The sequence below is a fragment of the Neorhizobium populisoli genome (assembly GCF_019430945.1).
Classification (GTDB): domain Bacteria; phylum Pseudomonadota; class Alphaproteobacteria; order Rhizobiales; family Rhizobiaceae; genus Neorhizobium; species Neorhizobium populisoli.
In genome coordinates this window covers 443,241-499,663 of sequence record NZ_JAHYCB010000003.1, presented here as the reverse complement: position 1 = coordinate 499,663, position 56,423 = coordinate 443,241, and the positions used below count along the sequence as shown (strand labels likewise).

The 56,423-nt window shown below is 60.4% G+C and carries 56 protein-coding genes and 1 pseudogene (1 of these 57 only partly in view); 31 read left to right on the top strand and 26 right to left on the bottom strand.

Annotated elements, in window-relative coordinates:
* From KX729_RS10360 to KX729_RS10350, 3 genes are all read left to right on the top strand, one after another.
* Positions 1-909 carry the 3' portion of an amidase gene (locus KX729_RS10360; protein WP_219742352.1) on the top strand. Its footprint begins 486 nt before the window's first position, so the window shows 909 of its 1,395 coding nt (coding positions 487-1,395); the start codon falls outside the window, past its left edge; its stop codon occupies positions 907-909.
* A 266-nt stretch (positions 910-1,175) separates the two neighbouring features.
* A complete protein-coding gene (locus KX729_RS10355; RefSeq protein WP_219742351.1) occupies positions 1,176-1,529 on the top strand; it encodes an ElaB/YgaM/YqjD family protein in 354 nt (117 codons plus the stop codon).
* On the top strand, positions 1,529-1,981 hold the full coding sequence (locus tag KX729_RS10350; RefSeq protein ID WP_219742350.1) for a hypothetical protein: 453 nt from the start codon (positions 1,529-1,531) through the stop codon (positions 1,979-1,981). The genes KX729_RS10355 and KX729_RS10350 overlap by 1 nt, the downstream gene beginning before the upstream one ends.
* A 10-nt stretch (positions 1,982-1,991) precedes the next feature.
* Here KX729_RS10350 and KX729_RS10345 read toward each other — a convergent pair whose 3' ends face one another.
* Positions 1,992-2,750: a Crp/Fnr family transcriptional regulator gene (locus tag KX729_RS10345; protein ID WP_219742539.1), complete on the bottom strand. Its 759-nt coding sequence runs from the start codon at positions 2,748-2,750 to the stop codon at positions 1,992-1,994.
* Positions 2,751-2,881: 131 nt separating this feature from the next.
* Between KX729_RS10345 and KX729_RS10340 the strand changes: the two genes are divergently transcribed.
* Positions 2,882-3,223: a hypothetical protein gene (locus KX729_RS10340; protein WP_219742349.1), complete on the top strand. Its 342-nt coding sequence runs from the start codon at positions 2,882-2,884 to the stop codon at positions 3,221-3,223.
* A 41-nt stretch (positions 3,224-3,264) separates the two neighbouring features.
* On the opposite strand, the gene KX729_RS10335 is transcribed toward KX729_RS10340, so the two are convergent.
* Entirely contained in the window at positions 3,265-3,831 is a 567-nt protein-coding gene (locus KX729_RS10335) for an RNA polymerase sigma factor (protein ID WP_219742348.1), read from the bottom strand.
* Positions 3,828-4,007, bottom strand: coding sequence for a NepR family anti-sigma factor (locus KX729_RS10330; protein ID WP_219742538.1), 180 nt, complete (start codon positions 4,005-4,007; stop codon positions 3,828-3,830). Before KX729_RS10330 ends, KX729_RS10335 begins: the two co-directional genes overlap by 4 nt.
* A gap of 169 nt (positions 4,008-4,176) precedes the next feature.
* Here KX729_RS10330 and KX729_RS10325 point away from each other — a divergent pair, with 169 nt between their 5' ends.
* The 3 genes and pseudogenes from KX729_RS10325 to KX729_RS10315 all read left to right on the top strand — a co-directional run bounded on the left by KX729_RS10325 (position 4,177) and on the right by KX729_RS10315 (position 6,308).
* Complete coding sequence (locus tag KX729_RS10325; RefSeq protein ID WP_219742347.1) at positions 4,177-4,971, top strand: response regulator; 795 nt, start codon at positions 4,177-4,179, stop codon at positions 4,969-4,971.
* Between the two features lie 103 nt (positions 4,972-5,074).
* Positions 5,075-5,214 (top strand): annotated as a pseudogene (locus tag KX729_RS10320) (DUF1328 family protein).
* 92 nt (positions 5,215-5,306) lie between these two features.
* The gene (locus KX729_RS10315; RefSeq protein ID WP_219742537.1) at positions 5,307-6,308 is read left to right on the top strand and encodes a sensor histidine kinase; all 1,002 of its coding nucleotides are present in this window, start codon (positions 5,307-5,309) and stop codon (positions 6,306-6,308) included.
* 369 nt (positions 6,309-6,677) lie between these two features.
* Here the strand turns inward: KX729_RS10315 and KX729_RS10310 are convergent, their stop codons facing one another.
* The 3 genes from KX729_RS10310 to KX729_RS10300 form a co-directional block, all read right to left on the bottom strand.
* A complete protein-coding gene (locus KX729_RS10310) occupies positions 6,678-7,604 on the bottom strand; it encodes an ABC transporter permease (protein ID WP_219742346.1) in 927 nt (308 codons plus the stop codon).
* Positions 7,597-8,607, bottom strand: coding sequence for an ABC transporter permease (locus tag KX729_RS10305; protein WP_219742345.1), 1,011 nt, complete (start codon positions 8,605-8,607; stop codon positions 7,597-7,599). Before KX729_RS10305 ends, KX729_RS10310 begins: the two co-directional genes overlap by 8 nt.
* A 78-nt stretch (positions 8,608-8,685) precedes the next feature.
* Positions 8,686-10,395: a peptide ABC transporter substrate-binding protein gene (locus KX729_RS10300; protein WP_219742344.1), complete on the bottom strand. Its 1,710-nt coding sequence runs from the start codon at positions 10,393-10,395 to the stop codon at positions 8,686-8,688.
* Positions 10,396-10,730: 335 nt separating this feature from the next.
* Between KX729_RS10300 and KX729_RS10295 the strand changes: the two genes are divergently transcribed.
* The 11 genes from KX729_RS10295 (at position 10,731) to KX729_RS10245 (ending at position 24,203) form a co-directional block, all read left to right on the top strand.
* Positions 10,731-11,894, top strand: a complete 1,164-nt coding sequence (locus KX729_RS10295) for a M20 aminoacylase family protein (RefSeq protein WP_219742343.1) — start codon at positions 10,731-10,733, stop codon at positions 11,892-11,894.
* A gap of 26 nt (positions 11,895-11,920) precedes the next feature.
* Positions 11,921-13,768, top strand: a complete 1,848-nt coding sequence (locus KX729_RS10290; protein WP_219742342.1) for an ABC transporter ATP-binding protein — start codon at positions 11,921-11,923, stop codon at positions 13,766-13,768.
* Between the two features lie 97 nt (positions 13,769-13,865).
* Positions 13,866-14,747: a hypothetical protein gene (locus tag KX729_RS10285; protein WP_219742341.1), complete on the top strand. Its 882-nt coding sequence runs from the start codon at positions 13,866-13,868 to the stop codon at positions 14,745-14,747.
* Positions 14,748-14,847: 100 nt separating this feature from the next.
* Positions 14,848-15,801: a sugar-binding transcriptional regulator gene (locus KX729_RS10280; RefSeq protein WP_219742340.1), complete on the top strand. Its 954-nt coding sequence runs from the start codon at positions 14,848-14,850 to the stop codon at positions 15,799-15,801.
* 146 nt (positions 15,802-15,947) lie between these two features.
* Positions 15,948-17,273 carry an ABC transporter substrate-binding protein gene (locus KX729_RS10275; RefSeq protein ID WP_219742339.1) on the top strand — a complete coding sequence of 442 codons (1,326 nt, stop codon included), beginning with the start codon at positions 15,948-15,950 and terminating at the stop codon, positions 17,271-17,273.
* A gap of 153 nt (positions 17,274-17,426) precedes the next feature.
* Positions 17,427-18,299 carry a carbohydrate ABC transporter permease gene (locus KX729_RS10270; RefSeq protein ID WP_219742338.1) on the top strand — a complete coding sequence of 291 codons (873 nt, stop codon included), beginning with the start codon at positions 17,427-17,429 and terminating at the stop codon, positions 18,297-18,299.
* A 9-nt stretch (positions 18,300-18,308) separates the two neighbouring features.
* Positions 18,309-19,133, top strand: coding sequence for a carbohydrate ABC transporter permease (locus KX729_RS10265; protein WP_219742337.1), 825 nt, complete (start codon positions 18,309-18,311; stop codon positions 19,131-19,133).
* An 11-nt stretch (positions 19,134-19,144) separates the two neighbouring features.
* Positions 19,145-20,149, top strand: a complete 1,005-nt coding sequence (locus tag KX729_RS10260) for an ABC transporter ATP-binding protein (protein ID WP_219742336.1) — start codon at positions 19,145-19,147, stop codon at positions 20,147-20,149.
* Positions 20,150-20,367: 218 nt separating this feature from the next.
* Positions 20,368-21,846 carry a mannitol dehydrogenase family protein gene (locus KX729_RS10255; RefSeq protein ID WP_219742335.1) on the top strand — a complete coding sequence of 493 codons (1,479 nt, stop codon included), beginning with the start codon at positions 20,368-20,370 and terminating at the stop codon, positions 21,844-21,846.
* 20 nt (positions 21,847-21,866) lie between these two features.
* A complete protein-coding gene (locus KX729_RS10250; protein WP_219742334.1) occupies positions 21,867-22,574 on the top strand; it encodes an HAD family hydrolase in 708 nt (235 codons plus the stop codon).
* A 48-nt stretch (positions 22,575-22,622) separates the two neighbouring features.
* A complete protein-coding gene (locus tag KX729_RS10245) occupies positions 22,623-24,203 on the top strand; it encodes an FGGY-family carbohydrate kinase (protein ID WP_219742333.1) in 1,581 nt (526 codons plus the stop codon).
* Between the two features lie 35 nt (positions 24,204-24,238).
* Here the strand turns inward: KX729_RS10245 and KX729_RS10240 are convergent, their stop codons facing one another.
* The 5 genes from KX729_RS10240 to KX729_RS10220 all read right to left on the bottom strand — a co-directional run bounded on the left by KX729_RS10240 (position 24,239) and on the right by KX729_RS10220 (position 26,616).
* The gene (locus KX729_RS10240) at positions 24,239-24,787 is read right to left on the bottom strand and encodes a hypothetical protein (RefSeq protein ID WP_219742332.1); all 549 of its coding nucleotides are present in this window, start codon (positions 24,785-24,787) and stop codon (positions 24,239-24,241) included.
* Positions 24,784-25,458: an AprI/Inh family metalloprotease inhibitor gene (locus KX729_RS10235; RefSeq protein WP_219742331.1), complete on the bottom strand. Its 675-nt coding sequence runs from the start codon at positions 25,456-25,458 to the stop codon at positions 24,784-24,786. The genes KX729_RS10240 and KX729_RS10235 overlap by 4 nt, the downstream gene beginning before the upstream one ends.
* 138 nt (positions 25,459-25,596) lie before the next feature.
* Positions 25,597-25,800, bottom strand: coding sequence for a hypothetical protein (locus KX729_RS10230; RefSeq protein WP_219742330.1), 204 nt, complete (start codon positions 25,798-25,800; stop codon positions 25,597-25,599).
* Between the two features lie 64 nt (positions 25,801-25,864).
* Positions 25,865-26,296 carry an SRPBCC family protein gene (locus tag KX729_RS10225; RefSeq protein WP_219742329.1) on the bottom strand — a complete coding sequence of 144 codons (432 nt, stop codon included), beginning with the start codon at positions 26,294-26,296 and terminating at the stop codon, positions 25,865-25,867.
* Positions 26,293-26,616: an ArsR/SmtB family transcription factor gene (locus tag KX729_RS10220; RefSeq protein WP_219742328.1), complete on the bottom strand. Its 324-nt coding sequence runs from the start codon at positions 26,614-26,616 to the stop codon at positions 26,293-26,295. The genes KX729_RS10225 and KX729_RS10220 overlap by 4 nt, the downstream gene beginning before the upstream one ends.
* Positions 26,617-26,754: 138 nt before the next feature.
* Here KX729_RS10220 and KX729_RS10215 point away from each other — a divergent pair, with 138 nt between their 5' ends.
* Positions 26,755-27,468 (top strand): sulfate transporter family protein, encoded by a 714-nt coding sequence (locus KX729_RS10215; protein ID WP_219742327.1) that lies wholly within the window; start codon positions 26,755-26,757, stop codon positions 27,466-27,468.
* Here KX729_RS10215 and KX729_RS10210 read toward each other — a convergent pair.
* Positions 27,465-27,890, bottom strand: coding sequence for a VOC family protein (locus KX729_RS10210; RefSeq protein WP_219742326.1), 426 nt, complete (start codon positions 27,888-27,890; stop codon positions 27,465-27,467). The two genes, KX729_RS10215 and KX729_RS10210, sit on opposite strands and share 4 nt — an antisense overlap.
* Positions 27,891-27,978: 88 nt before the next feature.
* On the opposite strand from KX729_RS10210, the gene KX729_RS10205 reads away from it, so the two are divergent.
* Positions 27,979-28,545 (top strand): TetR/AcrR family transcriptional regulator, encoded by a 567-nt coding sequence (locus KX729_RS10205; RefSeq protein ID WP_219742325.1) that lies wholly within the window; start codon positions 27,979-27,981, stop codon positions 28,543-28,545.
* On the opposite strand, the gene nth is transcribed toward KX729_RS10205, so the two are convergent.
* Positions 28,522-29,313 carry an endonuclease III gene (gene nth / locus KX729_RS10200; RefSeq protein ID WP_219742324.1) on the bottom strand — a complete coding sequence of 264 codons (792 nt, stop codon included), beginning with the start codon at positions 29,311-29,313 and terminating at the stop codon, positions 28,522-28,524. The two genes, KX729_RS10205 and nth, sit on opposite strands and share 24 nt — an antisense overlap.
* Before the next feature lie 21 nt (positions 29,314-29,334).
* Between nth and KX729_RS10195 the strand changes: the two genes are divergently transcribed.
* Positions 29,335-29,844 (top strand): DUF2244 domain-containing protein, encoded by a 510-nt coding sequence (locus KX729_RS10195; protein WP_219742323.1) that lies wholly within the window; start codon positions 29,335-29,337, stop codon positions 29,842-29,844.
* Positions 29,845-29,982: 138 nt separating this feature from the next.
* Complete coding sequence (locus KX729_RS10190) at positions 29,983-30,879, top strand: methylated-DNA--[protein]-cysteine S-methyltransferase (protein WP_219742322.1); 897 nt, start codon at positions 29,983-29,985, stop codon at positions 30,877-30,879.
* A 146-nt stretch (positions 30,880-31,025) separates the two neighbouring features.
* Here KX729_RS10190 and KX729_RS10185 read toward each other — a convergent pair whose 3' ends face one another.
* A complete protein-coding gene (locus tag KX729_RS10185) occupies positions 31,026-32,009 on the bottom strand; it encodes a sugar-binding transcriptional regulator (RefSeq protein ID WP_219742321.1) in 984 nt (327 codons plus the stop codon).
* 215 nt (positions 32,010-32,224) lie between these two features.
* Here KX729_RS10185 and tal point away from each other — a divergent pair, with 215 nt between their 5' ends.
* Both tal and KX729_RS10175 read left to right on the top strand, forming a co-directional pair.
* Positions 32,225-33,190, top strand: coding sequence for a transaldolase (gene tal, locus KX729_RS10180; protein ID WP_219742320.1), 966 nt, complete (start codon positions 32,225-32,227; stop codon positions 33,188-33,190).
* A 173-nt stretch (positions 33,191-33,363) separates the two neighbouring features.
* Positions 33,364-35,073: a methyl-accepting chemotaxis protein gene (locus KX729_RS10175; RefSeq protein ID WP_219742319.1), complete on the top strand. Its 1,710-nt coding sequence runs from the start codon at positions 33,364-33,366 to the stop codon at positions 35,071-35,073.
* A 68-nt stretch (positions 35,074-35,141) separates the two neighbouring features.
* Here KX729_RS10175 and KX729_RS10170 read toward each other — a convergent pair whose 3' ends face one another.
* From KX729_RS10170 to KX729_RS10145, 6 genes are all read right to left on the bottom strand, one after another.
* Positions 35,142-36,437 carry an MFS transporter gene (locus KX729_RS10170; protein WP_219742318.1) on the bottom strand — a complete coding sequence of 432 codons (1,296 nt, stop codon included), beginning with the start codon at positions 36,435-36,437 and terminating at the stop codon, positions 35,142-35,144.
* A gap of 78 nt (positions 36,438-36,515) precedes the next feature.
* Positions 36,516-36,917, bottom strand: coding sequence for a MarR family winged helix-turn-helix transcriptional regulator (locus KX729_RS10165; RefSeq protein ID WP_219742317.1), 402 nt, complete (start codon positions 36,915-36,917; stop codon positions 36,516-36,518).
* 50 nt (positions 36,918-36,967) lie between these two features.
* Positions 36,968-37,801 (bottom strand): metal ABC transporter permease, encoded by an 834-nt coding sequence (locus tag KX729_RS10160; protein ID WP_219742316.1) that lies wholly within the window; start codon positions 37,799-37,801, stop codon positions 36,968-36,970.
* A complete protein-coding gene (locus KX729_RS10155) occupies positions 37,798-38,658 on the bottom strand; it encodes a metal ABC transporter permease (protein WP_219742315.1) in 861 nt (286 codons plus the stop codon). The genes KX729_RS10160 and KX729_RS10155 overlap by 4 nt, the downstream gene beginning before the upstream one ends.
* Entirely contained in the window at positions 38,639-39,550 is a 912-nt protein-coding gene (locus KX729_RS10150) for a manganese/iron ABC transporter ATP-binding protein (RefSeq protein ID WP_376775948.1), read from the bottom strand. The genes KX729_RS10155 and KX729_RS10150 overlap by 20 nt, the downstream gene beginning before the upstream one ends.
* Positions 39,547-40,434 carry a metal ABC transporter substrate-binding protein gene (locus tag KX729_RS10145; RefSeq protein ID WP_219742314.1) on the bottom strand — a complete coding sequence of 296 codons (888 nt, stop codon included), beginning with the start codon at positions 40,432-40,434 and terminating at the stop codon, positions 39,547-39,549. Before KX729_RS10145 ends, KX729_RS10150 begins: the two co-directional genes overlap by 4 nt.
* Before the next feature lie 256 nt (positions 40,435-40,690).
* On the opposite strand from KX729_RS10145, the gene KX729_RS10140 reads away from it, so the two are divergent.
* Complete coding sequence (locus tag KX729_RS10140; RefSeq protein WP_219742313.1) at positions 40,691-42,202, top strand: hypothetical protein; 1,512 nt, start codon at positions 40,691-40,693, stop codon at positions 42,200-42,202.
* Positions 42,203-42,459: 257 nt separating this feature from the next.
* Positions 42,460-42,777, top strand: a complete 318-nt coding sequence (locus KX729_RS10135) for an antibiotic biosynthesis monooxygenase family protein (protein WP_219742312.1) — start codon at positions 42,460-42,462, stop codon at positions 42,775-42,777.
* A gap of 79 nt (positions 42,778-42,856) precedes the next feature.
* On the opposite strand, the gene KX729_RS34910 is transcribed toward KX729_RS10135, so the two are convergent.
* The 4 genes from KX729_RS34910 to KX729_RS10115 all read right to left on the bottom strand — a co-directional run bounded on the left by KX729_RS34910 (position 42,857) and on the right by KX729_RS10115 (position 48,276).
* Complete coding sequence (locus KX729_RS34910) at positions 42,857-43,102, bottom strand: DUF8220 family protein (protein ID WP_512699455.1); 246 nt, start codon at positions 43,100-43,102, stop codon at positions 42,857-42,859.
* A 67-nt stretch (positions 43,103-43,169) separates the two neighbouring features.
* On the bottom strand, positions 43,170-44,669 hold the full coding sequence (gene lysS, locus KX729_RS10125; protein WP_219742310.1) for a lysine--tRNA ligase: 1,500 nt from the start codon (positions 44,667-44,669) through the stop codon (positions 43,170-43,172).
* Positions 44,670-44,919: 250 nt separating this feature from the next.
* On the bottom strand, positions 44,920-46,377 hold the full coding sequence (gene gltX / locus KX729_RS10120) for a glutamate--tRNA ligase (RefSeq protein ID WP_219742309.1): 1,458 nt from the start codon (positions 46,375-46,377) through the stop codon (positions 44,920-44,922).
* Positions 46,378-46,503: 126 nt separating this feature from the next.
* Positions 46,504-48,276 carry an SLC13 family permease gene (locus KX729_RS10115; protein ID WP_219742308.1) on the bottom strand — a complete coding sequence of 591 codons (1,773 nt, stop codon included), beginning with the start codon at positions 48,274-48,276 and terminating at the stop codon, positions 46,504-46,506.
* A gap of 185 nt (positions 48,277-48,461) precedes the next feature.
* On the opposite strand from KX729_RS10115, the gene KX729_RS10110 reads away from it, so the two are divergent.
* A complete protein-coding gene (locus tag KX729_RS10110) occupies positions 48,462-49,001 on the top strand; it encodes a glutathione peroxidase (RefSeq protein WP_219742307.1) in 540 nt (179 codons plus the stop codon).
* 42 nt (positions 49,002-49,043) lie between these two features.
* On the opposite strand, the gene KX729_RS10105 is transcribed toward KX729_RS10110, so the two are convergent.
* Complete coding sequence (locus tag KX729_RS10105) at positions 49,044-49,811, bottom strand: TerC family protein (RefSeq protein ID WP_219742306.1); 768 nt, start codon at positions 49,809-49,811, stop codon at positions 49,044-49,046.
* Between the two features lie 99 nt (positions 49,812-49,910).
* The gene (locus KX729_RS10100; RefSeq protein WP_219742305.1) at positions 49,911-50,612 is read right to left on the bottom strand and encodes a TetR/AcrR family transcriptional regulator; all 702 of its coding nucleotides are present in this window, start codon (positions 50,610-50,612) and stop codon (positions 49,911-49,913) included.
* A 134-nt stretch (positions 50,613-50,746) separates the two neighbouring features.
* Here KX729_RS10100 and KX729_RS10095 point away from each other — a divergent pair, with 134 nt between their 5' ends.
* From KX729_RS10095 to xylB, 4 genes are all read left to right on the top strand, one after another.
* The gene (locus KX729_RS10095; RefSeq protein WP_219742304.1) at positions 50,747-51,955 is read left to right on the top strand and encodes an HlyD family secretion protein; all 1,209 of its coding nucleotides are present in this window, start codon (positions 50,747-50,749) and stop codon (positions 51,953-51,955) included.
* A 34-nt stretch (positions 51,956-51,989) separates the two neighbouring features.
* Positions 51,990-53,567, top strand: a complete 1,578-nt coding sequence (locus KX729_RS10090; RefSeq protein WP_219742303.1) for a DHA2 family efflux MFS transporter permease subunit — start codon at positions 51,990-51,992, stop codon at positions 53,565-53,567.
* A 156-nt stretch (positions 53,568-53,723) separates the two neighbouring features.
* A complete protein-coding gene (locus KX729_RS10085) occupies positions 53,724-54,764 on the top strand; it encodes a LacI family DNA-binding transcriptional regulator (RefSeq protein ID WP_219742302.1) in 1,041 nt (346 codons plus the stop codon).
* Positions 54,765-54,842: 78 nt separating this feature from the next.
* Complete coding sequence (xylB, locus tag KX729_RS10080; protein WP_219742301.1) at positions 54,843-56,297, top strand: xylulokinase; 1,455 nt, start codon at positions 54,843-54,845, stop codon at positions 56,295-56,297.
* Positions 56,298-56,423 lie beyond the last annotated feature (126 nt).

Sequence of the window (56,423 nt, the reverse complement as noted above, 5' to 3'; positions counted from 1 at the left end):
GGCGCTGCGAGCTTCGGGCCGCTGCATATCGGCACGGATATTGGCGGTTCGGTACGCCTGCCAGCCGGCTGGACGGGATTGTTCGGCTTCAAGCCGAGCCATGGACGCATTCCGGTCGATCCGTTCTTTGTCGGCCGCTGCGCCGGGCCGATGACCCGTTGCGTCGAGGATTCGGCAATTTCGATGGCGACACTGTCACGGCCGGACTGGCGCGATGGCACGTCATTGCCGCCGAACGACTTCGACTGGCTGGATTTCGATATCGACGTGACGGGCATGAAGATCGGGCTGATGCTCGATGCCGGCATCGGCTTGCCGGTCGATGCGGAGGTCCGCGACGCGGTCGTCGCAGCGGCGAAGCGGTTCGAGGCAGCGGGGGCGGAGATCATTCCGGTCGGGCCGGTGCTGACCCGCGTCATGCTGGACGGGCTCGACAATTTCTGGCGGTCGCGTTTCTGGGGCGATATCGAAAAGATGCCGGAAGAGCGGCGGGCGCTGATCCTGCCCTATATCTATCAATGGGCGGAAGGCGGCACCTATATTTCCGGTGTTGAAGCGGTGCGCGGCTTCAACCAGACGATCGAGATGCGCAAGGCCTGCGGAAAACTGTTTTCGACCGCCGACGCGGTTCTGTCGCCGACCAATCCGATCGTTTCCTACCCGGCCGAATGGGCCTCGCCAACCAATGATCCGGCGCGGCCGTTCGAGCATATCGGCTTCACCGTGCCTTGGAACATGTCGGAACAATCGGCCGCTTCGATCAATTGCGGCTTCTCGTCCTCGGGCATGCCGATCGGGCTGCAGATCGTTGGGCCGCGGTTTGGCGATCTCCTCGTTCTGAAGCTTTCCCGCGCCTTCGAACAATGGACCGGCGGCATCAGTCACTGGCCGGAGCCGCCTGCGATCTGAGCCCTCAGTGAAAAGCATTTTTAGGTTCTTCGAGGCTTTTCAGGGAACCATCACGGTTTTGCCGCGTTCACCGGCCGCAGCTTGAAAATTGCGGCGCGCTCGTCACGCGCCTTGCGAGGAGGTGCCGAATGAACGGTTTTTCTCTAGGCGTTGGGTGTTCCGATCCTCGCGACCATTCTCTTTGACGTTTTTACGCGTCATTTGATTTTTCACAACGCCGGCGCATCACCTTGCGCCCAGGATTGATCCGACCAAAGGAGATCGACATGGCAGCTACGACCACCACGACCGGTACGCAGTCCGACTTCAGCCGCAGCCGCAATGGCGTCACCCCGCCCGGCGACATCGAAGCGCAGCTGCAGCTGCTTCGTGAAGATATTTCAAATCTTGCCAAGACGGTTGCTGCCGTCGGCAACGAAAAGGCCAGCGAAGTGAAGGGCAAGGCCCGTCGCGCCGCAAGCGAGGCAGCCGACGCATCTTTTCAGATGGTGGAAGCGGCCCGCGAACAGGCCCTGTCCTACGAGCGCGATCTGGAACGCCAGATCCGCACCAATCCGATCCAGTCTGTCGCCATCGCCGCCGGCGTCGGCTTCCTGTTCGCGCTGCTGACGCGCCGCTGATGATGACTGGATTAGGCCCGCTTCTGGCTTCGCTCGCCGCGATGGATATCGCGGCGTTTACGCGCAAGCTGAAAAGGAACGCCATTCTCTACGCCTTCGCGCTTGTCTTTTTGCTGACGGCCTATGCGCTGGCGGTGGCCGCTCTTGCCGTTTATCTCGGGCAGATATGGGGCTTGCCGGTCGCGCTGCTCGCAGTTGCCGGCGGCGCACTGGTACTCGGTCTCTTCATGTTTATCTGGGTCGCCTTGGCGAACCGGGCGGAAGAGCGCCGCAAGCGCGAAGCGGCGGCTACCAACAGCAGCAAGGCGATGATGATGACGGTAGCGCTTTCCGCCCTGCCGATCCTCGTCAAGTCGCGTCCGCTGCTTCTGGCATCGGTGGCTGCGGGGCTTGGGTTCCTGGTGATGAAAAACACGTCATCAGCGGCACGTTACAACGAGCCAGCTGAATGAATGATCGGCTTCAGATAAACGGCCGCCTGCCTTCAACGGGCGGCCGCCACTCCGCGACACGATAAAGCCTTTGCGCATCCAGCACTTCGCAGCCCCGGTCTAGCCAGCGGATCAAGCCCTGGTCGGCAAGGGTGCGGAGTGTTTTGTTCGTGTGAACCAGCGACAAACCAAGCGTATCGGCCACGTGCTGCTGGGTCAGTGGCAGGGCGAACGATTTTTCCGGCGGCGCATCGCTTGTCGCCCTGATCCGCGAATCCAGGAACGCCAAGAGATAGGCCGCGCGCTCCCGGGCGCTGCGCCGGCCGATGCTGAGCAGATGTTCGTCAAGCATGGATTCTTCGCGCGCAGCCAGCCAGGTGATGTCGAAGGCAAGCGAGGGGTGGGTCTGGAAGAGGACCGGCAGCTTGTCGCGCTCGAACATGCAGAGCGTCATCTTGGTCAGCGCTTCTACCGAATGCTGCATTTCCCGCATGACATTGCCCTGCAGGCCGACGAGATCGCCGGGCAGAACGTAGTTGAGAATCTGCCGGCGGCCATCCTCGAGGATCTTGTAGCGGAAACCCCAGCCTGCCAGCACCGTATAGAGCTGCGGATTCTGTTCGCCCTCCCGCATGATGGACATGCCGGCCTCTGCCTGCAGCTCACCCACTTTCAGGCTTTGGATGAAGGCGAGCTCTTCCGGAGAAAAATCACGAAAATTCAGCCTGCGACGCAGGGGACATTGTTCGCAGGGTATGCGCGTGGGGCCGACAGATTTGGGATTTGCCATTGGACTCAATAAGAAAGCTAAATTGAACAAACCATAGTCGGCTGTTTTCCGGCCGTCTGTGTCATTTTTAAATGACCCCGCATAGTTTCGGTGATCTAGGGCAATTAATTCACTCGGATCAGGCCACGCTGTTGCGCATTCTCATTGTCGACCTGGAATACCTCGTGGCCATGGAGGCGGAGCGTATCCTGACGGAAAACCTGGACGGCGAGATGGTGATTGCCATGCCGCGGGATTATCCGGCCGTGCTCGAAACCCAGAATTTCGATGTCGTGCTGATCCATGCAAGCCTGGTGAGAAGCCCGGAGGCGGTGCGCCGCCTGAACGCAACGGAAGCCGGTGTCGTTCTTTCGACGCTGATGGACGAGGAAGCCGTGGACGGCTTTGCAGAATGGCCGGGCGTTGTGGTCGTCTCCAAGCCTTTCGACGATCAGAAACTTGTCGCGGCAATCAAAAACGCCGCCCGGAACTGACCGAGCGGCGTGTTTTAAAGACGGCTGCTGTTTTCGACCTGTCAGCTGCCGAATGCACGGGCGGTGATTGCCGCATCGCCAGCATCCGGACCGTAATCGCTTTCACCCGAAACGCCGAGCAGCTCCTGCAGGCGTGTGCGGGCGCGGGAAACACGGCTCTTGATGGTGCCGACCGCACATCCGCAGATCGCGGCAGCCTCTTCGTAAGCAAAGCCTGCAGCACCGACCAGCACGATCGCTTCGCGCTGATCGTCCGGCAGCTTATCCAGCGCTTTTCGGAAATCCTGCATGTCGAGACGGCCGTATTGTTCCGGATGAACGGAAAACCGCTCGCTGAACAGGCCATCGCTGTCCTGAACTTCACGGCCGCGCTTGCGCATCTGGCTGTAGAATTCATTACGCAGGATGGTGAAGAGCCAGGCGCGCATGTTCGTACCTGCGGTGAAGCTGGTCTGGTTCGCCCATGCCTTCATGATGGTATCCTGCACGAGGTCGTCCGCCTTGTCGTGCCGGCCGGTAAGGGATACCGCAAACGCACGAAGGTTAGGAAGGGACGCCAGCAGGTCGCGCTTGAAGCCGCGATCGTCGATCTCGCCTTCTTTGCTCATTTTACATCCACCGACTTGGCATTCTTTTCGGCCTGATCCAGGCGTTCCAGTAATTCCATAAAGCGATCTGGAATACCTTCGTCCTGTACAGCGTCGTAGAATTCGCGCAATTTACGGGAAATGGATGCGTTAGGCTGCACCGCTCCGGGCCTGATTTCTGGTTGAATTGAGGTCATCTCGTCTTTTTTTCGGTTGTCTTCACTCATCACGCGGGCAGCCTGTTACGGTATCGTCGGGCAGGAGAATTCCTGGGGGCAAAAAAAGTTCCATCCTTGCGGAACTTTTTTTGCATCCCCACGTTCATATCAGGTCAATTGCCCGCTGGGCACAGGGGAGATTTTTTGTATGTCACTCACCACACGCGTTGCGTCTCACCTTCCGTATCTGCGTCGGTATGCACGCGCCGTCACCGGATCGCAGACTTCGGGAGACGCTTATGTCGCCGCGGTCCTGGAAGCTTTGATCGCAGACGTTTCCATATTCCCGGAATCGTCGAAGGACCGTGTTTCGCTTTATAAACTATTCGTTGCGATCTTTGGTTCCACCAACATCGAGATCCGTCCGATCGACTCGCCCTTCGCCTGGGAACAGCGCGCTGCGGCCAACCTCGCTTCGCTTCCCTCCCAGGCGCGGCATGCGTTTCTGTTGATTTCGGTCGAAGGCTTCTCAGTCGAAGAAACCGCTGAAGTGCTGGATGTCAGCGTAAGCGAAGTGAACCGGCTGCTCGACGAGGCAACTCGCGAAATCTCGCGCCAGGTCGCGACAGACATCATGATCATTGAAGACGAGCCGCTGATCGCGCTCGACATCGAGCAGATGGTTCAGGACCTTGGCCACCGCGTCACCGGCATTGCCCGTACGCACAAGGAAGCGGTGTCGCTGTTCAATACCTCGCATCCCAAGATGGTGCTCGCGGATATTCAGCTTGCCGACGGCAGTTCGGGTATCGATGCAGTCAACGAAATCCTGAAATCCTCCACCGTTCCGGTCATCTTCATCACCGCCTTCCCTGAGCGGCTGTTGACCGGGGAACGGCCGGAGCCGGCGTTCCTCGTCACCAAGCCGTTCAATCCGGATATGGTGAAGGCGCTCATCAGCCAGGCATTGTTCTTCAACGAGGCGGTCAAGGCAGCGGCCTAAGACAACGGCTAGGCAGGTAAGCAGGAACAAATATCACATGGCGGCGTTTGACGGGGCATCATCCCGCAAGGAGAACGTCATGTTGTATTAGGCTCTTGTCTTCCTGCTCGTAGCCATATTGTCGGCGCCTCTGGCTTTGGCGGTATTGCGGGAACGGCGGCAGGTATTGCCAGAATCCTTTTCCTCATATTTCTCCTGCTGCTTGTCATATCGCTTATTGCCGGGTTGTTCCGGCGTGCTTGACGCCATATAAAACGTCAAATGCTCATAAATCCGGGGGCCGCTTCAGCGGCGCCCGGCTTCCCCGAAAGCCCGCAGACGGAGTGTGGAAATTGGTGCATCCCCTGACATGGCAGCAAGCTGGTCAGAGTGATGATAAACTACGCGAATTTTTTGTCCCGGCGCTTGTCGATCTCGGCGCGAGCATCATCATCCAGGATGCGAAGCGCAACTATCTCTTTGTTACCAACCTCCCGGACGCGTGGTCGATCAACGGCGTGAAGATGCCGACCGACGTCCTTCTGTTCGGAGAGGATGTCGGCGCAAAGCTTGCCACCCTGAAGGATGGCCTCATCCAGCCCGGGAAAAAGGGACATGCCGAGATTACCATCGGCACTGAGCAGGTTTTCGAATTCCGTGTTCAGGCGGTCGAGTTCGGCAAGGGCGGGCTGCATTTCGTGACCACGATCGTCGATCGCTCCGAGGAGCGTCACCGCGAGCGCCTGCTGAGAGCGCTGTTGCGCGAAGTCAGTCACCGGTCGAAAAATCTGCTGGCGATCATTCAGAGCATTGCGCTGCAGACGGCGCGTTATTCCGGCTCTCTGGAACTCTTCCTGCATAAATTCCGCGGACGGCTTTATTCACTGTCGCAGAGCCAGGATCTGATCACCGATTCCAGCTGGCGCGGCGCCTATTTCTTCGAGCTGGTCCAGCAGCAGACCGAGAAATATCTGCCGGAAAACAAGCATCTGGTGCGTGTCCATGGCGATAACCTGCTACTGACGCCGAATGCCTCGCTGCATCTCGGACTGGCGCTGCACGAACTGATCGTCAATGCTGTCAGCCATGGGTCTTTGCTGCGGAGCGGCCGGGTGATCAACGTCACCTGCACGCGCATGCAGGTAAGCGGGCATGACTCCCTTGAACTCGTCTGGGACGAAACGCTGGACGGAGGCAAGGCTTCCAAGGAAGGCGATGAAGCGCTGAAGGCGCATTTCGGCAGCACGGTTCTCGAACGCGTCGTGCCGGCCTCGGTCAATGGAAAGGCGACCTACGTGATCGCCCATGACCGTATCAGCTATCGGCTGGTTTTCCCGCTGGAAAGCGGTGGCGAATAAGCCCGCACCATTACGAATGATGAGCTTTCGAACGAGCGGCGACGCGCATATTCCGATCGCGTGAAAAATGCGGCTGTATTTGGTGAATGTGGGATTTTCTAATGCCCAAAACTGAGCTGGGTCGGTTCCGATTTGACGGAGCCGACCCAGTTCGTCTCTTCGAGGGGGATTGAAGAGTATGTCCGAAGGCTTTGTAGGGCGGGGGACGGGGGGTCGCCTTCAGACACTGATATAACGGACGTCCCGGAGTTAGGTTCCGGCAGTTTCGAAAAAATTTCGATTTTTTTTGAAAGCCGTTTTCGGCTTGTCGCGAAATAAAAATGGCGGCCGAAGCCGCCATTTTTATGACTATGTGTCGGAGCGACGAAGCTAGTGCTTCAATGCTCTCGGATCGAGCGCGTCACGGATCGCGTCGCCCATATAGTTGACGCTCAGCACCGTCATCGAGATTGCCAAGCCCGGCCAGAGCACGCGCGATGGCGTGAGCTGCATGAAGTTTGCGCCGTCGAAGAGCAGACGCCCCCAGGTGGGGAAGTCCGACGGGAAACCGAGGCCGAGGAAGCTCAGCGCCGATTCCGTGATGATGGCCGCCGCAATGCCGAGCGTCGCCGAGACCATGATGGAACTCAGCACGTTCGGCAGGATGTGCTTCAGGATGATCCGGTATTCCCGCATGCCGCTGGATTTCGCCGCCAGGATGAATTCCTGGCTTTTGACTGAGAGCACGTCGCCGCGCACGATGCGGGCGGTGTGCATCCAGCTGGTGATCCCGATCACGAAGACGATCAGGATGAAGATGCCGGTTTCCGGTCCAAAGGCTGACCTGAGCGTATCGCGGAACAGCATCAGGATGACGAGCAGCAGCGGCAGGAGCGGCAGCGCCAGGAACAGGTCGGTCAATCGCATCAGCGGATTGTCGAGCCTGCGGAAATAACCGGACAGCACGCCGACCAGCGTTCCGAGAAACAGCGCCAGCAGCATCGCGGTGATGCCGACGGCGAGCGAGATGCGCCCGCCGGCGAGAACCTGCGCCAGCATGTCCTTGCCGAGATTGTCGGTGCCGAACGGATGCGCCAGCGAAGGCCATTGGTTCTTGTCGCGGATGTTGATGGCGTTGGGAGCGACCGTATGGATATACGGCCCGACAAACACCGCAAGAACGATGAAGGTGAAGATGATCAGCCCGGCGACGCCGCCCTTGTGAGCGCGGAACTGCTTCCACATGTCGGCGAGGGCGGAGCGGGTGGGGGTGGCCGCCTTGGCAGGCGGCGCGCTGGTGATTGTCGCATCAGTCATAACGGATCCTCGGGTCAAGAATGCCGTAAAGTACGTCGGCGATGAGGTTGAAGAGCACGATCAGCACGGCGAAGATGAAGGTCAGCGTCTGCACGAGCGGAATATCCGCACCCTGCACGGCGGTGATCAGCAGCTGGCCGAGCCCGTTCACACGGAAGATTTGCTCGGTGATGATGGCGCCCGAGAAGATGGTCGGAACGCCGAGCGCGATGACGGTGACGACCGGGATCAGGCTGTTGCGCAGCACGTGGACGAGCAGGACGGCCTTTTCCTTGACGCCCTTGGCGCGCGCCGTGCGGACATAGTCCTGATGCAGGTTGTCCAGCATCGAGGCCCGCACGAAACGGGTGATCTGCGAGGCGTTGAACAGCGCCAGCACCGTCACCGGCAGGATCATCTGCTTCACCTGCAGCAGGAAGCTCGAGAAGTCGGTGACCACGAGATTGGTGTCATAGACCGACGGGAACCATTGCAGGTAGGAGGAGAAGATGACGATCATCAGCACGCCGGTGAAGAAGGTCGGGACCGAGTAGCCCACCATCGCCAGGAACGTGCCGATCTGGTCGAAGACCGAATACTGTTTATAGGCCGAGATGACGCCGATCGGGATGGCGATCATCACGCCGAACAGATAGGCGAGGCCGACGACCCAGAGCGTCTGCGGCAGGCGCTGAACGATGAGATCCACCACCGGGCTGCGTGTCGCCCAGGAAAGAACGCGCATGCGAGACCCGTCGCCGAACTGCCAACCGGTCAGACGTTCGAGGATATTGAGCGGTTCATTGATGAAGAACTGCTGCAGCCAGTAAAGATAGCGAAGGAAAAAGGGTTGATCGAGACCGAGCGATGCCCTGATCTGCTCTCGAACCTCCGGCGGGATCGTCAACGGCAGGTCGCCGGTGGGATCATTGGGTGCCAGATCGAGAAGCGCGAAGATAGCGAAGCTGATGATCAGCAACGTCGGGATTGCAAACAGCAATCGCCGCAAAGTGTATGTGAACATTCAAAAAGTCTCCGGGCTACGCGGGAGAAGAAAAATGCGGCCGCCGGGCCTGCGCGAAGGCAGGCCCGGCGATCGTCATTACTTCGCGCGCGACCAGTCGGCGACGTTCCACAGTTCAGAGTCCCAGCCATTCATCCGGACGCCCGCGAGCTTCAGGGAATGCGAGGAAACCTGACCGCGATGGACGAGCGGGATATGCGCGCCTTCCTCGGTCAGCATGTCGTTGAGCTTCTTGGCGAGCTCGGCGCGCTTGGCGGGATCGCCGGTCTTGGAAAGTTCGGCTACGCCCTTGTCATAGTCTGCGTTGCAGTAACGCGGAATATTCTGGCCCTGCCAGCCGTTGGACGGGCTCGGCGCCTTGTCGCACAGCCATTCCGCCAGATACTTTTCCGGATCCGTGCCGTCGAAGTTGTTGGTGTACATTTCGACGTCGGCATAGAACTTCTGGAAGGTGTCCGGGGATGCCGGGTCGCCGCCGAAGAAGACGGAAGCCGAGGCGTTGCGCAGTTCAGCGCCAACGCCGATTTCCGCCCACCATGCCTTCACCAATTCCTGGGTCGCCTGGCGAACCGAGTTGGTGGAGGTCGAGTAGAGGAAGTTGAGCTTCACGCCGTTCTTGGCGCGAATGCCGTCCGAACCCTTCTTCCAGCCAGCATCGTCGAGCAGCTTGTTGGCGCCGGCGACATCCTGTTTCAGGCACCAGCTGTCGTTCTTGGTCGAAGCGACTGCGGCCGGAGCCGGAACGATGTTGCAGGTTTCCTTGCCGGCTGCACCGTAACCAGCTTCGACGATGGTCGTGCGGTCGATGGCGAGCGAGAGCGCGCGGCGAACGGCCGGATCGGCAAGCGACGGATGCGGGCCGGCTTCCTTGGTGGAACGCTTGGCGCCGAGTGACGGGTCGGCATTGTAGCGGTTGAGCACGATACGCTCGACCTGGGTGCCGAAGGCTGTTTCCAGCTTGCCCTTGCCGGCGGCAACCATCTTGGCCAGCACTTCCGGCTCGACCTGCATGTTCCAGCCGTAGTCGAATTCGCCGGTTTCCAGAACCGCGCGTGCTGCCGAAGCCGCATCGCCACCACCCTTCAGGGTAACCGACGCGAAGGCCGGCTTCTTCGGATCGCGATAATTGGTGTTGGCGGTCAGCGTGATGACGTCGTTCGGCTTGAATTCCTTGACGACGAACGGGCCGGTACCGACCGGGCCGAAGTTTGCGGCCGTGCAACCCGGAGCCTTGGCGCCGACGCAGTTTTCGAACTGCTTTCTCTGGATGACCGGGGACTGCGCGCCGACGAAGGCGCTGTAAGGGTAATATTTCGGCTCTTCGAACGAGACCTTGACGGTGTTCTTGTCGACGGCTTCGACGCTCTTGATACCCTGATACTGGGCCTTCTGGGCGCAACCGCCATCCGGGGCCGTGCAATATTTCCAGGTGAAGATCACATCATCGGCGGTGAACGGCGTGCCGTCCGACCACTTGACGTCCGCCTTCAGCTTCCAGGTGATCGAGAGCATGTCCTTTGCGACGCCGCCATTTTCCAGCGTCGGAATCTCGGTGACGAGCATCGGGACCAGGTTTGCCTTCTCGTCGTAACGAGCGAGCGGCTCGATGACCATAGAAGAGGCGTAGACTTCCTTCGTACCGCCCGAGAGGTACGGGTTCATCGTTGATACGGCCTGCCAGAAGAGGATTTTCAGGTCCCCGTCGGTCGCGCGGTCAGCGTGCGCGACCGAGCCTGTGAAGGCTATCGCGGCGACGGTGCCGGCCAGGAGGAGTTTGAGGTTTTTCATGCAGTTATTCCCCTTATCGTTCTCTTATGAGTTGTGTGTTGGCCACCGATCAAGCCGGCTTATTGTGCCTCGTAGAACTGCAAGGTCGAGTTCCTCAACTCTATGACTTTGCAGGGTATTTTTCGTCTTTCCTCCTCAAAATCATGCTTAAGAACATATTTCACCGTGTCGCCTAGAGCGAGCATGATCAAATTTTGAGCCATCTAAGCATAGGCCTATTTTCCGTTCAAGGCCGAAAATTGAAGCTTGCAAAAACCTGTCCGAGCGTCGCAATATCCCGCCGGGAACCGCCCCGACCAGGGTGGAAATATTAGAAAAACAACGGGGTTATCATCATGCCGGTCATCAATCGCGTCGCCGAAATGCAGGATCAGATTGCGGAGTGGAGGCGCCACATCCATGAAAATCCAGAGCTGCTCTACGACGTTCACGAGACCTCGAAATTCGTTGCCGAGAAGCTGAAGGCTTTCGGCGTCGATGTGGTCGAAACCGGCATCGGCAGGACCGGCGTGGTCGGCATCATCAAGGGCAATCTCGGCGACGGCCCGGTCATCGGTTTCCGCGCCGACATGGATGCGCTGCCGATCTTCGAAACCTCCGGCAAGCCCTGGGCGTCCAAGACGCCGGGCAAGGCACATTCCTGCGGCCATGACGGGCATACGGCGATGCTGCTGGGTGCCGCGCAATACCTCGCGGAAACCCGCAATTTCAAAGGTTCAGTCGCGGTGATCTTCCAGCCGGCGGAAGAGGGCGGTGCTGGCGCGCTCGCCATGATCAACGACGGTCTGATGGAGAAATTCGGCATCGAGGAAGTCTACGGCATGCATAACGAGCCGCGGCTTCCGGTCGGCAGTTTCGCAACCCGCAAGGGCGGCGTCATGGCGGCCGCCGATACGTTCGAAATCACCATCAACGGCCGCGGCAGCCATGCGGCCCAGCCGCATAATTCGATCGATCCGGTTCTGGCTGCCTCGCATGTCGTCGTCGCCCTGCAGTCGATCGTCTCGCGCGAAATGGACCCCTTGAAGTCGCTCGTCGTGACGGTCGCTTCGGTTCATGGCGGCGACGCAAACAACGTCATCCCGGCTTTCGTGAAGCTTGGCGGCACGGTGCGCACGCTGTTGCCCGAAACCCGTGAATTTGCCGAAAAGCGCCTGAAGGAAGTGGCCGAAGCGACCGCGATCGCCCATGGTGCGACGGCGGAAGTGAATTATCGCCGCGGTTATCCGGTGACCTTCAATCATGACGAGGAAACCGATTTCGCCGTCGAGATCGCCTCCAAGATTGTCGGCCCCAAGGCGGTGAACACCGGCATGGCGCCGCATATGGGCGCCGAAGACTTCTCCTACATGCTGGAAAAGCGCCCCGGCGCCTTCATCTTCATCGGCAATGGCGACACTGCGAGCCTGCACAACGCGGCTTACGACTTTAACGACGAGGCGATCCCCTTCGGCGTCAGCTACTGGGTGACGCTCGCCGAAACCGCGCTTGCCGCCTGATTTCTCGAACCCTTTAGGAGTTTCCCATGCTGCTTACAGGTAGTTCGATGGAAACGGGCGGTGGTTCGGTGACCCCGATCCTGTCCGTCCGCAATCTTTCCACCTCGTTCCGCGTCGCCGACGAATGGCGCACCGTGGTGCGCAACATCTCCTTCGACGTCGCGCCGCGCGAAACGGTGGCGATCGTCGGTGAATCCGGCTCCGGCAAGTCGGTGACCTCACTGTCGATCATGCGGCTTCTGCCCAAGAACTCGAGCCGGATCGAAGGCCAGGTCTTTCTCAACGGTCGCGAGCTTCTGTCGCTGCCGGAAGAGCAGATGCGCCGGGTGCGCGGTAACGAGATCTCGATGATCTTCCAGGAGCCGATGACCTCGCTCAATCCGATCTTCCCGATCGGCAAGCAGATTTCCGAGGCGCTGACCGTTCACAAGGATATCAGCAAGGCAGAGGCCAAGGCGGAGGTCATCCGCCTCCTCGAAAAGGTCCGCATCCCGAACGCCAAGAACCGGTTCGACGAATATCCGCACCAGTTTTCCGGCGGCATGCGCCAGCGCGTGATGATCGCCATGGCGCTGGCGTCAAGGCCTAAGCTACTCATCGCCGACGAACCGACGACGGCGCTTGACGTGACGATCCAGGGCCAGATCCTGGATCTCATCAAATTGCTGCAGGAAGAGGAGGGCATGTCCGTTCTCTTCATCACCCACGATATGGGCGTGGTGGCCGAGGTCGCCGACCGCACCATCGTCATGTATCGCGGCGATGCGGTGGAGACCGGCGAGACCGATGACATCTTCAAGCGCGGCAAGCATCCCTATACACGGGCGTTGCTTTCCGCCGTGCCGCGGCTTGGGTCGATGGGCGAGCGCAAGCTACCGTTGCGTTTCCCGATCATCGACGTGAAGACCGGTGAACAGCAGCCGCTGGCCGATGTCACCGATACCGTCGCCAAGGGCAAGACGCCGATCCTCGACGTCAAGGACCTGACGACGCGGTTCGATATCTTTTCCGGCCTGTTCGGCCGCAAGTCGGGCGCGGTTCATGCGGTGGAGAAGGTGTCTTTCAACCTGTTCGAGGGCGAGACTTTGTCGCTTGTCGGCGAATCCGGCTGCGGAAAGTCGACGACCGGTCGTTCCGTTACGCGGCTGATCACGCCGACCAGCGGGCAGGTCATGCTCGACGGTTACGAGGTGATGAAGCTCGACCAGCCGACGCTGCGCAAGATGCGCCGGTCGATCCAGATGGTCTTCCAGGATCCGTTCGCCTCGCTCAACCCGCGCATGAGCGTCGGTTCGGCTGTCATGGAACCGTTCATCGAGCACAGCCTCGGCACCAAGCAACAGGCGCGCGACAAGGCCGCCGGGCTGATGGAAAAGGTCGGCCTTTCCGCCGACATGATGAAGCGTTTTCCGCACGAATTTTCCGGCGGCCAGCGGCAGCGTATCGCCATTGCGCGCGCGCTGATGCTCGACCCGAAGGTGATCGTCGCGGACGAAGCGGTGTCGGCGCTCGACGTGTCGATCAAGGCGCAGGTCTGCAACCTGCTGCTCGACCTGCAGCAGAGCCTAAACCTCGCCTTCCTGTTCATCAGCCATGACATGGCGGTGGTGGAACGGGTCAGCCATCGTGTCGCGGTCATGTATCTCGGCGAGATCGTCGAGATCGGCCCGCGTGCAGCGGTGTTCGAAAACCCGCAGCATCCCTATACGAAGAAGCTGATGTCGGCGGTGCCGGTGCCGGATCCTTCGCGCCGACGGATCAAGCGCAACATGTCCACCGACGAGATCAAGAGCCCGATCCGCCCGGTGGATTACGTGGTGCCGAAGCGGGAATATCGCGAGGTGAGCGCGGGGCATATCGTGCAGGTGGCTTGAGGACTGCTAATCTCCTCTATCTATGAGTCAACACGCGCCGGCTTCCACCGATGGTGGGAGCCGGTTCCTGTTTTGACCGCATAGGGGAGATGTGCTGGTGAAAGCCTATGATATCGAGGTGCTCCACCGGGGTGTGGAGAGGTCGCCCGACTGCCACGGGTGGCTGTTTGGCCTGCCGCCGAGCATTACTCCTGACCAATGGCCGCTTGACCCAAACAGCGGTTATCCGCTGATGCATGGTTTCACGCTGTTTCTGCCGGAAGATTATCGCATATTAGGGTCGGATGTCGTCGCGTTGAGTTTCTTCGGGACAGCGCCCGACCACTTCGACGGGGCGCCTCTCGAGGTGAACGGAATGCGGGAAAAAGTCGAGGCCATGCCCGCCCACCCGCGGCTTCACCGCATGACTGATATCGTCTTCTGCGAGTTCGCTTTAATCCTTTTGACGCGCGCCGAATTCGACGGTCCTCTGTGCCTGCCGCCGGAGCCCATCGTAGAGACGCCGCATCCTCCCCTGTGGATGACGATAGGCGCCGGCGCCTCCTACGAGAGAACGGGCGGATACGAGGCGGAACCGGGCAGCTATCTCATGCGCATGCTCGGCGAGAAGTCGCCGCCGGATCTCACCTATACGCGGAAAATTCGTCTGCGGCCGCGCGCAAACGACCCCAATGCCGGCAAGCCGCCTATCGACCGATGGGGCCAGGATCGCGGAGACTATGAAAGTCCGTTCTTTTCGGTGGAAGAGTATCAGGCGGCCGGCATCGTGACCGAAGACGGTGAATACGTTTCCGGCGCCACAACCATACGCCCGTGGGCGCAAGACTATCTACAAAACCATATCGGCGGAACGACGGTCGCATCTGATGTTCCTTACAAAACAGGTCCTTGCTACCTTGAGTTCGAGGAGTGGTTTGGCGGCTATAATTTTGGCGGACGCAGCAGATTTCTCGATCTTGGCAATATGAAAATCAGCTAGGTGCGGCGGGTTGTGGCGCTGCGGACCTGCCACCAATGTTCCAGTCGTTTGACAGACTGTCAGAAATCGTGGCAGCAACAGGCGGAGGAGAATTTTTGCCATGGCAAAACGGTCTGATACCCAGGGACGGCTCGATGATGCGGCAAGGGCCGGTTGGCTCTATTACGTTGCGGGCCGGACCCAGGACGAGATCGCGGCGGCCATGAGCATTTCGCGGCAATCGGCGCAGCGGCTGGTGTCGTTGGCGGTGGCCGAGCGGTTGATCAAGGTGCGGCTGGATCATCCGATTTCCGCCTGCCTGGAATTGGCCGAAGGGCTGAAGAAGAAATACGATCTGAAACATGCGGAAGTGGTGCCGAGCGACCCGGCCGGCGTTTCGACCACGGTCGGGATTGCGGAAGCCGGCGCTGCGGAAATCGAGAAATGGCTGAAGCGGCCGGACCCGATCGTGGTCGCGGTCGGCACGGGGCGGACGTTGAAGGCCGCCGTCGACCAGCTGCCGCCGATGGAGTGCCCGCAGCACCGCATCGTGTCGCTGACCGGCAATATCGGGCCGGATGGTTCGGCCGCCTTCTACAACGTCATTTTCTCGATGGCGGACGCGATCAAGGCGCGACATTTTCCGATGCCGCTACCGGTTCTCTGTTCGTCCGCCGAAGAGCGGGAGACTTTGCATGACCAGACTTTGGTACGCTCGACGCTGGCGCTCGGCGCCCAGGCGGACGTAACCTTCGTCGGTATCGGCGAGCTCGGGCCGGATGGTCCGCTTTTGGTGGACGGCTTCCTGAACAAGGAAGACATGCAGAAATTGCTGCAGGTCGGCGCCGTCGGCGAGATCTGTGGCTGGGTTTACGATGCCAAGGGCGAGCTTCTCGACCACTGGATCAACGGTCGCGTCGCCAGCGTGCCGATCCCGCCTCGGGAGACGTCATCGGTCATCGGAATCGCGCAAGGGCGGAAGAAGCTGCAGGCGATTTCTTCTGCTCTCAAGGGCAATCTCATCAATGGTTTGATCACCGATGAGGCGACTGCGGGGCAATTGCTCGCACGCTGAGCAAAAAATTATTCTAGTCAAATCAACAGGATGACCTATGTCCGTTGCAATGCAGCGACGAATGGCGATTGACTTTTTGCACCGTTTTATGGGTAATTGCTCACGGGCAAAGCGAATGCTCGATATTCATCTTCTGGGAGGAAGATATGACATTGAAGACGGTTTTGCTGGGCGCATGCTCGGCGCTGGCCCTTGCCGGCATTTTCTCCACCGCCGCCTCCGCGGAAACTCTCACCATCGCAACGGTCAACAACGGCGACATGGTCCGCATGCAGGGCCTGACGTCGGAGTTCACCAAGGCTAACCCAGACATCCAGATCAACTGGGTCACTCTGGAAGAAAACGTGCTCCGCGAGCGCGTCACCACCGATATCGCCACCAAGGGCGGCCAGTACGACATCCTGACGATCGGCAATTACGAAGTTCCGATCTGGGCAAAGCAGGGCTGGCTGCTGGAGCTCAACAAGCTCGGCGACAAATACGACGCCAACGATCTGCTGCCGTCTATCCGCGGCGGCCTGACGATCAATAGCAAGCTCTATGCGGCACCGTTCTACGGCGAATCCGCCATGATCATGTACCGCAAGGACCTGTTCGACAAAGCCGGCCTGAAAATGCCGGAAAACCCGACCTGGGACTTCATCGGCGATGCAGCTCGCAAGATCACCGACCGCAAGGAAGGCGTGAACGGCATCTGCCTGCGCGGCAAGGCCGGCTGGGGTGAGAACATGGCGTTCATCACCGCGCTCGCCAACTCGTTTGGCGGCCGCTGGTTCGATGAGAAGTGGAATGCACAGTTCGACCAGCCGGAGTGGAAGGCTGCGTTGACCTACTACGTCAACATCATGAAGGACGCAGGTCCGCAGGGCGCTTCCTCGAACGGCTTCAACGAAAACCTGACGCTGTTCCAGCAGGGCAAGTGCGGCATGTGGATGGACGCCACGGTTGCGGCTTCCTTCGTCTCCAACCCGAAGGACTCCAAGGTTGCCGACAAGGTCGGTTATGCGATCTTCCCGGTCAAGGAAGGCATGACCAACCACGGCAACTGGCTGTGGTCGTGGAACCTCGCCGTTCCGGCGTCTTCCAAGAAGGCCGACTCTGCACAGAAGTTCATCTCCTGGGCCACCAGCAAGGAATACACCCAGCTTGTCGCTTCCAAGGAAGGCTGGGCGAACGTTCCTCCGGGCACGCGCACCTCGCTCTATGAAAACGCCGACTACAAGAAGGCAGCTGCCTTTGCCGAGCCGACGCTCGCTGCCATGAAGGCCGCCGACATCACCAAGCCGACCGTGAAGCCGGTTCCGTACACGGGCGGTCAGTTCGTGGCGATCCCGGAATTCCAGGCGATCGGCACCAATGTCGGCCAGCTCTTCTCGGCCGTCATTGCCGGCCAGTCGACGGTTGACGATGCGCTGACCGCTGCCCAGACAGCGACCTCGCGCGAAATGAAGCGCGCCGGTTACCCGAAGTAAGCCTCCCGCACTGCGGACCGCCTGGTTCATCCGGGCGGTCCGATCAGCGACTGTCGCATAGAAAAAGCCTTATAAAACAAGAAAAACAATAGCCGCCTGCGTCGTCTCCTTCCCCAAAGAAAAAGGCGCAGGCATTTTTAGGGAGGGCGTCGAATGGCAACGCAAAACACAAAGACGTTGGCGCGCGCGATGATGGCGCCCTCCGTCCTGCTTCTTCTGGTCTGGATGATCGTGCCGCTGGCGATGACGCTGTGGTTCTCTTTCCAGAACTACAATCTGCTCGATCCGACCCAGACAGGGTTCGCGGGCCTCTTCAACTACGAATTCTTTTATACGGACCCGGCCTTCTTCCAGTCGATCTGGAATACGCTGGTGATCGTCGGAGGGGTACTGCTGATCACCGTCGTCGGCGGTATCGCGATCGCGCTGCTGCTCGATCAGCCGATCTTCGGCCAGGGTATCGTTCGCATTCTGATCATTTCACCCTTCTTCGTCATGCCGCCGGTGGCGGCACTGATCTGGAAGAACATGATCATGCATCCCGGCTACGGCGTGTTGGGTGACATCAACAGGTTCTTCGGCTTCGAACCCGTGGACTGGTTTGCGCGCTACCCGCTCTTTTCGATCGTAGTCATCGTCGCCTGGCAGTGGTTGCCGTTTGCCACGCTCATCCTCTTGACCGCCCTGCAGTCGCTTGACGGCGAGCAGAAGGAAGCGGCTGAAATGGACGGCGCGAACTTCCTGAACCGCTTCATCTACCTGGTGCTGCCGCATCTGGCGCGGGCGATCACGGTCGTCATCCTGATCCAGACGATCTTCCTGCTCGGCGTCTATGCAGAAATCCTGGTCACGACCAATGGCGGCCCCGGTTACGCCTCTACCAATCTCGCCTTCCTGATCTATCGGACCGCGCTTCTCGGCTACGACGTCGGCGGTGCTTCGGCAGGCGGCATTATCGCAGTCGTGCTCGCCAATATCGTCGCCTTCTTCCTGATGCGCGCCGTCGGCAAGAATCTGGATCGGTAGGAGGACATCATGGCTCGCTCAGTCACCACAAAACACAAGGTCATCGCGACTATCGCCGCATGGGTCGTCGCACTGATCATCTTCTTTCCCATCCTCTACACGATCATCACCAGCCTGAAGACGGAGCCGGAAGCGATTGCCGGCTTCAACCTGATCCCTTCCTTCACGTTGGAGAGCTACATTACGGTCCAGACGCAGCGCGATTACTTCACGCCGTTCATGAACTCGGTGATCATCTCGGTCGGCTCCACCATCCTGGCGCTGATCGTGGCAATCCCAGCCGCCTGGGCGATGGCGTTCTCGCCGACCAAGCGGACCAAGGGCATCCTGATGTGGATGCTCTCGACCAAGATGATGCCGGCGGTCGCGGTTCTGGTGCCGATCTACCTGCTGTTCCGCGATTTCGGCCTGCTCGACAGTCGTATCGGCCTTACCGTCATGCTGATGCTGATCAACCTGCCGATCGTGGTCTGGATGCTCTACACCTATTTCCGCGAAATTCCGGGCGAGATCCTGGAAGCGGCGCGGATGGATGGTGCAGGGCTCTGGCAGGAGATCGTGCATGTGCTGACGCCGATGGCGGTTCCGGGCATTGCTTCGACGCTGCTGCTCAACATCATCCTCGCCTGGAACGAGAGCTTCTGGACGATCAGGTTGTCGACGACCAATGCAGCGCCGCTGACTGCTTTCATCGCTTCGTTCTCCAGTCCGCAGGGCCTGTTCTGGGCAAAGCTTTCGGCAGCATCGACCATGGCGATCGCGCCGATCCTGATCCTCGGCTGGTTCTCACAGAAACAACTCGTTCGCGGCCTGACCTTCGGCGCGGTTAAGTAAGGAAAACGGACATGGGCAGCATCACGCTCAACAAAGTGTCGAAGGTTTTTGGCGAGGCGAACGTCATTCCCTCGATCGACCTCGAAATCAACAATGGCGAGTTCGTCGTCTTCGTCGGCCCGTCGGGCTGCGGCAAGTCCACGCTGCTGCGCCTTATCGCCGGTCTGGAAGATGTCTCCGGCGGCCAGATCATGATCGACGGCAAGGATGTGACGCAGGCCGCACCTGCCGCCCGTGGTCTTGCCATGGTGTTCCAGTCCTACGCTCTTTATCCGCATATGAGCGTCAGAAAGAACATCGCCTTCCCGCTCAAGATGGCGAAGATGGATCAGTCGGCGATCGACAAGAAGGTCGAGGCTGCTGCCAAGGTCCTGAACCTCACCGACTATCTGGAGCGCAAGCCGTCGCAGCTTTCCGGCGGTCAGCGTCAGCGCGTCGCGATCGGCCGCGCCATCGTCCGCGAACCGTCGGCCTTCCTGTTCGACGAACCGCTGTCGAACCTCGATGCGGCACTGCGCGGCACGATGCGTCTCGAAATCAGCGATCTGCACAACCAGCTCAAGACGACGATGATCTATGTCACCCACGATCAGGTGGAAGCCATGACCATGGCCGACAAGATCGTGGTTTTGAATCGCGGTAATATCGAGCAGGTCGGCTCGCCGCTGGACCTCTACAAGAACCCGCGCAACCTGTTCGTCGCCGGCTTCATCGGTTCGCCGCATATGAATTTCGTCGACGGTGCTTATGCGCAATCCAAGAACGCCAAGATGGCCGGCATCCGGCCGGAGCATCTTGGCCTGTCGAAGGACAGCGGTCTGTGGACCGGTACGGTGAAGGTTGCCGAACATCTCGGCGCCGACACGTTCCTGCATCTCGATGTCGACGGGATCGGTCCGGTGACGGCGCGTGCCGGTGGAGAGTTCGGCGCGCATCATGGCGACCGGGTTTACCTGACGCCTGACGAGTCCAAGCTGCATCGCTTCGATGACAAGGGGCTGACCATCAGGGCCTGATTTTTGCGGGGTTTAACACGCCGCCGTCATGCTCGGGCGTGTCCCGAGCATCTAAGCCGGTTCAGCAAAGTAGACGTGGATAGATCCTCGGGGCAAGCCCGAGGATGACGGCGCGGGAGGGGCACCGTATCGTCAAATCGGAGCCTCGCGATCGAGGTCGAGATGCTAGCCTGATTGATTGGGTTCGAGATTTCTCGGGCCGCACTGGAGTAAAGAGAATGACCGTAAAACTTTCGCTGGCGAGCTTGAAAGACGTGGCGCGCACCGCTGCGGTGCCGGCTTACGATCCGAAAAGCCTCACCCCGGGCATTCTGCATTTCGGGGTCGGCAACTTCCACCGCGCCCATCAGGCGATCTATCTCGACGACCTGTTCAACACCGGCAAGGCGCATGACTGGGCGATCATCGGGGCAGGAGTGATGCCGTCGGATGCCGCCATGCGCGACAAGCTGAAGAGCCAAGATTTCCTCACCACCGTCGTCGAGCAGGACAATAACAAGACGGCTGCCCGCATCACCGCGCCGATGATCGACATCATCGCGCCGGGCGAGAGCGCTGCTCTCATTGAAAAGCTCGCCGATCCGGTGATCCGCATCGTTTCGATGACGATTACCGAGGGCGGCTATTTCATCGACGCGGCAGGTCATTTCAACCCGGCCCATCCGGCCATGGCCGAGGACGGCCGGAACCCGGCGAGCCCGAAGACCGTGTTCGGCCTGATCCTCGCCGGTCTCAAGATTCGTCGCGAGCGCGGTATCCCGCCCTTCACCATCATGTCCTGCGACAACATTCCCGGAAACGGCCATGTGACGGAAAATACCGTCATCGGTCTGGCAAAACTTTCCGATCCGGCTTTTGCGACCTGGATTCACGAAAACGTCTCTTTCCCGAATTCGATGGTCGACCGCATCACACCGGCCACCGGACAGCGCGAAGTTGATATCCTGAAGAACGACTTCGATATCGACGACAACTGGCCGGTTTTCTGCGAAGAATTCAAGCAGTGGGTGATGGAAGACAAGTTTCCCTCCGGCCGCCCGCGGCTGGAAGAAGTCGGCGTGCAGTTCGTGCCCGATGTCGCGCCCTATGAACTGATGAAGATCCGCATCCTGAACGGCGGCCATGCGACGATCGCCTATCCGGGCGAGCTGCTCGACATCCATTTCGTCCATGAGGCTATGGAGCATCCGCTGATCCGCGCCTTCCTGGCGAAGCTCGAAAAGGAAGAGATCATCCCGATCGTGCCGCCGGTGCCGGATACCAAGCTCGACGATTATTTCGATCTGATCGAGCGGCGGTTTCTGAACCCGAAGATCGGCGACACCATTCCGCGGCTGGCGCAGGACGGTTCCAACCGCCAGCCGAAGTTCATCCTGCCTTCGACCCGCGATCGTCTGGCGCAGGGCAAGGATATCGTCGGCCTGTCGCTGGTCTCGGCGCTGTGGTGCCGTTACTTCACCGGCACGTCGGATAGCGGCCGCAAGATCGTCTTCAACGACGCGAGCGCCGACAAGCTTCACGAGGCGGCGCTGAAAGCCAAGGATAACCCCGACGCCTTCCTTGCGTTCGACGAGATCTTCGGCGAGGTTTCGCAGTCCGAGCTTTTCCGCAAGCGCTTTGCGCATGCGCTGAAAACGCTTTGGGAGCAGGGAACGGCAAAGACGCTCGAGCTCTATCTCGCAGATAGGCTCGTTTAACAGCGGGCAGGGAGAGTGACGTGGCGCAGGCGGCAGGACCACTGGTAATCTTCGATTGCGACGGGGTCCTCGTCGACAGCGAACCGGTTTCCGTCCGTGTCCTCGTCGATGCGCTCGGCCGCCGCGGTCTTTCGATGGATGAAGCGGAGGCCTATCGCCGCTTCCTGGGCCGCAGCCTTGGCACTGTCACCAAGACGATGCGTGAGGAATTCGGCATCGAGGCGGACGATGCGTTTCTCGAAGAGATGCGCCGCGATCTCTATGCCCGGTTCCGCACCGACCTGCAGCCGATACGCGGCATTGCCGATGCGCTCGACGGGCTCGATATACGCCGTTGCGTCGCCTCGTCCAGCCAGCCTGAACGTATCCGTCTGTCGCTGACGCTGACCGGGCTGATCGACAAGCTGGAGCCGAACATCTTTTCCGCCAGCATGGTGGAGCGGGGAAAGCCGGCGCCGGATCTCTTCCTGCATGCGGCAAATGAAATGGGTGCCGATCCGGCGGATTGCATCGTCATCGAGGACAGCCCCGCGGGCATCGAGGCCGGGCATCGCGCCGGCATGACGGTGTTCGCCTTTGTCGGTGGCTCGCATGCCACGGTTCCCGGATATCGCGAACGGATCGATGCGCTTTCACCCGAAGTGGTGTTTGACGCGATGCCGGATTTGCTCCACCTTGTCCGAAAACATATAGAGGGCCGCAGCGGCTCCCTTTCGCGTCAGGCCTGAGGCCGGCTGAGGGGCGAAGCGGACTTGAGGGACAGGAAACAGAGCCGGATGCGTGATCACCTCGTTGCGGTCGATATCGGCACGGGCAGCGCCCGCGCCGGCGTCTTTGATCGCAAGGGGAACCTTCTCGCCAAGGCAAAACACCCGATCCTGATGTTCCGGCCGAAGGAAAATCACGCCGAGCACGATTCCGAGGATATCTGGGCCGCCGCTTGCCGCGCGGTGAAAGAGGCGATGGCGGAGGCGGGTATTGCGGCCTCCAGTGTAGCCGCGATCGGTTTCGATGCCACCTGTTCGCTGGTCTCGCGAGACCGCGATGGTCAGCCGCTCACTGTTTCCACCACCGGCAAAGCCAATCAGGATACGATCGTCTGGCACGATCACCGGGCGATCAGGGAAGCGGATCAGCTTTCTGCAACTGGCCACAAGGTGCTGGAATTTTCCGGCGGCTCGTTGTCGCCCGAGATGGAAATGCCGAAGCTGATGTGGCTGAAGAAACATCTGCCGGAAAGCTGGGCGAAGGCCGGTTATTTCTTCGATCTCGCCGACTTCCTCACCTGGAAGGCGACAGGTTCGCCCGCCCGGTCCCGCTGCACGGTGACGGCCAAGTGGAATTATCTGGCACATGAGACGCCGGGCTGGAGCGCCGATTTCTGGGCGCTGGCAGGGTTGGAAGATCTCGCCGAAAAGGGCGGGCTTTCGGACGAAACGGTCGGTCCCGGCAAGAGCATGGGGCGGTTGAGCCTGCCGGCGGCGAACGAACTCGGTCTCGATACCGAAGTCGAAGTCGCGCCCGGCATGATCGATGCCTATGCCGGTGCTTTCGGGGTTCTCGGCGGTGTTTCGGGCGGCGACAGGCTGGAAACCAGCGTGGCGCTGATCGGCGGCACGTCGAGCTGCGTGGTGGCTTTTACCAAACAGCCGCGACCGGGCCGCAGCCTCTGGGGGCCGTATTACGACAATGTCTTTCCCGACCACTGGCTGGTGGAAGGCGGACAATCGGCGGCGGGCGCGCTGCTCGACCATATCGTTCGCATGCATGCCGCCGGCGGTGAACCGACTACCGACCTGCATGCCAAGATCATCGCCCGTGTCGGCGAATTGCGGGATGGACAGGAAGGCGGTATCGCCCCCGATCTGCATGTCCTGCCGGATTTCCACGGCAACCGCTCGCCGCTCGCCGATCCGCATGCGACGGGCGTCATCAGCGGGCTGACGCTCGATACGTCCTTCGACGGGCTCTGCCGGCTTTACTGGCGCACCTGCGTGTCGATCGCGCTTGGGATCAGGCACATTCTCGATGTCATCGCCGATTATGGATACCGGTTCGAGACGCTGCATGTGACCGGCGGTCATGTGAACAATCCGCTGCTGATCGAGCTTTATGCCGATGTAACGGGCCGCAAGGTGGTTATTCCCGAAAATCGTGATGCGGTGCTGCTCGGCACTGCGATGGCGGCGGCGGTGGCGGGCGGAGTTCATAAGTCGCCGTTTGAGGCGGGGCAGGCGATGGATGGCGGCGGTGTGGAGCGGTTGCCGGATGTGGCCCGCGCGCCAGCATACGATCGGGATTACCGGCGGTTCCTGGCCATGGTGCGGCATCGCGATGAGCTGCGGGATATGCAGTAGGCCAGCGTTATGCCCGGTCGACAAGCTGCCGTCATCTAAGGTTCTTCGACACGGCCCCCCGAAACAACCAAATGAGGTCCGTCCATTTCGAAGAATCGCCAATCTTCCGCCTTCGAACCGGCCGGCAGAATCTGCAGGCGGTAACCGCCCGACAGGTGAATATCGATATCGCCATAACGGCTTGCCGCGACGGCCTCGACGAAAAGGCTATCCGTGTTGTTGATATGAGAACGGGTAGCTTCGTCGTAACCTTTCAACAGATTGCCGATCCGGACGCACTGGAGATTTCCGTCCCGTTGATCATCCTCGTCGATTTCCGCATCGTCTGGGGGTGGTTCGAAAACATCGTCGCGCCCCGTGACGATGCCTCGGCTATCGACAATGCGCCAAGGGCATTGAACATGTAGGGCATAATCCCCGACCGTCCCTTTGCCGGACGGGTGGGGACGGATACTCCCAAAATGGAATCCCTTCATATCGGCGGCGTTGCGTGCGATGCTCAAAGGCATGCCGAGCAGCGCCTGCAGACGCACTTGAATCAGCAGCTCGGTTTCAGACGCTGTTGATCTCGTGTCTTCGATCACTGCTTCGTCTTTACCAGTTTGTATTTCCCGTCATCCGAGACAAAGCTTCCGTCGGGCTGCAGCATCAGCGTGAACGCCCAGTCCTCGCCTCCGGCGAATATCAGGTTGATTTCGGAGATCTGCCACATGCTGATCTTGGTTTTCCTGACGGCCGCATTGCAATCTTTGGAAACTGCGAGTGCGTAGACGTCCTCGGAGTCCGGAAGCAGCCGGTCTGAAAGCTGGATGCCGCAGAGCGGCTTGCCCTTCTTGTCGGAGAGCGTCCAACTCGTACCCAAGAGGTTTTTGGCCACCGGCACGCTTTGCATCGCGCCCGGTTCCGGGATCAGATAGATGCGCGGCGTAATACCCTCCGGCGTGCGCCATGGACCGCCTTCCTGCTCCTCGAAGCTCATCATCACCTTGCGGGTCGCATCGCGAAGATCGAGAGTGCCGTCTCCGAAGCTCCAGGAATAGACATTGTCGTGCAACGGGCCGGCGCAGGGCTTTTCTTCCTTCAGCGCGTAGCCGCCGATCGTCTTGGCTTTTTGCAAGGTCAGGCGGCAGCCGGGTGAGCCGTCTTCGGATGCGACGAGCCACAGGCCGGTGGTCGCATCGACAATGTCGTCACTGACCTGTGCCGCAGCGATCGAGGAGTAAAGCGGCATGGACAGCATAATGAATGCGAACAAGGTTTTCAGTCGCAGCTTCAAGCTTAACAGCATCGTTATTCCCCCGCCCAAGAATTACGGCGCCAATAGCTGCCAATAATTCAGTTAGGCGCGACGATATTCGATAAAGCCCGAGTGTCAAATGTCATGTGGCAAGTCTCAGTCGCTGCGCTTCGCCAGATAAGGCAATGCGAACATATACAGCCCGCTGAACAGCAGCAGAAACAGCGGAAGGAGGGGGGAATAGACGATCCACGCCGGCGGCTGGCCGAAGGCCATGGTGGCGAAGTTGGCAGCCACGGTGAGCGTGAAGATGATCGAGATCCAGCGGTGCGCCTGCCGGATGGCTTTGTTGAAGGTCATGGATGTCCTCTCCCAAACTGCGTCGGGTCATGGTCGTCGTTGAAGGGCTGTTTTCGAAACGGTTTCAGTCGAGGCTGGCGGTGAGCGTATCCAATTTTTCCAGGAAAGCCTGCCAGCCATGGCGGGCGCCGTGGAAGGCTTGGGTCTGGTCGGCGAGGAAGCCGGCCTGTTCCATGCGCAGGTGAGTGCCCTTTGCTGTCGGCGTCAGCGTCAGTGTCACGACGCTGCGCAGATTGTAGGCGCGGTCCTCGTGGACGTGGTTCCAGGTGTAGGAGAGCTGCTTTTCCGGCTCGACTACCAGCACTTCGCAATCCAGCACGCCGCCCCATTCGCCGCGCAGGTTGAAACGGTGGCCGACAGTGGGCGAAAAATCGTTGTTCATCAGCCATTCGGAGATCAGATGCGGCTGGGTGAGCGCGCGCCAGAGCTTTTCCGGCGGATGTGGCATTTCCCGCTCAACGATGACTGTCCGGGTTTCGGTTGAAATATCGGTCATTGGTCCATCCTGTTCAGCAGATCTTCGAGCGCATCGAACTTCTTTTCCCAGAAGCCGGTCATTTCATGCGCCCAGTCGATGAGGGGAGCGAGTGCGGCATAATCCGCGCTGTAATGAGTCTGGCGGCCATCGGCGCGGTCGCGCACGAGGCCGGCGCGTTTCAGGCTGGCGAGGTGTTTGGAGACGACCGGCTGGGAGACGCCGGCACCCGTGGTCAGGACGGAGACGGTTTTTTCGCCTTCGCGGCAGAGGCGCTCGAAAATCGCTCGCCGCGTGGGGTCGGCCAATGTCTTGAAGATTTCGTCGCGCGTGGCCGTCACGTCAATTCATACCTCGTTGGCTATGAATTGACGTATAACCGGATGGCTATGAATGAGTCAAGCGACAATGCGATCTGAAGTGCGCTTGTTGCCGGGACTTCGAAAACCTACATCTCTGCGGCACAACTGGAGACGCCGATGATCCTCGACGCCGCACGCCTTTCGCTGACCAACCTTTTTGCGCCCGAGACACGCTCCGTGTTCTGGAAAACGTTGGGGCTGACATTCCTGGTGTTGATCGGCATCTGGTTCGGATTGCGGGAAATCTTTGTGCTTTACGCTTGGCCGTGGTTTGCGGCTTTCTTTCCCGATCTGCCGGATTGGGCTGGATGGCTGACGCTGTTTGCAGCGATCGCAGCCGGTATCGGGCTGGCTCTGGCCCTTGCGTTGCTGATCGCGCCGATCACGGCGCTGATCGCCGGTCTTTTCCTCGACGACGTGGCGGAGGTGGTCGAGAAACGCGATTACCCGAACGATCCGCCCGGCAAGGCGCTGCCGATGGGGCAAGCGATCCTCGGTTCGATCCAGTTCCTCGGCGTCGTCATCGTCGGCAACATCATCGCACTGTTCCTGCTGTTCATTCCCGGCATCAACCTGATCGCCTTCTTCATGGTGAACGGTTATCTGCTCGGCCGGGAATTTTTCGAGTTTGCGGCGATGCGGTTTCGTTCACCGGCGGAGGCCCGCGCCTTCCGGTCGAAACATTCCTCGACCGTGTTTATCGCAGGCCTGCTGATCGCTTGTTTCCTGGCGATCCCGATCGTCAACCTGCTGACGCCGCTTTTCGCCGCCGGCCTGATGGTGCATCTGCACAAAGCCGTTTCGAAGCGCGATTCGGGCTTCAGGATTTAAGCCGGCAGGGCCGAAGCGTCATACATGGCGGCGAATTCAGCGCTCGGCGGGATCGGCTTGATGATGTCGATCAGCACGCCGTTCGGATCGGCGGTGATGAAATGCCGCTGGCCGAAATCCTCGTCGCGGATATCGCGGCGGATCGGCAGGCCGGCAGTTCTCAGGCGATCGTAGACGGCATCGACATCCTCCACCTCGAAGTTCAGCAGCAGGCCGGAAATCTTGCCGCGGCCGGATTCCGGGATCGTCTCGTGGCTGCCGTCGAGGATGGCGAGCGTGACATTGTCGCTCTCCCTAGATTGCAGGTGGACGTACCAATCGGCAGAAAACAGCGCCTCGAAGCCAAAATGCTCGATGTAGAATTCTGCCGTGCCGGCAACGTCGTCGGTCATGATGACGGGGTAATAGCTGGTCGCTTTCATGGCTTTCGCTCCTTCAAATTTTAAGATACATTCAGCCTGTATGTTTTATATAGATACATTCTGCCTGTATGTAAAGAGGAGATGCGCCATGCCGCGCAGCAATCGTGAACGCACCGATGCCACACGCACCGCGCTTCTGGATGCGGCGCGCTCGCTTTTCGTCGAGAAGGGATATGCGGAAACAGCGACGCCGGAGATCGTCGCTAAAGCCGAAGTGACGCGCGGGGCGCTCTATCATCACTTCCCGGACAAGAAGGCGCTGTTCTGGGCGGTGATCGAGCGGGAAGCCGGTCAGGTGGCTGAGGATATCGAGGCGTGTTCGGCGGAGGCTTCGTCGGCGCGCGAGGCACTGTTGCAGGGCGCTTCGGCCTATTTCGATGCCATGGCGGTGCCGGGGCGGGTGCGACTTTTGCTGCGGGAGGCGCCGGCGCAATTTGCGATCGATTCCGGGCAAGGAGAAGACCCGGCGGAATCCGGCCTCAAGATCGGATTGTCGCATCTTATGGCGAACTCGCCGAAACTAGCGCTTCTCGATCCATTGACGGTGCTGATCTCGTCCGCCTTCGAAAAGGCGGCGATGGCGATCGATTGCGGCGAGAGCCGAACAGACTATGAGGCAGCGATAGCAGCCTTACTCGACGGCCTCGCCGATTAGCTGCTGCGGCAGTTCGACGAGCGGGGCGGGCACGTCCATCGTCTTTTCCGGCGAGCGACAGATGTCGGCGATCACGCAGCGTTCGCATTCCGGCTTGCGGGCTTTGCAGCAGTAGCGCCCATGCAGGATCAGCCAGTGATGAGCGTGGAACAGGTACTGGTCGGGGATGACCTTCAACAGGTTCTCTTCCACCTCGTCCGGCGTCTTGCCAGGCGCCATCAGCAACCGATTGGCGATGCGGAAGACGTGGGTGTCGACGGCCAGCGTCGGGATGCCGAAGGCCATGGACATGACCACATTGGCGGTCTTGCGGCCGACGCCCGGCAGGCGGATCAGCTCTTCGCGGGTCTTCGGCACTTCGGAGCCGAATTCGTCGATCAGCATGCGACAGAGTGCGATGACATTCTTCGCCTTGTTGCGATAAAGGCCGATCGTCTTGATATATTGGGTGACGCCTTCCTCGCCCAAAGCCAGCATCTTTTCCGGTGTATCGGCGATCTTGAAGAGGGCGCGGGTTGCCTTGTTGACGCCGGCATCGGTCGCCTGGGCGGAGAGTGCCACGGCGACGACCAGCGTGAACGGGTTGACATGCTCAAGTTCGCCCTTGGGTTCCGGCCGCTGGATCGAAAAACGGCGGAAAATCTCCACCATTTCCTCTTTCGAATAGGCGGATTTGAAGCGCTTCGGTTTCTTCGCCGCCCCGGTGCCGGAGACGCGATTTGACTTTTGCGAAGGGGTGGTTTTGGATTTCGGTTTCGGAGTCGCCATATCTTTCTATAGGCATTCCCCATGAAGGAAAGCAACGTGGACCTGACAAGGGACATCTCCAACGATCAGCCCGTTTTTGCGGCCGAACTGACGCCATACCGCTCGCTCGGCAAGACGGGCTTTCGTGTCGTGCTGATCCTCTGCGGCGCCATCTGCGCCCTCTATGGCGGCTTCTTCCTGATTACGGGTGCTTATCCGATCGGCTTCTTCTTCGGGCTGGATTTCCTCGGCCTCTATATTGCGCTGAAGATGAGCTATCGCTCCGGCCGGCAGCGGGAGGAAGTGACGGTGTCGCGCACCAATCTCTCCATCCGGAAATTCTCGCCGGCGGGGCAGATGGTCGAGCATCGGTTCAACCCGTTCTGGGCACGTTTCCTCGTCCAGCGACATGACGAATTCGGCATCATCCGCATGTCCGTGACGGGCGAGGGCAGGGGGACGGATATCGGCTCCTTCCTCAATCCGGATGATCGCGAAAGCTTTGCCAAGGCGTTCAAGGGGGCGCTGGCAACCGTCAAGCAACGGCTTTGAAACCTGCGCAAAATAGGCGAAAACCTGCAAGAAACGGGTGGTTTCGGCAAAGCCGAGGGAGCATTTATGGCGCATGAACGAAACAGCCGAAGACAGGCGCCGGATGCGGCGCCAGGCGCTGTCGAGGAGAGACAAGCCATGAACGCACATTCTCAGATTGATCTCGCAAAGATCACCACCCCCGCCATCGACATCACCCCGGATGGCTCCGATTACGAAACCGTTCGTCGCGTCATCGAGATGCTGACCGTGGATTATCGCAACCAGCCGTCTCTGGAGGCGATCGCCGCCGAACTCGGCCAGTCGCCGACGCAGTTGCAGAAAGTGTTTACCCGCTGGGCCGGCCTGTCGCCCAAGGCCTTCCTGCAGGCGATCACGCTCGATCATGCCAAGCGGTTGCTCGGCAAGGAAGAGCTGCCGTTGCTGGAGGCCTCCTATGAGCTGGGGCTTTCGGGTCCGGGCCGCCTGCATGACCTGTTCGTGACGCATGAAGCGATGTCTCCCGGCGAGTGGAAGGCGCGCGGCGGCGGGCTGGTGATCCGTTACGGTTTCCATCCGTCGCCCTTCGGTCAGGCATTGGTAATGGCGACGGAACGCGGCCTCTCGGGTCTCGCCTTCGCCGATATCGGCTGCGAGGCGCCGGCTTACGAGGACATGGCGCGGCGCTGGCCGAATGCGGAATATATCCATGATCAGGAGGCGACCGCCCCTTACATCCGCCGCATCTTCGACCGGCAGCAATGGTCCTGCGACCAGCCGCTCAAGGTCGTGCTGATCGGAACCGATTTCCAGGTGCGGGTCTGGCAGAGCCTGTTGAAGATCCCGTTCGGCAAGGCGGTCACCTATTCCGACGTCGCGTCCGATATCGGCCAGCCGACGGCGAGCCGGGCGGTGGGAGCGGCCGTCGGGGCGAACCCGATTTCGTTCGTTGTGCCGTGCCATCGGGCGCTCGGGAAAAGTGGCGCGCTGACCGGATATCACTGGGGGCTGACGCGCAAGCGGGCGATCCTCGGGTGGGAAGCGGGGAATGCATAAAGCGTTGGTGCGGCGCTGATGTCGTGCCGTGTGATACCCCCCTCTGCCCTGCCGGGCATCTCCCTCAAGGGGGGAGATGCCCGGCAGGGCAGAGGGGGGGTACCCCATCCCGCAGCATTCAATGTGTCCGCGATCCAGACTGAAGCCTACTCGGTCTCCGCCAGCCGCAACAGCTCTCTCGCCGCCGTCTCATCCGTAATCAGCGTATTGCATCCCACCCTGCGGATCGTTGCCCGGATCGCCACGGCCCGATGCGCGCCGCCGGAGGAAAGCACGATATGCTTCGCCTTCTTCAGCGTGTCGAGGTCGACAGACATCACCCGCTCGTTGAGCTTCTGATCGACCGAACGTCCTTCCTCGTCGAGAAAATTGAACATCGTGTCGCAGACGCAGCCGGCGGCGATCAGCCGGTCGAGTTCGGCTTTGGAGATGAAGCCTTCCGAAAGGGACGTGGAATGCGGGCCGATATCGCCGCAGCTCACCACGGCGAGGTCGAGGTTTTCGGCAAGATCGTAGATGGCGTTGAGGCCGCATTGCTCGATCAGCGCCCGCTTCGTCTTGACCGAGTCGACCAGAAGTGGCGCGAGGAACATGTAGCATTCCGCGCCGAGCTGGCCGGCGAAGCGCCACGTATAGTCGATCGGGTTGGTCTGGTGGACGGCGACGATGCCGCCGAGCAGCGAGACGACCTTGCAGTTCTCCCGCCGCGGGGGGCGGAAACTCGAGAGCGAGGCAGTCATGGTGCGGCCCCAGCCGACGCCGATCGTCATGTCGTCCTGTACGACTTCGGAAAGGAACTGGCCAAGTGCAAGGCCGACGGCACTGGCGAGTGCGGTTGCGCTGTCGTCTCGCGGGGCGGGCACGACAAGTGCTTCGTCCAGCCCATAGGCCTTTTCCAGTTGCGTCGAGAGTTCGACACAGCCGTCGATGCCTTCGCTGATCCAGATCTGCACTTCCGAACGCTTCATCGCCTCGTCGAGCAGGCGGATTACCGTCGAACGGCTGATGCCGAGCCGTTCGGCGACATCTTTCTGAGTCAAACCCTGGTTATAATAGAGCCAAGCCGCCCGCAGCCTCAGCGATGCCGCATCGGAATAGGCGGTGTGGGTCTCGCGTCTGAGCCTCGCCAAAATGCCTCTCCCGTTCTGCTTTATGGGCCATGGTGAACAACATCCCAGATATTTGTTCCGATTGAAACATATGTCAATTCATCAGGACAAATGTCTTGACTTCTTAACCAATGAGGGTCGATAGTCCATGCCAACGCGTCTAGGTGCGAGATGGAGGAGCCAATTCGTACGCCGGGCGTTCAAGCTTTAACGCTTTCCAATCGAGGAATATTCGGATGACGTCGAAACTAGAGCAACTCCGTTCCATGACCGTGGTCGTCGCCGATACGGGTGACATCGAGGCGGTTGCCCGCCTGAAGCCGGTCGATTGCACCACCAACCCGTCGATCGTCCTGAAGGCGATCGGTACGCCGGTCTTCGCCGACAAGTTCAAGGAAGCCGTTTCCTGGGGCAAGAAGCAGGGCGGCCAGCCGGACGGCGTGGTTGCCGCCGTTGCCGACCGTCTGGCGATCTCCGTCGGTGCCGCGCTTTCGGAACTGGTCCCGGGCCGCGTTTCGACCGAAGTCGATGCCGACCTTTCCTTCGATACCAAGGCCTCGATCGACAAGGCGCACCAGATCATCGCTTCCTACAAGGAACGCGGCATCGAGCGTGACCGTATCCTGATCAAGCTCGCCTCCACCTGGGAAGGCATCCGTGCCGCCGAAGTGCTGCAGAAGGAAGGCATCGACTGCAACCTGACGCTTCTCTTCGCCCAGGCCCAGGCGATCGCTTGCGCCGAAGCCGGTGTTTTCCTGATCTCGCCCTTCGTCGGTCGCATCCTCGACTGGCACAAGAAGGCATCCGGCCAGGATTACACTGCCGAGACCGATCCGGGCGTCGTTTCCGTCCGCAACATCTACAACTACTACAAGGCCAACGGCATCAAGACGATCGTCATGGGCGCCTCGTTCCGCAATGTCGGCGAAATCGAAGCGCTGGCCGGCTGCGACCGCCTGACGATCGCGCCGAACCTGCTCGACGAGCTGGACAAGGCAGACGGCACGCTGGAGCGCAAGCTTTCGCCGGAAACCTTCAAGGCAGAGCCGATGCAGTCGCTCGACGAGAAGTCTTTCCGCTGGATGCTCAACGAAGACCAGATGGCGACCGAAAAGCTTTCCGACGGTATCCGCCTCTTCGCAAAGGACCTCAATGCGCTGCGCGAAATGGTCCGCAAGGAACTGCAGGCTGCAGCTGCCTGATACTGTTTTCCACCGCCAGTACAAACGAGCCCGTCGCAAGACGGGCTTTTTTGTTGCTTAATTCCGCCCTGAACTGACGATCGTCACTTTCATGGTTAACTGAAAATTCAAAACAAATTCGTAGCTTTAACGGCATATCTCGTCGATTCCCTTTTGGGACAATGGAGTTTGCCATGGCCGGTGTGCCGTTTGCCCGCATGATGTCGAATGCCGCAATATTGGAAGCGCTGAGCCGGTCACAGGCAATCATCGAGTTCGATATGAACGGCACCATTCTGGATGCCAACGAGAACTTCTGCAAAGCAGTGGGATATTCGCTGTCGGAAATCGTCGGCAAGCATCATCGCATTTTCGTTGATCCGACGGATGCAGGCTCGAAGGACTATGCGGATTTCTGGCGGCGGCTGGGCACCGGTAAGTTCGATCAGGGCAAATACAAGCGCTTCGGCAAGGGCGGCCGCGAGATCTGGATCGAGGCGACGTACAACCCGATCCTGCGTGGCGGCAAGCCCTACAAGGTGTTGAAGTTCGCAACCGATATCACCACCGCGCGCAAGCGGGCGCTGGAAGATCGCGGCAAACTCGACGCGCTTTCCCGCGCGCAGGCGATCATCGAATTCACGCCGACCGGCGAGATCATCACCGCCAACGAGAATTTCTGCACTGCCCTCGGCTATTCTCTGTCGGAGATCGTCGGCAAGCACCATTCGATCTTCTGCGAAGCGGATTATGCGCGTTCGACTGCCTATCAGCAGTTCTGGCGCGATCTCGGCACGGGTAAATTTGCAGCCGATCAGTTCACGCGCGTCGCCAAGGACGGCCATCAGGTCTTCATCCAGGCATCCTACAACCCGATCATCGACGATAGCGGCAAGGTCTTCAAGGTCGTCAAGTTCGCGACCGATGTCAGCGAGCGCGTCAAGGTCGTGAAGGAGCTTGGTGCCGGCCTGTCGCGGCTTGCCGATTGCAACATCCGCCAGACGATTGACACGCCGTTCATTCCGGAATTCGAACCGCTGCGGCGCGACTTCAACGCATCGATCGGCGCTTTCCAGGAAACGCTGATGGGCGTCCTGAAGCAGACCAACACGTTGAACGGCAACGGCAAGGAAATGCACGAGGCGGCCGATCAGCTGTCTCTGCGCACCAAGGAACAGGCTGCTTCGCTAGAGCAGACATCTGCGGCACTGGAAGAAGTGACCGCAACCGTTCGCTCCTCGTCTGCCAATACCGACGATACCCGCAAGCTCGTCAAGAACGCGCTGCAGTCGGCCTCGACGTCGTCGTCGGTGGTTCAGGAGACCATTACGGCGATGCAGCGCATTGAAGGCGCGTCGGCCGAGATCACCCAGATCATCGGTGTCATCGATGAGATCGCCTTCCAGACCAACCTTCTGGCACTGAATGCCGGTGTCGAGGCAGCCCGTGCCGGCGAGGCGGGCAAAGGCTTCGCAGTCGTCGCACAGGAAGTCCGCGAACTGGCCCAGCGCTCTGCCAAAGCGGCCAAGGAGATCAAGGGTCTGATCGAAAATTCGGGTCGCGAAGTCACCGAAGGTGTTCGCCTCGTCGACGCGACCGGCGTGGCGCTTCACGAGATCGAGCAGTTTGTCGCTTCGATCGACAATAACATGCAGACGCTCGCCACGGCGGCGCGCGAGCAGTCGGTCGGTCTCTCGGAGATCAACAACACCGTCGCGCAGCTCGACCGCATGACGCAGCAGAATGCGGCCATGGTGGAACGGACCACGGATATCAGCCTGGAATTGGCGACCGGCGCAGAACGGCTGTCGGAACTGGTCAACCACTTCAAGCTCAACCGCCGCTCGGCGATCCGCGAGAATGACTCTGCTGCTGCCGGCGGTGCGCCGCGCAAGGTTGCCTGACGTAAATCCAACAACCAAAAAGAAAAGCCCGCCATTTGGCGGGCTTTTCTGCTTTCAGATTACGTTTATCAAGCCGGCTGCGGCACGGCGTTGGCCGAACCGGGCTTGCGAAGCAGCATGACGGAGACGGCGGCGATCATGCACATGACGCCGGCAATCTGCAGGGCGGGCATGTAGGTGTTGAAGTCGCTTTTGAAGTAACCTGCGCCATAGGCGGCGGTCGCGGCGCCCAGCTGGTGGCCGGTGAACACCCAGCCGAACACCATGCCGGCCTTTTCGCGGCCGAACTTGTCGGCGGCGAGCTTCACGGTCGGCGGGACGGTGGCGATCCAGTCCAGGCCGTAGAAGACGGCGAAGGCGGAAAGCTCGTAGAAGCTGAAGCCCGAGAAGGACAGGTAGATCAGCGACAGGCCGCGCAGGCCGTAATACCAGAAGAGCAGGATGCGGTTGTCGTAACGGTCGGACAGCCAGCCGGATGCGATCGTGCCGAAGAAATCGAAGATGCCGAGCACTGCGAGCATTCCGGCAGCGCCAACGGGTGCGATGCCGGAATCACCGCAGATCGAGATCCAGTGCGTCTGGATCAGTCCGTTGGTGGAGAGGCCGCAGACGAAGAATGTTCCAAACAGGACCCAGAAGGTGCCGCTGGCGGAGGCGCTTTTCAGGGTGATGAGCGGCGATGCCAGCGTGGTCAGAAGCTTGTGATCCTGCTTCGGCGGCTTGTTGACATTGGTTTCGCCATAGGCCGGCAGGCCCATATCGGCGGGGTGATCGCGCATCAGGGCGAGCACGAGCAGCATGGCGACGGTGATCGCGCCTGCCGTCAGCATCAGCGCCGTGCGCCAGCCATAGGTTTCGCTGAGATCGGCCAGAAGCGGCAGGAATACGAGCTGACCGGTGGCATTGCTGGCGCTGAGCATGCCCATGACGAGGCCGCGGCGTTGGGAGAACCAGCGGGAGGCGACCGTTGCGCCGAGCACCATGGCAGTCATGCCGGTGCCGACGCCGATGACGATGCCCCAGAGCGCCACGAGCTGCCAGATCTCGGTCATGAACATCGATACGACGATGCCGCCGAGAATAAGCGACAGCGCGGTGACGACGACCTGACGGATGCCGAAATGGTTCATGAAGGCTGCCGCGAAGGGAGCGAGCAGGCCGAACAGCATGAGGCGTATGGCCATCGCCGAGGAGATGTCGGCGATATCCCAGCCGAACTCCTGGTGCAGCGGCTGGATCATCACGCCGGCCGAGCCCATTGCGCCGGCCGTCGCCAGCATGGTCAGGAAGGTCGTGGTGACGACCACCCATCCATAATGCAGGTTTCTGCCGGCCATCCAGCGGGCAGCGATGTTTGAGAGCATGTCGGAATTCCCTTTCCTGATCGTCACCGCTGCGGCGGTATTGTGTTTCGGGTATATACCCGCGTTTGGTTCAAAAAATCACAGAGCTGCGAGCAGTTCCTGCAGTTGTTTCGTCTTCTCGGCCCCAAGCCGGGCTTCGATATTATCCTGGACGCTATCCCAGAGCGGAGCGCCTTCGGTGAGGACCGTATGGCCTTTCGGCGTGACTTCCAGCATGGCCTCGCGCTGGTCTTCGCCATGGCCGATGGTGATCAGGCCCATACGTTCCAGCACCTTGGCATTGCGACCGACGGTCGAGCGATCGAGTTCGACCCTTACGGCGAGATCGGTGAGCGACACAGGCGCCGTGCGGTTGATGTTTCTGAGCAAGCTGAACTGGCCGATATTGACACCGAGCGGCGCCAGGACATCGTCGTAATAGGACGAGACCTTTCGGGAGGCTTTACGCAGCAGGATGCAGTGGCAGGTATCGCTTGGCATGGCGCGGGTATATACCCGCAGTTCGATCCGCGCAAGAGGGGTGCGAAAAATCAGGATGCGGTGCGGGCGATGAGCGACGTCTTGATGAAGGCGAAGACGAAGAGCGCGGTCATCAGCAGCACGATCGTCGGTGCGGGGGCGCTGTCCAGGAAGAAGCTGAGATAGATGCCGGAGACCGAAGCGCCGACGGCGATTGCCACGGATGTAATCAACATGGCGGTGAAGCGACGCGTGAGCAGGAAGGCGATAGCGCCCGGCGCGACCAGCATGGCGACCGAGAGAATGATGCCGACGGCCTTCAGCGCACCGACGACGGCCAGCGACAGGACGGCCAGCAGGCCGTAATGCAGCAGGCGCACCGGCAGGCCGATCGCCTTGGCGTGCTGCTCGTCGAAGGAATGGACCAGCAGGTCCTTGCGCAGGATGACGAGGAAAAGCGTTGCCACCAGCGCTATGAGCCCGGTCTCGATCAGGTCCGACGCTGCGATGCCGAGCATGTCGCCGAACAGGATATGGTCGAGATGCACATCCGCCTGCACCTTGACGTAAAGCACGAGGCCCAGACCGAACATGCCGGAAAAGACGATGCCGAGCACCGTGTCTTCCTTGATGCGACTGTTCTCCTTCAGGAAGCCGGTCATCAGCGCGCAGGCCATGCCGGCGACGAAGGCGCCGACCGAGAGCGGGATCGCCAGCATATAGGCGATGACCACGCCCGGCAAAACCGCGTGCGAGACGGCGTCGCCCATCAGCGACCAGCCTTTCAGCACCAGAAAGCAGGAGATGATCGCCATCGGCACGGCGATCATCAGCGTCACGATGAAGGCGGATTGCATGAATGGAAGCTGGAAGGGCAGGAGCGCCAGTTCGAGAAACTCGCTCATGCATTGTCCTCCAGCGAGGCCCGGATGCGGCGGCGGGCGGCGAGCATGCCGTGTTTCGGCGCAAACAGGAAAGCGATGAGGAACAGTGCGGTCTGCAACACGACGATGATGCCGCCGGTGGCGCCGTCGAGGAAATAGCTGAGATAGGCGCCGATGAAGCTGGTTGCAGCTCCGATGCCGAGGGCCATCAGGATCAGCCGCTCGAAACGGTCGGTCAGCAGATAAGCGGTGGCGCCGGGCGTGACGACCATGGCGATAACGAGGAAGGCGCCGACCGTCTGCAGGGCTGCAACCGTCGAGGCGGCAAGCAGGGTGAAGAACAGGATTTTCAGCAAATCCGGCTTCAGGCCGATGGCGCGGGCGTGGTTCTCATCGAAGAAGGTCAGCATCAGGTCCTTCCATTTCAGCGCCAGGATGACGAGGCTGACGCCGCCGATGATGACGAGCTGCAGCGTGTCCTCTGGCGTGATGGCGAGGATATTGCCGAGCACGATGGTCTGGATATCCACGGCCGTCGGCGACAGCGACACCATGAACAGGCCGAGCCCGAAAAAGGAAGTAAAGATCAGGCCGATGATCGCGTCTTCCTTCAGCCGCGTTCGCTGGTTGAGGAAGAGCATGGCGCCGGCCGCCAGCCCGCCGGAAATGAAGGCGCCGATCGAAAACGGCAGGCCGAGCATATAGGCGCCGGCAACCCCGGGCACGATCGCATGGGACAGCGCATCGCCGATCAGCGACCAGCCTTTCAGCATCAGGTAGGCGGAGAGAAAGCCGCAAACGCCGCCGACCAGCGCGCTGACCAGAATGGCGTTGCGCATATAGCCATAGGTGAAGGGTTCAATGAGCGTCTGAAGCATCTGCCTTCACCTCGGCTTGAGGGCTGCCACTCTTCTCCTTGCCGTTCTCGCCATAGATGACGAAGGGCCGTTCGTCGTCGCTGATCACCTTGACGCGGCGGGTATCGGCATCGTTATGCAGTTCCGAGCCGCTCAGGATGAAATGGCGGAGAACGCCGCCAAAGGCCTTTTCGAGATTGGCTTCGTTGAACGTATCCTCCGTCTTGCCGTAGGCGATGACTGTGCCTTTGACGAAAACGGTGCGGTCGCAGAAATCCGGAACGCTGCCGAGATTGTGGGTGGAGACCAGCATGACACGGCCCTCATCGCGCAGTGCCTTCAGGAGTTCGACAATCTGTTCTTCGGTGGTCACATCGACGCCGGTGAACGGTTCGTCGAGCAGGATGACCTGGCCTTCCTGCGCCAGAGCGCGGGCGAGGAAGACGCGCTTGCGCTGGCCTCCCGAAAGCTCGCCGATCTGGCGTTTGCGATATTCCTCCATGTTCACCCGGCGCAAAGCCTCGGTGACCATGTCCTTGTCGCGGCGTGAGGGAATGCGCAGGAAATTCATGTGGCCGTAACGGCCCATCATCACCACGTCCTCGACGAGAACCGGGAAATTCCAGTCTACCTCTTCGGCCTGCGGCACATAGGCGACGAGGTTCTTTCGCAAGGCCTCCTTGGCCGGCATTCCGAGGATTTCGACGGAACCCTGTGTGAGGGATACAAAGCCCATAATTGCCTTGAAGAGCGTCGACTTGCCGGCGCCGTTGACGCCGACCAGCGCGGTGATCGTGCCTTTCGGGACCGTGAAGCTTGCCTGCCGCAGCGCTGTATGGCCATTGCGATAGGCGACCGTAACGTTCTCAAGCGCCAGGCCGGCGCTGACCGGCTTCACCTTGCCCATCATCATTGCGCCAGCCCCTTGGCGATTGTCTCGCTCGTGACGCGCAGCAGGTCGAGATAGGTCGGCACCGGGCCATCCGCTTCGCTGAGCGAGTCGACGTAAAGCACGCCGCCGTATTTCGCGCCGGTTTCGGAAGAGACCTGCTTGGCCGGCTTGTCGGACACGGTGCTCTCACTGAAAATCACCTTCACCTGATGCTCGCGCATCGCATCGATGACGGCGCGCACCTGCTGCGGCGTGCCCTGGCTGTCGGCATTGACGGGCCAGAGGTACAGTTCCTTCAGGCCGAAATCGCGGGCGAGATAGGAAAAGGCGCCTTCGCTCGTCACCAGCCAGCGATGATTTTCCGGCAGCTTGCCGAGCTGGTCGCGGATCGGCTGCACCATTGCCTTGATCTTGTCGGTATAGGCCTTGGCATTGGCGGCATAGACATCAGCGTGGGCGGGATCGACCTGGGCGAGACCCTTGCGGATGTTCTCGACATAGATCACCGCATTGTCCGGCGACATCCAGGCATGCGGGTTGGGCCTGCCCTGGTAGGCGCCGCCGGCAATCGCCATCGGCGTGACGCCATCCGTGACCGTGACGCTTGGTACCTTACCGAGATTGGCAAGGAATTTTTCGAACCAGAGTTCGAGATTGAGGCCGTTGCGCAGCACCAGATTGGCATTGCGCGCCCGCAGGATGTCGCCCGGCGTCGGCTGGTAGTTATGGATCTCCGCACCGGGCTTGGTGATGCTTTCGACTACGGCCGCATCGCCCGCGACATTGCGCGCCATGTCGGCGATGATCGTGAAGGTGGTCACCACTTTCGGCTTTTCCTGGGCGAGCGCTGCGACGGGAAGGCCGATCAGGAAGACGGCGAGGCTTGCGATTTTTCGGAGCGACATGCGCTGTCAGATCCCTTGTTGCAACTCATTCGCATTTTAATCTAACGGCGTTTTTCGGGCTGTCAATGCTATTGCAACTCATTCGCAAAAACACGCAAGGATCGAAATGGCACGGTTCGGCAATGAGGAATGTTCGGTAGGAGAGTAAAACTGCGCGGCCGATTAAAGCTTCCTCAACATGAATGAGAGAGTATCCGGGCGATATTCCATCCTGTTGTTTTGCGTAAATGGAGTTGATCATGCCGGAGTTCGGCTTGTGAAGGGTCTCAAGTTCCGGTTTTCCAAGAAGCTCATCTTCCTGATGATGGGCAGCGTGGTCGTGCTCGGCGGCGGCAGCGGCGCTGCGGCAGTCTTCATCGGCACAGACAAGATTCTCGGCCCCTCCTATCTGGAGATCAACGGGCTGAAATGCACCACGCTCGATACGGTCAAGATCAAACGCGATCAGCGCTATTGGGTGCGCAAATACGTGGTGAGCGACGAGCCGGGCGACAGCATGGCGCGTATCCGCACCGCGTTGCGCGTTGCCAAGGCGGTGCAGGAAAAGGAACATGCCGATCTCGTGCAGGTCGCGATGGTGGACAAGTCCGGCCCGACCGACCGCGCCCGCATGCGTGGCCGCACGATCGGCGCGCAGGTGGTCTATATTCCCAATCTCGCCAAAGCGCCGGAGGGCGCCAGCGCGCAGACCTATTCCGCCTATTATCTCGATGGCAACGCGGCACCGGACGGCGAGTTCTACGGCATGCGTGTCGATCTGCCGCTTGAAGACGTCGAGGCGCTGACGGCGCGTTTAACCGACAAGGCCGATTGTATCGATCCTGCCGCCGCAGCACCTGCGGGTGAACATGGCGCAGCGAGCGGCCATGGCGAAAAGCCGAAAAAGGGTGGTGGAGACCACGGCAAGTCGTCCGGTCATGGCGAGAGCTCGGGGCATGGCGAAGCCGCTTCCGGCCATGGCGAAGCCTCCGGCCATGGTGCGGCGCCGGCTGCCGAAGGGCACGGAGCACCGGCTGAAGGCCATGGCGAAGAGGTTGCTGCCAAGGAGAGCGGCGGCTTCCTGAGTTCCATTACCGGCATGATTTTCGGATCCAAGAAGGAAGAAGCGCCAGTCGAAGGCCACGGTGCCGAGTCGGCACCGGCCGACCATGCCGCTGCACCGGCGAGCAGCCATGACGCGCCTACGGCAGATCACGGCACCGCGGCTCCAGCTGCCGCTGCGGCCGACGCACATGGCAGCGAAAAACCCGCGCCGCCAAAGGCCGCGCCGGCTGAAACGGCTGTTGCCAAACCCGCGGCAGCAGCCGATCATGGCGAAAAACCCGCCGCTCCCAAGGAGCAGGCTGCCGCCGAACCGAAAAAGGAAGAGGGCGGTTTCCTGTCCTCCGTGACGAGCATGATCTTCGGTGGCGGCGAAGCGGAAAAACCTGCTGAGAAACCAGCAGAGACCCAGGCCGCCAAGGCGCCTGAACAGCCGGCCCCCGAGCCGCGCACCTCCGCAGAAGGCGGCAAGCGCTGGTCCAAATCCACCGATGCGGACGCGATCCATGCAGAGGCTGCACCGGCTGACGCGAAGCCTGCAAATGTCGAAGCTGCGCCACCTCCGGCCAACGGATCGAGTGCGGCGGATGCCGCCGGCGCTGCCTGGCTCGCCAAGATGCGCGGTCAATCCGGTGCGGCACCTGCCGCAGCCCCGGCTCCGGCGTCTGCAAAACCGGCCAAGCCGGAGCAGGAAGCTTCGGCCAAACCCGCCAAGCCGGTACATTGATCCTCTTCACAAGGCCGGCTTTGCCGGCCTTGCTGTTTCTTGAGGCACCCGCTAAAATCCCGGTCGTCGAAAAGGACCAGAGACGGCATTGGTAAGCCCGTCTCCTTCCTTCGGGAAGCTCCGTGCCGCCTATCCAGGCGGACCCGCGGCAAGCAACCGGCGCAGTGCCGGCGGCTTGGCGTGCGATCGGTTCGTGTTTCGGTTTCGCATCTCCCTGCCGTCCGCATTGCGCCTCCTTAAACCGAAGGAGAAAGCCAATGCCCATTATCCGTGCCCAGAGCGGCATCGTCACGCAGATCAATGTCTTTACCGTTCCCGAGGGAGGCCAGGAGCAGCTCATCGCCTATCTCAGCGATGCCGCCCGGATCGCGAGCGAAGTGCCGGGCTGGATCTCTGCCAGCCTTCACCGGAGCCTCGATGGAACGAGGGTCGTAAATTACGCGCAGAGCCGGGATATCGACGCGGCAAGGCGCGTCATTGATCGCCTGCGGAGAGCGGGGATGATCGATGGCAACAAGGCTTATGGGGAAGCCAGTCCAGGACTTTATGAGGTGGTGTTTGCGCTGGAGGGGTAAGAGGTGCGTCGAGCCACACTCGGCCGTCCTCCGGACCCCTCTGAGGTGTTCGGAGGATATATGCTGCAAGGCATCCAGCTTAGATTATAGCAGATGCATCCCACAGTCCGTCCGGGAAATACCTTCTCTTCTCATATTGCTCGTAGAAAATCGTTCCGTGAATTCCGACGGCGTCACGTTTCTCGATTCTTCTGGCCCAGATCCTTTTGAAGATCTCATCGAAGAAGTCTGTCTTGGTTTCGTCCTGAACGATATCTTCGATGAAGACGACTTCGCCGCCATCGGGAAAGATGGCGGCGAATTCCTCGTCAGTGGCCTGGAAGATATCGTAGGTACAGTTTTCCGCACCATCGATTATCTGGATGTTCTTAATCGATCACCTTCCGCTCCAATCAGTCCTGCTTGTTGCGCCGCGCCGGGAACAGGATGATGTCGCGGATCGACGGGGAGTCCGTCAGCAGCATGACGAGACGGTCGACGCCGATGCCGAGGCCGCCGGCCGGCGGCATGCCCTGGTCGATGGCATCAAGGAATTCGTCATCGAGCTGCTTTTCCTTCTCGCCGCGGGCATGGGCCTGCTCGAGCTGCTCGACCATGCGCTTGCGCTGCTCTTCCGGGTCGTTCAGTTCGGAGAAGGCGTTGCCCAGTTCCCAGGCGTTGCAATAGGTCTCGAAACGTTCGACGAGGCGCGGCTCTCCCGGCACTTCCTTGGCGAAGGGCGAGATGTCCTTCGGGAAGTCGATGACGTGGCTCGGCTGGATCAGCGTCGGCTCGACCTTCTCTTCGAAGATGAAGGCCAGGCATTCGCCCCAGGTCCAGTCCTTCTCGACCGCGAAACCGGCGCCCTTGGCGGCGGCGCGGGCTTCTTCGTCGGTCTTCATGGCGCGGAAATCGAGGCCGGTCGCTTCCTTGACGGAGTCGGGCATCGAGACGCGCTTGAACGGACCCTTGAAGGACAATTCCTTGTCCTGGAATTTGAACTCGGTCGAGCCGTGGATCGCCATGGCGAGCTGGCCGAACATGCGCTCGACGAGATCCATGATGTCCTCGTAGTCGGCATAGGCCCAGTAGCACTCCATCATCGTGAATTCCGGATTGTGCCGGGTCGAGACGCCTTCGTTACGGAAGTTGCGGTTGATCTCGAACACCTTGTCGGTAAGACCGGAGACCAGCGTGCGCTTCAGGAACAGTTCCGGCGCGATGCGCAGGTACATGTCGAGCTTCAGCGTGTTGTGATGCGTCTTGAACGGCTCGGCGGTGGCGCCGCCATAGACCGAATGCAGCATCGGCGTCTCGACTTCCATGAAGCCGTCGTTTTCCATGAAACGGCGGATCCCGGAGACGATCTTCGAACGCTGCTGGAAGCGGAGCTTGGATTCCTCATTGGTCATGATGTCGAGGTGGCGCTTGCGATACCGCAGCTCGACATCCGACAGGCCATGCCACTTTTCCGGCATGGGGAGCAGCGACTTGGTCAGCATGATGATCGACTGGGCGTTGATCGACAGCTCGCCGCGCTTGGTGCGGCGCACGGTGCCGGTAACTCCGATGATGTCGCCGATATCGATGAGCGACAGCAGGTCGCGCGCTTCCTGCGGCGTCACATCCTTGTGGGAGAAGATCTGGATCTTGCCGCCGGCGTCATGGATGTCCATGAACATGCCGGAATTGCGCGAGGAATAAACGCGGCCGGCAACCGTCACCACGTCTTGCGTCTCGACGTCGGATTCGAGGTCCTTGTATTTCTCGGCCAGCTCGCCATTCGTCATCGTGCGGTGGAAATGCGCCGGATAAACGTCGCCGATCTTCTCGCGAAGGATGGCAAGCTTCTGGGCGCGCACCTGCGTGGCGTCGGAGGAGAGGGCGGGTTCGGTCGTGTTGTTGTCGGTCATAGTTCTCGCCTTCTTCGGGCTTTGTTCGTTGCGGCCACCCCCCTCTGTCCTGCCGGACATCTCCCCCACAAGGGGGGAGATTGATTGGAGCACTCTCCCCACTCTAACTGCAGCCGCTGTCAACTCAGCATTCGACGCTGAAGGAAGGCGGGCGCTTTGCCACTTGCCAATCTCCCTCCTTGTGGGGGAGATGCCCGGCAGGGCAGAGGGGGGTATTTCAGCATGCCGCCGTTACCGGCAGCACGCGCTATTACTTTCCGTCGCCCACCATCGAGGCAACAACCGTCGCAGCAACCTTCAGCCGCTGGCGAACGACCGAGCGGCCGAGAATAGCCATCGAGTCAAACAGCGGCAGCGAGCGGGACGAGCCGGACATGGCGATGAACAGCGGCGGGGTGACGACGCGCAGTTTCTTGGCCAACTTGTCGGCGATCGCGCGCAGTTCCGCATCGATCGACTCGACATTGAACTCGATCATCTTCTCGAAATCGGCCTGCACGGTGTTGATGATTTCCAGCGTTTCGGCCGGGCTGGTCTTCAGGCTGGCGAAAGAGGCCGGCGTCAGGCCGATATCGGAGGACAGGAGGAAACCGGCGAGGTTCGGCAGTTCGCCGAGCTTGGAGATGCGGCTCTGCGAATGCTTCAGGCCTTCCGTCAGGCGCTGGTTTTCCATCGCCCATTCGAGCGTGCGGGCGACGAATTCTTCCGGCGACAGCTTTTCGCGGATCCAGCGGCCATTCAGCCAGTCGAGCTTCTGGATGTCGAAGATCGCGCCGGCCTTGGAGAGGTTTTCCGGATCGAATTTTTCGGTCAACTCGTCCATGGTCAGCAGTTCTTCGCCTTCGGCGATCTGCACGAAAAACAGGCCGAGGAAGTTCATCAGCGCTTCCGGCAGATAGCCGAGCGCGGAGTAGTAGCTGATCGAGGTCGGGTTCTTGCGCTTCGACAGTTTCGACTTGTCGGCGTTGCGCATCAGCGAAAGATGCATGAACACCGGCTGGTCCCAGCCGAAATAGCGATAGAGAAGAATGTGCTTCGGCACGGAGGCCAGCCACTCTTCGCCGCGTGCGACGTGGGTGATCTTCATCAGATGGTCGTCGATGACGTTTGCCATGTGATAGGTCGGCATGCCGTCGCCCTTGATGAGGACCTGCATATCGACCGAATCCCACGGGATCGACACGTCGCCGTAAACGCCGTCGGTGAATTCGCAATTGCCCTCGGTCGGGATCTTCATGCGGATAACCGAGCCTTCGCCTGCGGCCAGACGTGAGGTGACTTCCTCGGCCGAATAAGTCAGGCAGAGACCGTCATATTTCGGCGGCTTGCCGGCGGCGCGCTGGCCTTCGCGCATCTGCTCCAGGCGCTCCGGCGTGCAGAAGCAGCGGAAGGCATGGCCCTTGTCGAGCAGGTCCTGCGCGTAGGGCTGGTACATGTCCTTGCGGTCGGACTGGCGATAGGGACCGTAGGGGCCGCCGACATCCGGGCCTTCGGCCCAGGTGAGGCCCGTCCAGCGCAACGCGTCGAGCACCTTCTCTTCGAATTCGCGCGTCGAACGGGTCGCATCGGTATCCTCGATGCGCAGGATGAATTCGCCGCCGTTCTTCTTGGCGAAGAGGTAGTTGAAAAGAGCGATATAGGCGGTGCCGACATGCGGCTCGCCGGTGGGCGAGGGGGCGATGCGGACGCGCGGGGTCGGGTTGATCATCGGTATTCTCGATCTCAAGGCGCGCGGATGGGCGCCAAGCCTGTTTTGACAATGTGGATTGTCGCAGGCTTAGGCCATATTCAGCCGACAGCGTCAAGATTTTTGGGCCGAAACCTACCTCTAAGACTACCTGACCGGCCAGACATACAGCAGGGCCGGCACGCTGATGAGGATGATCAGGAAGGAAAGCGGCAGGCCGAGGCGCGGGTAATCGGAAAATTTGTAACCGCCGGGGCCGAAGACCAGCGTGTTGCACTGATGGCCGACGGGGGTGAGGAAATCGCAGCCGGCGCCGATCGCTACCGCCATCAGGAAGGCCTCCGGCCGGAAGCCGAGATTGGTGGCGAAGGTCGCGGCGATCGGGGCCATGACGAGCACGGTGGCGGCATTGTTGAGGAAGGGCGTCACGGCCATGGCGGTGACCAGGATCAGGCCGAGTGCGCCCCAGGCCGGCAGGTTCATCGCTACCTGACCCAACCACCCGGCGATGAGGTCGCTGCCGCCGGAGGTTCTGAGCGAATCCGAGACGGGGATCAGCGCCGCCAGCATGACGAGGATCGGGCCGTCGACGGATTTGTAGATATCGGCAAGCGGGATGGCACGAAAGACGACCATGCCGAGCGCTGCGGCGAAGAAGGCAACGGGGACCGGCGCAAGGCCGACGGCGGTCGTTGCCATGGCGAGCGCCAGGATGACCAACGGGATGAAGGCGCGGCGGCGGGTGCCGAGCAGCACCTCGCGCTGGGCGAGCGGCAGCAGCGCGAAATCCTGCATCACGGCGGGCAAGTTCTTGCGGCTGCCCTGCAGCACCAGAACGTCGCCGGCGGCAAGCGTCAGGCTGCCGAGGCGTTCCTTGACCCGTTCGCCATGCCGGCTGATCGCCAGAAGGTTGACGCCGCGGGTGTAGGATAAGGCCATTTCCTTGGCGGAAAGGCCCTTCAATTGCGATTCCTGGCTGATGATCGCCTCGATGGAAATCACGTCTACCTGGTCCTGACCGTTTTCCTTCAGCGGCTTGCCGGACAGTTGCAGCTTTCCGCCGGAGACGACGAGGTCGAGCGCTTTGGACGGGCCTTCGAGCAGGACGACGTCGCCCTCGCGCAGTTTCAGATCGGGGAAGGGAGACATGCGGGCGGTGCCGCGCAGAACCGCGATGGCGATCACCTCGCCGTCGCCGAGCTTCAGGAGTTCACCGATCGGTTTTTCGACGACCGTGGATTCCGCAGTGATAATGACTTCCGACGTGTAGTTCTTGATCTCGACGGCTTCTTCGATCGAGCTGTTCTGCTTGGTACGGCTCGGTACCAGCCAATGGAAGAAGATCAGGAAGGTGATGCCGACGACACAGAGGATGACGCCCATCGGGGTGAAGTCGAACATGGTGAAGGACGTGCCGGTCAGCTCCTCCCGGATGCGCGAGACGACGATGTTCGGTGAAGTGCCGATCTGCGTCATCAACCCGCCGAGGAGCGCGGCGAAGGACATCGGCATCAAATATTTCGAGGGCGAGGCGCCGGATTTCTTTGCGAACTGGAAGGCGACCGGCATCATGATCGCCAGTGCGCCGATATTCTTGATGAAGGCGGACAGCAGCGCCACGACGATCATCAGGAGCGCCAGCTGGGTATGCAGCGAACTAATGTTTGGGAAGAATTTCTTGATCGCCATATCGACGACACCGGACCGTGCGACGCCGGCCGAAACGATCAACGCGCTGCCGACGATGATGACAATATCATCGGAAAAACCGGAAAACGCCTTGTCCGGCGGCACGATGCCGACCACGACCGCCAGCACCAGCGCACAACACGCGACGACGTCATAACGGAACCGATCCCAGATGAAGACCGCCATCATCAGCGCGATGACGGAAAAGGCGAGGATCTGCTGCGTTGTCATGCGGCTCCGGCGGGTCTGAGGCAGGGAAGAATTTTTGCCTTGAAGGACGTTTGAGAGAATTATGTCGCTCTCGCGCGGCGTATCAATCCCGGTAAGGTCTCAAAGTTCCGGCAATCGGCTGGACAATCAAAGCGACAGGAATAGTTTGGGCCGCAAACCGATTTTGTATTCTCAGGAGATTTGCGATGAGCGCTGTTTTGAACATTCCGGTGAAACTGGCCGACGGTCGCGAGACCTCTCTCAACGAGTTCAAAGGCAAGGTGATGCTCGTCGTCAACGTTGCCTCCAAATGCGGCCTGACGAAGCAATATGAGGGACTTGAGAAGCTCTATGAGGACAAGCAGAGCGACGGTTTTGTCGTTACCGCCTTCCCGGCCAACAATTTCATGGGCCAGGAGCCCGGCACCGATTCCGAAATCGTCGAATTCTGCCAGCTGACCTATGATGTGAAATTCCCGATCTTCTCGAAGATTTCCGTCAAGGGTGACGACCAGCACCCGCTTTACAAACAACTCACCGGTTCCAGCATCCCGACGACCGGTGACGGCCCGATGAAGGAAAGGCTTCGCGGTCATGGAGTAGTTGTCGCCGACGGAGATATTGTCTGGAATTTCGAAAAATTCCTGATCGGCCGTGATGGCGAGATCAAGGCCCGGTTTGCGCCCGATGTGACGGCCGACGACAGCCGGCTGGTCGAGGCGGTGGAGAGGGAATTGAAGGCCTGATATAAAAAGGGCGCCTGCGGGGCGCCCTTTTCGCATCTAAGATCAGTGCAGCGTGCCGCCGCCCTTGGACTTATTCTTGGCGCGGGCGCTCTTGGCGAACATGTTGAGCGCTTCGACGCCGGCCGAGAAAGCCATGGCCGCGTAGATATAGCCCTTCGGCACATGCACGCCGAAACCTTCGACGATCAGCGTGCCGCCGATCATCAGCAGGAAGGCGAGCGCCAGCATGACGATGGTCGGGTTCTTTTCGATGAAGTTGGCCAGCGGCGTTGCGGCGAGCAGCATGACGGTGACGGCTGCTAGGACTGCGACGATCATGATCGGCAGATGCGGGGTCATGCCGACAGCGGTGATGATCGAGTCGATCGAGAAGACGAGGTCGAGGATGAGGATCTGCACGATTGCCGCAGAGAAGCTCATTTTCACGACTTCCTTGCCGGCACCCACCAGGTCTTCCTTGTGGTCGACCACATCGACGGAGTGATGGATTTCCTTGGTCGCCTTGTAGACGAGGAATACGCCACCGGCGATCAGGATCAGGTCCTTCCATGAGAAGCCGTGACCGAAGGCCTCGAACAGCGGATTGGTGAGCTGGACGATCCAGGCGACCGTACCGAGCAGGCCGAGACGCATGACCAGTGCCAAGCCGATACCGATCTTGCGGGCGCGTTCGCGATGTTCAGGTGGAAGCTTGTTTGTCAGGATGGAGATGAAGATCAGGTTGTCGATGCCGAGCACGACCTCCATGACCACAAGTGTAACGAGCGCTATCCAGGCCGCCGGGTCTGCTACGAGCGCTGCAATGTCCATCCATATCTCCTGTTTTCAATCCAAACGCGTAATTGCGTGCCGCATTTAAGATGCGGCCCCTCAAAAACAAGAGAAGGTTGCGGCCAAAGCGACCGGAACTCAGACCGTTTCCATCTTTTTTGCGATCACGGATGCGTTATGATTACCATAGGCTGCCATGAAGACGCGAATTGCACCCGTCACCGTCCGTTCGAGGTCTTCCTGCGGAGGGACGTCCTGAAGGTCGCCGAACAGCCGGAACTTGAAGTAGGTGCCGCTTACCATGTCGATGAACTGGCGGGCGGCGAGATCGGTATCCTCTACCTTCAAATTGCCGAGTTCAACGTGGCGTTTAATGAAATCTTCGAGAACTGTGCGCACATTATGCGACGGTGAATTGAAAAACTGCTGACAGATGCTCGGCAGGCGATCCACGACACCAATCACGGTGCGCATCGCTTCGATCACTGCGGGGGCAGTAATATGCGTCGTGAAGCCCATGCCGAAGCTGTAGAGCCCGTTTTCCACCTCCTCGCTGCCGGCGAGAATATCGCGCATGCGGAGCGTGATCCGTTCGCGTTCACGCGAGATGATCGCGGAAAAAAGATCTTCCTTGTTCTGAAAGTAGACGTAAATCGTCCCCTTCGAAACGCCGGCTTCACGGGTGATGTCGTTCATACTGGCGGCATCGAAGCCGAGCCGCATGAACACCGCCTTGGCGCCGTCGATGATCTGTTCGCGCTTGACCGGGTCTTCGCCCGCCGCGAAACGACCCGCAGGCGCCGCCTCGGTCTTTTCAAGCTTGCGTGTCTGCCTAGCCATGGTGATACCTTTTTTAACCTTTTCGAACCGAGCGGTTCGATTGCTCTTGATATGTGGTATGGAAAGGTCTATGTCAAGCTCAACGAACCGATCGGTTCGATGAAACCCGACGCTCCCAAGACGGTATCAAGACAATGACGGCTTCTCAAAATACGGGCGCACTGCGCGCCGTGACGACGGATAACGCTGGCCCGGTGGAAGCCGAAGCGCGCAAGACCGCGCCTGCTTCCGAAGCTCCTGCAGCCGCCGAGGCGGTTGCGGCGCCTGCCGCCGCGAAGGAGCCGGAAAAGAAGAAAAAGCGTGGTTTCGTCCTTCCGATCATTGCGCTTGCAGTCCTCGCCGGTGCCGGCTGGTATGGTTATAACTGGTGGATCGACGGCCGGTTCATGGTCTCGACTGATGACGCTTACGTCGAAGGCGATATCGCTGTCATCTCGCCGAAGGTTTCCGGTTACGTCGCCAAGGTGAACGTCGTGGAAAACCAGGCCGTCAAGGCCGGTGATCCGATGGTCACGCTGGACGATGGCGACTATCAGCTCGCTCTGCGCAAGGCGCAAGCGGCAATCGAATCCGCCAAGCTCGCCGTATCGCGCATCGATGCGCAGATCGTCGGTGGCGAGGCTGCCGTCAAGCAGGCGCAAGCCCAGCAGGGTGCGCTCGAAGCTGCCGTCCGTGGTGCCGAGATCAACGAAAAGCGTGCGACCAGCCTGCAGCAGAGTGCTGTCGGTACCGCCGCCTCGCTCGATAGCGCCCAGATTGCCCTGGAACAGGCCCGCGCCAATCTCGTCGCCGGCCAGGCTGCGGTTTCCTCCGCGCAGGCCAATATCGGCCTTCTGCATGCACAGCGTGACGAGGCGGTCAACACGATCCGCACCCAGGAATTGGCTCGTGATCAGGCTCAGCGTGATCTGAACTTCACCATTCTCAAGGCACCTTATGACGGCGTGATCGGCAATCTTGCCGTCCAGACCGGCGACCTCGTTTCGGTCGGCAAGCGGCTTGCATCGCTGGTGCCGCTCACCGAGCTTTATATCGAGGCGAATTTCAAGGAAACGCAGCTCGCCCATCTGGAGCCGGGTTCGAAGGTCCGTGTTCATGTGGATGCGTTCGACGAACACACGGTGGAAGGTACCGTCGTCTCGATCGCTCCGGCTTCCGGCGCCGTCTTCTCGATGCTGCCGCCGGAAAACGCCACGGGCAACTTCACCAAGGTTGTCCAGCGCGTGCCGGTCCGCATCTCGCTGCCGAAGGAAGTCCTGGAGCGTGAGCATCTGCGCGCCGGTCTCTCGGTCGTCGTGGATGTCGATACGCGCACGGCGCCCGGCGCCGGTGCAGCCAAGTAACCGCGGTCGTCAAAGAGAACCAAGGAGAACGGCCATGGCAACCGCAACGGCCGTAGCAGGGGCAGGCCCAATCGATCCCCCCATGGATCGCCGCAAGGTCATTGCGTTCTTCGCAATGGTGTTCGGCATGTTCATGTCGATCCTCGACATCCAGATCGTTTCGGCCTCGCTTGCCGAAATCCAGGCCGGCCTTTCTGCCGGCTCGGATGAGATCGCCTGGGTGCAGACCTCCTACCTGATCGCCGAAGTCATCATGATCCCGCTGTCGGGCACGCTGGCGCGGATCATCTCGACCCGCTACCTCTTCGCGATCTGCGCGGCGGGCTTCACCATCTCCAGCGCCCTTTGCGCTACCGCGACGAATATCGAGCAGATGATCGTCTACCGCGCGCTGCAGGGCTTTATCGGCGGCGGCATGATCCCGTCGGTCTTCGCGGCCGCCTTCACCATTTTCCCGCCGTCGAAGCGTGCCGTCGTCTCGCCGATCATCGGCCTTGTTGCAACGCTCGCGCCGACCATCGGCCCGACCGTGGGCGGCTATCTCAGCAATTCCTTTTCCTGGCACTGGCTGTTCCTGGTCAACATCATCCCGGGCATCCTGGTGACTATCACCACCTTCACGCTGATCGATTTCGACAAGCCGCAACTGCACTTGATGAAGCGGTTCGACTGGTGGGGGCTTGCCTCGATGGCATTGTTCCTCGGCTCGCTGGAATACGTGCTGGAAGAGGGCAATAACAAGGACTGGTTCAGCGATGAGCGGATCGTCCTCGGCACCGTCTTCATCGTAGTCGGCGCCGTCGTGTTCTTCTGGCGGGCTTTCAAGATCGAGTTTCCGGTCGTCGATCTGCGCGCCTTCAGCAATGCGAATTTCGCCTTCGGCTCACTGTTCTCCTTCCTGATGGGCGTTGGCCTTTACGGGCTCACCTATCTTTACCCGGTCTATCTCGGTCGCATCCGCCACTACGATTCCCTGATGATCGGCGAAACCATGTTCGTTTCGGGTATCGCAATGTTCGTCTCGGCGCCGATCGTCGGGCGCCTGTCGACCAAGGTGGACCTGCGCGTATTGATGGCGATCGGGTTCGGGTCGTTCGCGCTCGGTACCTATCTGATGACCGGCATCACCGCCGATTGGGATTTCTGGGAACTGTTCCTGCCGCAGGTCCTGCGCGGCTTCGGCATGATGATGTGCATGGTGCCGATCAGCAATATCGCGCTCGGCACGCTGCCGCCGCAACGCATCCAGGGCGCATCGGGCCTGTTCAACTTGACCCGTAACCTCGGCGGTGCCGTCGGTCTTGCGATCATCAACACGATCCTGACGCAGCGTACCGACGAACATTATGCAAGGCTCTCCGAGCATGTGAACTACGGCAATCCGGCAGCGATGAACTGGCTGGACAGCGTCGGTGCCAATTACAACACGTTCGGCCTCGACGGTTCCACTGTGGCGCTGCAGAAGATAGCTGGCATCATCACCCAGCAGGCCTGGCTGCTCTCGTTCATGGATGTCTTCTTCATCCTCACGGCCGTGTTCGGAAGCCTGATCTTTTTCGTCTTCCTGATCGCCAAACCCGCCCGGCAGGGCGGCGGCGGCGGAGGGCACTGACCACCATTTCACTCCTATCCACCGCCGGAAGGGGCCGCCGCGAAAGCGACGGCCCTTTTCGTTTGGGGCACATTTTTATCCACTTTTGAGTGACGTGCCGCAAATTCTGATTTACGTACCTCAAAAATTGGGCTACGACCTTCCTCGGAGGAGTTCATGAAGCCCACTGTCCACGACATCGCGAAGATCGCGGGCGTCAGCCTTGCGACAGTCGACCGGGTGCTCAACGGCCGCCCCGGCGTGCGTGCGGTGACGAAGGGCAAGGTCGAGGAAGCGATCGCCTCTTTGGGCTATGTGCGCGATCTCGCCGCGGCAAACCTTGCAAAGAGCCGAACCTATTCCTTCGTCTTCATCCTGCCGGCCAACGACAACTCCTTCATGATCGGTCTGCATGAAGAGGTGCGGGGTGCAATTGCCCGTTCCAGTGCGGACCGTAGCGATATCCGCATCATCGACGTACCGCCCTTCGATGCTGAGGCGCTGGTCATGGCGCTGGAAAGCGTGCTGCTCGATAAACCGGCTGGTGTCGCCTTCGTGGCGCTCGATACGCCGGAAGTGCGGGCGGTGACCGAAAGCCTCAAACAGGCCGGCATTCCGATGGTCGCGCTGGTGTCCGACCTGCCGGATTCCGCCCGCGATCATTATGCCGGTATCGACAATATCGCTGCGGGGCGTACCGCAGGAAGCCTGCTCGGGCGCTTTCTGGGCGGTCCGTTTGCGCGCGATGGCGAGGCGACGGTCGCAGTGCTGGCCGGTTCGATGCTGGTTCGCGACCATCGCGAACGGCTGGAAGGTTTTTCGGCAGCCATCAGCGAGGCTTTCCCGAACATTTATATCCTGCCGGTTCTCGAAGGGCGTGACGATCCGGCGCTGGCGGAGACGATGATTTCCGATGCACTGCGGCGCAACCGGGATATCGCCGGCATTTACAGCCTCGGCGCCGGTAACCGCGGCATGATCCGCGCCATCCAGAAGGCAGGCGTCGCGCGGCGGCCGATCGTCATCGCCCATGAACTGACGGCATCGACCCGTTCGGCGCTTTCGGACGGCGTCATCGACGCGGTGCTGAACCAGGATGCCGGCCATGAAGTGCGCAGCGCCATCCGCGTGCTGAAGGCCAAGGCGGACGGCCTGCCGGTTATCGCAGCGCAGGAGCGCATCCGTATCGACATATTCTTGAAGGATAATCTGCCCTGACAATCGGGCAGTTGAAGACGCTCCTTCGGGGCGTTGCTGATAAAAGGCCGTAAATGCGGCACAGTAAGGAGTGACATCATGTATCTCGGTCTCGATCTCGGCACGTCCGGCGTCAAGGCGATGCTCATCGACGGCGATCAGAAGATCATCGGTTCGGCGAGCGGTTCGCTGGAGGTCTCGCGCCCGCATTCCGGCTGGTCGGAACAGGAGCCGGCGCATTGGATTCGCGCGACGGAAGAGGCGGTCGCCGGCCTCAAGGCCAAGTTCCCGAAGGAGCTTGCCGCGGTGAAGGGCATTGGTCTTTCCGGCCAGATGCACGGCGCGACGCTGCTTGATGCCGACGACAAGGTGCTGCGCCCCTGCATCCTTTGGAACGACACCCGTTCCTACGAAGAGGCGGCGGCGCTGGACGCCAATCCGATCTTCCGCAAGCTGACCGGCAATATCGTTTTTCCGGGGTTCACGGCGCCGAAACTTGTCTGGGTCGCCAAGCATGAGCCGGAGATTTTTGCCAAGGTTGCCAAGGTTCTGCTGCCTAAGGATTACCTGCGGCTCTGGCTGACGGGCGAGCATATTTCCGAGATGTCGGATTCGGCTGGCACGTCCTGGCTTGATACCGGCGCCCGCAAATGGTCGTCCGAACTGCTGGCTGCGACAGGCCTCTCCGAAAAACAGATGCCTTCGCTGGTCGAAGGTACCGAGCAGGCCGGCAAGCTGCGCGGCGAACTCAAGTCTTCCTGGGGCATTTCAGGTGATGTCGTCGTCGCAGGCGGGGCAGGGGACAATGCGGCCTCGGCTTGCGGCATGGGCACGGTTGCTGAAGGCCATGCGTTCGTGTCGCTCGGCACGTCCGGTGTTCTGTTTGCCGCCAATGCTTCCTACCTGCCGAAGCCGGAAAGCGCCGTTCACGCCTTCTGCCATGCGTTGCCAAAAACATGGCACCAGATGGGCGTCATCCTGTCTGCCACCGATGCGCTGAACTGGTATTCGCATATCGCCGGCAAGTCGGCTGCGGACCTGACGCAGGAGCTAGGCGATGCCCTGAAGGCGCCGACCGGCGTCACCTTCCTGCCGTATCTCTCCGGCGAGCGCACGCCGCATAATGATGCGGTCATCCGGGGCTCGTTCATCGGCCTCGAGCACGAGAGCAGCCGTGCGGTGCTGACGCAGGCAGTGCTTGAGGGTGTCACTTTTGCGATCCGCGACAATCTCGAAGCGCTGAAATCGGCCGGGACATCTATCTCCCGGGTGACGGCGATCGGTGGCGGTTCGCGCTCGCGTTATTGGCTGGCCTCGATCGCCACCTCGCTCGGCGTGCCGGTCGATATTCCGGCGGACGGCGATTTCGGTGCGGCGTTCGGCGCTGCCCGATTGGGGCTGATCGCGGCGACTGGGGCTGATCCGGTGGCGATCTGCTCGCAGCCGAAGACGGAGGAGACGATCGATCCGGTGGCTTCGCTGAGTGGCGCTTATGAGGCCGCTTATGCGCGATATCGGGCGGCCTATCCGGCGATCAGAGCGCTGATGAACTGATAAAATTGCCCCTCACCCTAGCCCTCTCCCCGCGCGCGGGGAGAGGGGACGTGCCTCGCTCAACGATGAAGGGGACGGATAGGTTGCCGCGATTGTCCTTCTCCCCGTCAGAACGGGGAGAAGGTG

Coding starts and splice junctions, on each gene's coding strand:
- KX729_RS10355 (WP_219742351.1), top strand. CDS start 1,176: ATGGCAGCTACGACCACCACGACCGGTACGCAGTCCGACTTCAGCCGC.
- KX729_RS10350 (WP_219742350.1), top strand. CDS start 1,529: ATGATGACTGGATTAGGCCCGCTTCTGGCTTCGCTCGCCGCGATGGAT.
- KX729_RS10345 (WP_219742539.1), bottom strand. CDS start 2,750: ATGGCAAATCCCAAATCTGTCGGCCCCACGCGCATACCCTGCGAACAA.
- KX729_RS10335 (WP_219742348.1), bottom strand. CDS start 3,831: ATGAGCAAAGAAGGCGAGATCGACGATCGCGGCTTCAAGCGCGACCTG.
- KX729_RS10330 (WP_219742538.1), bottom strand. CDS start 4,007: ATGACCTCAATTCAACCAGAAATCAGGCCCGGAGCGGTGCAGCCTAAC.
- KX729_RS10325 (WP_219742347.1), top strand. CDS start 4,177: ATGTCACTCACCACACGCGTTGCGTCTCACCTTCCGTATCTGCGTCGG.
- KX729_RS10310 (WP_219742346.1), bottom strand. CDS start 7,604: ATGACTGATGCGACAATCACCAGCGCGCCGCCTGCCAAGGCGGCCACC.
- KX729_RS10305 (WP_219742345.1), bottom strand. CDS start 8,607: ATGTTCACATACACTTTGCGGCGATTGCTGTTTGCAATCCCGACGTTG.
- KX729_RS10300 (WP_219742344.1), bottom strand. CDS start 10,395: ATGAAAAACCTCAAACTCCTCCTGGCCGGCACCGTCGCCGCGATAGCC.
- KX729_RS10295 (WP_219742343.1), top strand. CDS start 10,731: ATGCCGGTCATCAATCGCGTCGCCGAAATGCAGGATCAGATTGCGGAG.
- KX729_RS10290 (WP_219742342.1), top strand. CDS start 11,921: ATGCTGCTTACAGGTAGTTCGATGGAAACGGGCGGTGGTTCGGTGACC.
- KX729_RS10280 (WP_219742340.1), top strand. CDS start 14,848: ATGGCAAAACGGTCTGATACCCAGGGACGGCTCGATGATGCGGCAAGG.
- KX729_RS10275 (WP_219742339.1), top strand. CDS start 15,948: ATGACATTGAAGACGGTTTTGCTGGGCGCATGCTCGGCGCTGGCCCTT.
- KX729_RS10270 (WP_219742338.1), top strand. CDS start 17,427: ATGGCAACGCAAAACACAAAGACGTTGGCGCGCGCGATGATGGCGCCC.
- KX729_RS10265 (WP_219742337.1), top strand. CDS start 18,309: ATGGCTCGCTCAGTCACCACAAAACACAAGGTCATCGCGACTATCGCC.
- KX729_RS10260 (WP_219742336.1), top strand. CDS start 19,145: ATGGGCAGCATCACGCTCAACAAAGTGTCGAAGGTTTTTGGCGAGGCG.
- KX729_RS10255 (WP_219742335.1), top strand. CDS start 20,368: ATGACCGTAAAACTTTCGCTGGCGAGCTTGAAAGACGTGGCGCGCACC.
- KX729_RS10245 (WP_219742333.1), top strand. CDS start 22,623: ATGCGTGATCACCTCGTTGCGGTCGATATCGGCACGGGCAGCGCCCGC.
- KX729_RS10230 (WP_219742330.1), bottom strand. CDS start 25,800: ATGACCTTCAACAAAGCCATCCGGCAGGCGCACCGCTGGATCTCGATC.
- KX729_RS10225 (WP_219742329.1), bottom strand. CDS start 26,296: ATGACCGATATTTCAACCGAAACCCGGACAGTCATCGTTGAGCGGGAA.
- KX729_RS10215 (WP_219742327.1), top strand. CDS start 26,755: ATGATCCTCGACGCCGCACGCCTTTCGCTGACCAACCTTTTTGCGCCC.
- KX729_RS10210 (WP_219742326.1), bottom strand. CDS start 27,890: ATGAAAGCGACCAGCTATTACCCCGTCATCATGACCGACGACGTTGCC.
- KX729_RS10205 (WP_219742325.1), top strand. CDS start 27,979: ATGCCGCGCAGCAATCGTGAACGCACCGATGCCACACGCACCGCGCTT.
- nth (WP_219742324.1), bottom strand. CDS start 29,313: ATGGCGACTCCGAAACCGAAATCCAAAACCACCCCTTCGCAAAAGTCA.
- KX729_RS10195 (WP_219742323.1), top strand. CDS start 29,335: ATGAAGGAAAGCAACGTGGACCTGACAAGGGACATCTCCAACGATCAG.
- KX729_RS10190 (WP_219742322.1), top strand. CDS start 29,983: ATGAACGCACATTCTCAGATTGATCTCGCAAAGATCACCACCCCCGCC.
- tal (WP_219742320.1), top strand. CDS start 32,225: ATGACGTCGAAACTAGAGCAACTCCGTTCCATGACCGTGGTCGTCGCC.
- KX729_RS10175 (WP_219742319.1), top strand. CDS start 33,364: ATGGCCGGTGTGCCGTTTGCCCGCATGATGTCGAATGCCGCAATATTG.
- KX729_RS10170 (WP_219742318.1), bottom strand. CDS start 36,437: ATGCTCTCAAACATCGCTGCCCGCTGGATGGCCGGCAGAAACCTGCAT.
- KX729_RS10165 (WP_219742317.1), bottom strand. CDS start 36,917: ATGCCAAGCGATACCTGCCACTGCATCCTGCTGCGTAAAGCCTCCCGA.
- KX729_RS10160 (WP_219742316.1), bottom strand. CDS start 37,801: ATGAGCGAGTTTCTCGAACTGGCGCTCCTGCCCTTCCAGCTTCCATTC.
- KX729_RS10155 (WP_219742315.1), bottom strand. CDS start 38,658: ATGCTTCAGACGCTCATTGAACCCTTCACCTATGGCTATATGCGCAAC.
- KX729_RS10150 (WP_376775948.1), bottom strand. CDS start 39,550: ATGATGATGGGCAAGGTGAAGCCGGTCAGCGCCGGCCTGGCGCTTGAG.
- KX729_RS10145 (WP_219742314.1), bottom strand. CDS start 40,434: ATGTCGCTCCGAAAAATCGCAAGCCTCGCCGTCTTCCTGATCGGCCTT.
- KX729_RS10135 (WP_219742312.1), top strand. CDS start 42,460: ATGCCCATTATCCGTGCCCAGAGCGGCATCGTCACGCAGATCAATGTC.
- lysS (WP_219742310.1), bottom strand. CDS start 44,669: ATGACCGACAACAACACGACCGAACCCGCCCTCTCCTCCGACGCCACG.
- gltX (WP_219742309.1), bottom strand. CDS start 46,377: ATGATCAACCCGACCCCGCGCGTCCGCATCGCCCCCTCGCCCACCGGC.
- KX729_RS10115 (WP_219742308.1), bottom strand. CDS start 48,276: ATGACAACGCAGCAGATCCTCGCCTTTTCCGTCATCGCGCTGATGATG.
- KX729_RS10110 (WP_219742307.1), top strand. CDS start 48,462: ATGAGCGCTGTTTTGAACATTCCGGTGAAACTGGCCGACGGTCGCGAG.
- KX729_RS10105 (WP_219742306.1), bottom strand. CDS start 49,811: ATGGACATTGCAGCGCTCGTAGCAGACCCGGCGGCCTGGATAGCGCTC.
- KX729_RS10100 (WP_219742305.1), bottom strand. CDS start 50,612: ATGGCTAGGCAGACACGCAAGCTTGAAAAGACCGAGGCGGCGCCTGCG.
- KX729_RS10095 (WP_219742304.1), top strand. CDS start 50,747: ATGACGGCTTCTCAAAATACGGGCGCACTGCGCGCCGTGACGACGGAT.
- KX729_RS10090 (WP_219742303.1), top strand. CDS start 51,990: ATGGCAACCGCAACGGCCGTAGCAGGGGCAGGCCCAATCGATCCCCCC.
- KX729_RS10085 (WP_219742302.1), top strand. CDS start 53,724: ATGAAGCCCACTGTCCACGACATCGCGAAGATCGCGGGCGTCAGCCTT.
- xylB (WP_219742301.1), top strand. CDS start 54,843: ATGTATCTCGGTCTCGATCTCGGCACGTCCGGCGTCAAGGCGATGCTC.